The 57,325-nt window shown below is 70.5% G+C and carries 51 protein-coding genes, 1 tRNA gene and 2 pseudogenes (2 of these 54 cut by a window edge); 18 read left to right on the top strand and 36 right to left on the bottom strand.

Annotated features, from left to right (window positions below; translation table 11 throughout):
* Positions 1–99, top strand: partial view of a GbsR/MarR family transcriptional regulator gene (locus ACFXG1_RS00545; protein WP_384715680.1) — the final stretch only. 417 nt of this gene lie to the left of the window's left edge; only the last 99 of its 516 coding nucleotides appear in the window; the start codon falls outside the window, past its left edge; it ends in the stop codon at positions 97–99.
* A 55-nt stretch (positions 100–154) separates the two neighbouring features.
* Here the strand turns inward: ACFXG1_RS00545 and ACFXG1_RS00540 are convergent.
* The 11 genes and pseudogenes from ACFXG1_RS00540 to ACFXG1_RS00490 form a co-directional block, all read right to left on the bottom strand.
* A pseudogene (locus tag ACFXG1_RS00540) lies at positions 155–289 on the bottom strand (GNAT family N-acetyltransferase); the annotation flags it as partial.
* Positions 290–754, bottom strand: coding sequence for a PPOX class F420-dependent oxidoreductase (locus ACFXG1_RS00535; protein ID WP_384715683.1), 465 nt, complete (start codon positions 752–754; stop codon positions 290–292).
* Between the two features lie 216 nt (positions 755–970).
* Positions 971–1,906 carry an alpha/beta hydrolase gene (locus ACFXG1_RS00530; RefSeq protein WP_384740026.1) on the bottom strand — a complete coding sequence of 312 codons (936 nt, stop codon included), beginning with the start codon at positions 1,904–1,906 and terminating at the stop codon, positions 971–973.
* 260 nt (positions 1,907–2,166) lie between these two features.
* The gene (kynU, locus tag ACFXG1_RS00525) at positions 2,167–3,453 is read right to left on the bottom strand and encodes a kynureninase (protein ID WP_384717036.1); all 1,287 of its coding nucleotides are present in this window, start codon (positions 3,451–3,453) and stop codon (positions 2,167–2,169) included.
* A complete protein-coding gene (locus ACFXG1_RS00520; protein WP_384717039.1) occupies positions 3,446–4,333 on the bottom strand; it encodes a tryptophan 2,3-dioxygenase family protein in 888 nt (295 codons plus the stop codon). Before ACFXG1_RS00520 ends, kynU begins: the two co-directional genes overlap by 8 nt.
* Positions 4,334–4,545: 212 nt before the next feature.
* The gene (locus ACFXG1_RS00515) at positions 4,546–4,959 is read right to left on the bottom strand and encodes a DUF3151 domain-containing protein (RefSeq protein ID WP_384717042.1); all 414 of its coding nucleotides are present in this window, start codon (positions 4,957–4,959) and stop codon (positions 4,546–4,548) included.
* A gap of 46 nt (positions 4,960–5,005) precedes the next feature.
* Positions 5,006–5,362 carry an SCO4225 family membrane protein gene (locus ACFXG1_RS00510; protein WP_384717045.1) on the bottom strand — a complete coding sequence of 119 codons (357 nt, stop codon included), beginning with the start codon at positions 5,360–5,362 and terminating at the stop codon, positions 5,006–5,008.
* 303 nt (positions 5,363–5,665) lie between these two features.
* Entirely contained in the window at positions 5,666–6,757 is a 1,092-nt protein-coding gene (locus tag ACFXG1_RS00505; protein ID WP_384717048.1) for a CU044_5270 family protein, read from the bottom strand.
* The gene (locus ACFXG1_RS00500; protein WP_384717051.1) at positions 6,754–7,386 is read right to left on the bottom strand and encodes an RNA polymerase sigma factor; all 633 of its coding nucleotides are present in this window, start codon (positions 7,384–7,386) and stop codon (positions 6,754–6,756) included. The genes ACFXG1_RS00505 and ACFXG1_RS00500 overlap by 4 nt, the downstream gene beginning before the upstream one ends.
* Before the next feature lie 98 nt (positions 7,387–7,484).
* The gene (locus ACFXG1_RS00495) at positions 7,485–8,210 is read right to left on the bottom strand and encodes a response regulator (protein WP_384739956.1); all 726 of its coding nucleotides are present in this window, start codon (positions 8,208–8,210) and stop codon (positions 7,485–7,487) included.
* Between the two features lie 40 nt (positions 8,211–8,250).
* A complete protein-coding gene (locus ACFXG1_RS00490) occupies positions 8,251–9,450 on the bottom strand; it encodes a sensor histidine kinase (protein WP_384709860.1) in 1,200 nt (399 codons plus the stop codon).
* Between the two features lie 209 nt (positions 9,451–9,659).
* On the opposite strand from ACFXG1_RS00490, the gene ACFXG1_RS00485 reads away from it, so the two are divergent.
* Entirely contained in the window at positions 9,660–10,379 is a 720-nt protein-coding gene (locus ACFXG1_RS00485; protein ID WP_384709857.1) for a hypothetical protein, read from the top strand.
* 54 nt (positions 10,380–10,433) lie between these two features.
* On the opposite strand, the gene ACFXG1_RS00480 is transcribed toward ACFXG1_RS00485, so the two are convergent.
* The 8 genes from ACFXG1_RS00480 to ACFXG1_RS00445 form a co-directional block, all read right to left on the bottom strand.
* Positions 10,434–12,074 (bottom strand): MFS transporter, encoded by a 1,641-nt coding sequence (locus tag ACFXG1_RS00480; RefSeq protein ID WP_384709854.1) that lies wholly within the window; start codon positions 12,072–12,074, stop codon positions 10,434–10,436.
* Between the two features lie 215 nt (positions 12,075–12,289).
* Positions 12,290–13,312, bottom strand: a complete 1,023-nt coding sequence (gene fbaA / locus ACFXG1_RS00475) for a class II fructose-bisphosphate aldolase (protein WP_384709851.1) — start codon at positions 13,310–13,312, stop codon at positions 12,290–12,292.
* 299 nt (positions 13,313–13,611) lie between these two features.
* Positions 13,612–14,160 carry an orotate phosphoribosyltransferase gene (gene pyrE, locus ACFXG1_RS00470; protein WP_384709848.1) on the bottom strand — a complete coding sequence of 183 codons (549 nt, stop codon included), beginning with the start codon at positions 14,158–14,160 and terminating at the stop codon, positions 13,612–13,614.
* 34 nt (positions 14,161–14,194) lie between these two features.
* Positions 14,195–14,986 carry an aldose 1-epimerase gene (locus ACFXG1_RS00465; protein ID WP_384709863.1) on the bottom strand — a complete coding sequence of 264 codons (792 nt, stop codon included), beginning with the start codon at positions 14,984–14,986 and terminating at the stop codon, positions 14,195–14,197.
* A gap of 54 nt (positions 14,987–15,040) precedes the next feature.
* Complete coding sequence (locus tag ACFXG1_RS00460; RefSeq protein WP_384739950.1) at positions 15,041–15,961, bottom strand: carbon monoxide dehydrogenase; 921 nt, start codon at positions 15,959–15,961, stop codon at positions 15,041–15,043.
* A gap of 65 nt (positions 15,962–16,026) precedes the next feature.
* Positions 16,027–17,664 (bottom strand): polyamine aminopropyltransferase, encoded by a 1,638-nt coding sequence (locus tag ACFXG1_RS00455; protein WP_384709842.1) that lies wholly within the window; start codon positions 17,662–17,664, stop codon positions 16,027–16,029.
* A gap of 191 nt (positions 17,665–17,855) precedes the next feature.
* Positions 17,856–18,404, bottom strand: a complete 549-nt coding sequence (locus ACFXG1_RS00450) for a DUF2617 family protein (protein WP_384709839.1) — start codon at positions 18,402–18,404, stop codon at positions 17,856–17,858.
* 460 nt (positions 18,405–18,864) lie between these two features.
* A complete protein-coding gene (locus ACFXG1_RS00445; protein WP_384709836.1) occupies positions 18,865–19,062 on the bottom strand; it encodes a hypothetical protein in 198 nt (65 codons plus the stop codon).
* Between the two features lie 105 nt (positions 19,063–19,167).
* On the opposite strand from ACFXG1_RS00445, the gene ACFXG1_RS00440 reads away from it, so the two are divergent.
* Positions 19,168–20,382 carry a pyridoxal phosphate-dependent aminotransferase gene (locus ACFXG1_RS00440; RefSeq protein ID WP_384709833.1) on the top strand — a complete coding sequence of 405 codons (1,215 nt, stop codon included), beginning with the start codon at positions 19,168–19,170 and terminating at the stop codon, positions 20,380–20,382.
* A gap of 343 nt (positions 20,383–20,725) precedes the next feature.
* Entirely contained in the window at positions 20,726–21,913 is a 1,188-nt protein-coding gene (locus ACFXG1_RS00435; protein ID WP_384739945.1) for a glycosyltransferase family 39 protein, read from the top strand.
* A gap of 28 nt (positions 21,914–21,941) precedes the next feature.
* On the opposite strand, the gene ACFXG1_RS00430 is transcribed toward ACFXG1_RS00435, so the two are convergent.
* Positions 21,942–22,475 carry a YbjN domain-containing protein gene (locus ACFXG1_RS00430; RefSeq protein WP_384709828.1) on the bottom strand — a complete coding sequence of 178 codons (534 nt, stop codon included), beginning with the start codon at positions 22,473–22,475 and terminating at the stop codon, positions 21,942–21,944.
* 121 nt (positions 22,476–22,596) lie between these two features.
* Positions 22,597–25,191, bottom strand: a complete 2,595-nt coding sequence (gene clpB / locus ACFXG1_RS00425; RefSeq protein ID WP_384709825.1) for an ATP-dependent chaperone ClpB — start codon at positions 25,189–25,191, stop codon at positions 22,597–22,599.
* A 219-nt stretch (positions 25,192–25,410) separates the two neighbouring features.
* Here clpB and ACFXG1_RS00420 point away from each other — a divergent pair, with 219 nt between their 5' ends.
* A complete protein-coding gene (locus ACFXG1_RS00420) occupies positions 25,411–25,824 on the top strand; it encodes a pyridoxamine 5'-phosphate oxidase family protein (protein WP_384709822.1) in 414 nt (137 codons plus the stop codon).
* Between the two features lie 211 nt (positions 25,825–26,035).
* Here ACFXG1_RS00420 and ACFXG1_RS00415 read toward each other — a convergent pair whose 3' ends face one another.
* Positions 26,036–26,362 carry a (2Fe-2S)-binding protein gene (locus ACFXG1_RS00415; protein ID WP_384721072.1) on the bottom strand — a complete coding sequence of 109 codons (327 nt, stop codon included), beginning with the start codon at positions 26,360–26,362 and terminating at the stop codon, positions 26,036–26,038.
* Positions 26,363–26,706: 344 nt separating this feature from the next.
* Between ACFXG1_RS00415 and ACFXG1_RS00410 the strand changes: the two genes are divergently transcribed.
* The gene (locus tag ACFXG1_RS00410; protein WP_384721070.1) at positions 26,707–27,738 is read left to right on the top strand and encodes a helix-turn-helix transcriptional regulator; all 1,032 of its coding nucleotides are present in this window, start codon (positions 26,707–26,709) and stop codon (positions 27,736–27,738) included.
* A 347-nt stretch (positions 27,739–28,085) separates the two neighbouring features.
* On the opposite strand, the gene ACFXG1_RS00405 is transcribed toward ACFXG1_RS00410, so the two are convergent.
* From ACFXG1_RS00405 to dnaK, 4 genes are read right to left on the bottom strand one after another with little or no spacing between them, the layout of a single operon-like run.
* Positions 28,086–28,532: a heat shock protein transcriptional repressor HspR gene (locus ACFXG1_RS00405; protein ID WP_384721067.1), complete on the bottom strand. Its 447-nt coding sequence runs from the start codon at positions 28,530–28,532 to the stop codon at positions 28,086–28,088.
* A 5-nt stretch (positions 28,533–28,537) separates the two neighbouring features.
* Positions 28,538–29,728 carry a molecular chaperone DnaJ gene (dnaJ, locus tag ACFXG1_RS00400; protein WP_384739939.1) on the bottom strand — a complete coding sequence of 397 codons (1,191 nt, stop codon included), beginning with the start codon at positions 29,726–29,728 and terminating at the stop codon, positions 28,538–28,540.
* A 60-nt stretch (positions 29,729–29,788) separates the two neighbouring features.
* Positions 29,789–30,484, bottom strand: coding sequence for a nucleotide exchange factor GrpE (gene grpE / locus ACFXG1_RS00395; protein ID WP_384739936.1), 696 nt, complete (start codon positions 30,482–30,484; stop codon positions 29,789–29,791).
* A complete protein-coding gene (gene dnaK / locus ACFXG1_RS00390) occupies positions 30,481–32,340 on the bottom strand; it encodes a molecular chaperone DnaK (RefSeq protein ID WP_384739933.1) in 1,860 nt (619 codons plus the stop codon). The genes grpE and dnaK overlap by 4 nt, the downstream gene beginning before the upstream one ends.
* 284 nt (positions 32,341–32,624) lie before the next feature.
* Here dnaK and ACFXG1_RS00385 point away from each other — a divergent pair, with 284 nt between their 5' ends.
* The 3 genes from ACFXG1_RS00385 to ACFXG1_RS00375 all read left to right on the top strand — a co-directional run bounded on the left by ACFXG1_RS00385 (position 32,625) and on the right by ACFXG1_RS00375 (position 36,654).
* Positions 32,625–33,188 carry a sugar transferase gene (locus ACFXG1_RS00385; protein ID WP_384708468.1) on the top strand — a complete coding sequence of 188 codons (564 nt, stop codon included), beginning with the start codon at positions 32,625–32,627 and terminating at the stop codon, positions 33,186–33,188.
* A 133-nt stretch (positions 33,189–33,321) separates the two neighbouring features.
* Complete coding sequence (locus tag ACFXG1_RS00380) at positions 33,322–35,592, top strand: heterodisulfide reductase-related iron-sulfur binding cluster (RefSeq protein WP_384708465.1); 2,271 nt, start codon at positions 33,322–33,324, stop codon at positions 35,590–35,592.
* A 138-nt stretch (positions 35,593–35,730) separates the two neighbouring features.
* Positions 35,731–36,654, top strand: a complete 924-nt coding sequence (locus ACFXG1_RS00375) for a Yip1 family protein (protein ID WP_384708462.1) — start codon at positions 35,731–35,733, stop codon at positions 36,652–36,654.
* A gap of 36 nt (positions 36,655–36,690) precedes the next feature.
* Here the strand turns inward: ACFXG1_RS00375 and ACFXG1_RS00370 are convergent, their stop codons facing one another.
* Both ACFXG1_RS00370 and dcd read right to left on the bottom strand, forming a co-directional pair.
* A complete protein-coding gene (locus ACFXG1_RS00370) occupies positions 36,691–37,188 on the bottom strand; it encodes a phosphoribosyltransferase (protein ID WP_384708459.1) in 498 nt (165 codons plus the stop codon).
* A gap of 2 nt (positions 37,189–37,190) precedes the next feature.
* The gene (gene dcd, locus ACFXG1_RS00365; RefSeq protein WP_384708456.1) at positions 37,191–37,766 is read right to left on the bottom strand and encodes a dCTP deaminase; all 576 of its coding nucleotides are present in this window, start codon (positions 37,764–37,766) and stop codon (positions 37,191–37,193) included.
* Positions 37,767–38,216: 450 nt separating this feature from the next.
* Between dcd and ACFXG1_RS00360 the strand changes: the two genes are divergently transcribed.
* The 5 genes and pseudogenes from ACFXG1_RS00360 (at position 38,217) to ACFXG1_RS00340 (ending at position 44,660) form a co-directional block, all read left to right on the top strand.
* A tRNA-Gly gene (locus ACFXG1_RS00360) sits at positions 38,217–38,290 on the top strand.
* Between the two features lie 228 nt (positions 38,291–38,518).
* Positions 38,519–38,901, top strand: a pseudogene (locus tag ACFXG1_RS00355) (hypothetical protein).
* Positions 38,901–39,545: a hypothetical protein gene (locus tag ACFXG1_RS00350; RefSeq protein ID WP_384708453.1), complete on the top strand. Its 645-nt coding sequence runs from the start codon at positions 38,901–38,903 to the stop codon at positions 39,543–39,545. The pseudogene ACFXG1_RS00355 and the gene ACFXG1_RS00350 overlap by 1 nt, the downstream one beginning before the upstream one ends.
* Positions 39,546–39,549: 4 nt before the next feature.
* A complete protein-coding gene (locus ACFXG1_RS00345; protein ID WP_384708450.1) occupies positions 39,550–44,259 on the top strand; it encodes a putative T7SS-secreted protein in 4,710 nt (1,569 codons plus the stop codon).
* Positions 44,260–44,264: 5 nt separating this feature from the next.
* Positions 44,265–44,660 (top strand): Imm7 family immunity protein, encoded by a 396-nt coding sequence (locus ACFXG1_RS00340; RefSeq protein ID WP_384708447.1) that lies wholly within the window; start codon positions 44,265–44,267, stop codon positions 44,658–44,660.
* A 788-nt stretch (positions 44,661–45,448) separates the two neighbouring features.
* Here ACFXG1_RS00340 and ACFXG1_RS00335 read toward each other — a convergent pair.
* The 7 genes from ACFXG1_RS00335 to ACFXG1_RS00305 all read right to left on the bottom strand — a co-directional run bounded on the left by ACFXG1_RS00335 (position 45,449) and on the right by ACFXG1_RS00305 (position 52,463).
* Complete coding sequence (locus ACFXG1_RS00335) at positions 45,449–45,664, bottom strand: DUF6243 family protein (protein ID WP_384708444.1); 216 nt, start codon at positions 45,662–45,664, stop codon at positions 45,449–45,451.
* Positions 45,665–46,386: 722 nt separating this feature from the next.
* Positions 46,387–48,702 (bottom strand): N-6 DNA methylase, encoded by a 2,316-nt coding sequence (locus ACFXG1_RS00330; RefSeq protein ID WP_384708437.1) that lies wholly within the window; start codon positions 48,700–48,702, stop codon positions 46,387–46,389.
* A gap of 239 nt (positions 48,703–48,941) precedes the next feature.
* Positions 48,942–49,085 carry a hypothetical protein gene (locus tag ACFXG1_RS00325; protein ID WP_384708477.1) on the bottom strand — a complete coding sequence of 48 codons (144 nt, stop codon included), beginning with the start codon at positions 49,083–49,085 and terminating at the stop codon, positions 48,942–48,944.
* A 329-nt stretch (positions 49,086–49,414) separates the two neighbouring features.
* Positions 49,415–49,918, bottom strand: coding sequence for a hypothetical protein (locus ACFXG1_RS00320; protein WP_384708474.1), 504 nt, complete (start codon positions 49,916–49,918; stop codon positions 49,415–49,417).
* Positions 49,919–50,001: 83 nt separating this feature from the next.
* Entirely contained in the window at positions 50,002–51,252 is a 1,251-nt protein-coding gene (locus ACFXG1_RS00315; protein WP_384708434.1) for an MAB_1171c family putative transporter, read from the bottom strand.
* Between the two features lie 107 nt (positions 51,253–51,359).
* A complete protein-coding gene (locus tag ACFXG1_RS00310) occupies positions 51,360–51,917 on the bottom strand; it encodes a toxin (RefSeq protein WP_384708431.1) in 558 nt (185 codons plus the stop codon).
* Positions 51,918–52,004: 87 nt separating this feature from the next.
* Positions 52,005–52,463 (bottom strand): hypothetical protein, encoded by a 459-nt coding sequence (locus tag ACFXG1_RS00305; RefSeq protein ID WP_384708428.1) that lies wholly within the window; start codon positions 52,461–52,463, stop codon positions 52,005–52,007.
* A 770-nt stretch (positions 52,464–53,233) separates the two neighbouring features.
* Between ACFXG1_RS00305 and ACFXG1_RS00300 the strand changes: the two genes are divergently transcribed.
* From ACFXG1_RS00300 to ACFXG1_RS00285, 4 genes are all read left to right on the top strand, one after another.
* Positions 53,234–53,437 (top strand): cold-shock protein, encoded by a 204-nt coding sequence (locus ACFXG1_RS00300; protein WP_031141049.1) that lies wholly within the window; start codon positions 53,234–53,236, stop codon positions 53,435–53,437.
* Between the two features lie 301 nt (positions 53,438–53,738).
* Positions 53,739–55,235, top strand: a complete 1,497-nt coding sequence (locus tag ACFXG1_RS00295) for a DEAD/DEAH box helicase (RefSeq protein WP_384708425.1) — start codon at positions 53,739–53,741, stop codon at positions 55,233–55,235.
* 102 nt (positions 55,236–55,337) lie between these two features.
* On the top strand, positions 55,338–55,649 hold the full coding sequence (locus ACFXG1_RS00290) for an SCO5918 family protein (protein WP_384708422.1): 312 nt from the start codon (positions 55,338–55,340) through the stop codon (positions 55,647–55,649).
* A 294-nt stretch (positions 55,650–55,943) separates the two neighbouring features.
* A complete protein-coding gene (locus tag ACFXG1_RS00285; protein WP_384711167.1) occupies positions 55,944–56,282 on the top strand; it encodes a MerR family transcriptional regulator in 339 nt (112 codons plus the stop codon).
* A gap of 97 nt (positions 56,283–56,379) precedes the next feature.
* Here the strand turns inward: ACFXG1_RS00285 and ACFXG1_RS00280 are convergent, their stop codons facing one another.
* Positions 56,380–57,325, bottom strand: partial view of an aldo/keto reductase gene (locus ACFXG1_RS00280; RefSeq protein ID WP_384711169.1) — the 3' portion only. 59 nt of this gene lie beyond the right edge of the window; only the last 946 of its 1,005 coding nucleotides appear in the window; its start codon lies beyond the right edge, outside the window; its stop codon occupies positions 56,380–56,382.

Here is a 57,325-nt window from a genome sequence, read left to right as displayed (position 1 = left end):
TTCTTCTCGTTCGTCCAGGCCGAGCTTCCGCAGATGATGGAGCGCTGGCGGGAACACCGCGACCGGGTCTACGGCGACGGAGCCGCTCCACAGGACTGACCCGGCCGGGTCGGCCGACCGTACCGGCTCACGCGGCGTACGAGACCACCGTGCCTCACGCGGCGTACGAGACCACCGTCACCGTCCGCCCCGATGACCACCGCTGCTCGGAGACCGCGAGCCGCCGCCGGCCCAGCCTCTCGTAGAGCGCGGCGGCGGCCAGGTCGGATGCCACCACATCGAGGACCGGTCAGGAGATGTCGAGCGCCGTGCCGTAGAGGCGCGTCACCCGCAGCCGGATGACCACACGGGCCTCCGCCACCTGCTGTTCGAGGAACGCCGACTCGTCCGCCGGGGTCGCCGGGCGGGACCCGGCCGGGAGCATCGACAGCAGTTCACGGCCGACCTCGTCGCCCGCGGCGACCGTCGGCTCCGAGACCTCCGCGTCGCCCTCGGCGACCGCGAACGACCAGACGTCGGGCCCCTGGACATGGACCGAGGCCCTCGGGTTCCGGCGGACGTGGCCGGCCTTGGCGCGGGCGGCGAGGGTCGAGAAACGTACCGTCCGGGTCTCCGGGTCCCAGTGGTACAGCATCGTCGTCAGATGCGGACGGCCGTCGCGCTTCAGGGTCGCGAGCGTGCCGAACCGCCCTTCCGTCAGCAGCTTCACAAGCGCGTCGGCGGGCAGGGCGCGGGGGGCCGGTCCTTGGGACATGCGGCCGAGTATCGGGGGCGTACGAGGGATTCGGCCAGGAATCACGGCCATCACCGGGGGATGGCCCCCCGCCCGGCGGGGCGTACCCGCAGACAGGGGTGACGGACGGCGGCGAACCCCCGTTCCACCGCCGCCCGTCGGAGCGACAACGCACGGCGCCCGCCGATCATGCCCGGGGCGGGATACCGCGGGGGCCGCCCGCAGGCGGTGCCACTGTCACCAGGCGAGCTGGGCGATCTCCTCCGCCACCACCGCGCACGCGTCCGCCGCCGGGTCGATCAGCGGGAAGTGGCCCACGGCCGCCAGCAGGGTCAGGCCCACCGTCTCGCCCGCCCGTGCCGCCGCGTCGATATACGCCTCCGCCACCGGGCGCGGTACGACGATGTCGTCGCTCCCCTGCACCACGGTCGTCGCGATCCCCGTCGGCAGCAGCAGCGCCGGATCCACCGCCGCCCGCCGCTCGTCGAACCCGGAGCCGAAGCCGGAGTCGGAGCCGGCTTCCGCTCCCAGGAGTTGGCGGACGGCGCCGCCGCAGACCGCGAGTTCGGCCGCGCGGCCGAAGTCGGCGATCGGGGCGAGCGCCACCACCCCGCGCAGCTCGGGCGGGGTGTCGAGACGCCACGCCGAACCCCGGGGCAGGACATGGCGGGCCGCCGCCCACAGCGCCAGCTGGCCGCCCGCGGAGTGTCCGGTGAGGACCGTACGGCGGACGTCGGTACCGGGCAGTGCCCGCGCCGCCGCGGCCGGCAGGGCGTCCATCGCCGCCGCGACGTCGTCGAAGGTCTCCGGCCAGCGCCCGGCGACGGGCGCGCCCGAACCGGACGCGGGGGTGGTGTCGGCCCGGGGACCGGGGACGTCCCGGCCCCTGCGGTACTCGACGCTCGCCACCGCGAACCCGCGGCGGGCCAGGAAGTCCGCGAACGGGCTGATGTGCCGGCGGTCGTACGGGGTGCGCCAGGCACCCCCGTGGAAAACGACGACCAGCGGCGCGCCGCCGGGGCCGCCCCCGTGGTCCGTGCGGGGCGCGTAGAAGTCGACGATCTGGTCCGGGTGCGGACCGTACGCCTCCGTCGCGTCGGGCTCCACCGGCGGATGCGCGAACGCCGACTTCTCCTCGGCGGCGTCCCGGGCGACGGCGTCGGCGTCCGGCACCCCGGGTGTACCGGGTGTCCCGGGTCCGCCGGGGGCGTTCGGTTCCGGCCGGCTCGGATCCGGCACGCTGGCTTCCGGCATGCGGCCCCAACCCTCCGTAGAACACGCGGACTTGTCCGCGGGAAACAACCTGATCAGCGGGACGGTACCACCGAAGGGGCGGTACGCCCCGAGGACAGCCGCACCGACGCCGGAAGGGACGGTTCCGCGCCCCTCCCGGCGCCTGTCACGGCGGGCTGTTCGACGGCCGTCGGCCCCCGCTACCCGACCGGTCCCGCGCCCTCGCCCCGTACCTCCGCCGACCCCTCCGCGAGGACTTCCGCCAGCACTTCGGCCAGCACCCCGGCCGCGCGCTCCACGTCCGCGAAGCCCGTGTACAGGGGGGTGAACCCGAACCGCAGCACGTCGGGTCCGCGCAGATCCCCCACCACGCCCCGGGCGATCAGCCGCTCCATCACGGCGGGCGCCGCCCCCGGGCACGACAGCGCGATCTGGCTGCCGCGCTCCTCGTGCGGCCCCGGGGTCAGGGACCGCAGCGGGCCGCCCGCGCCGAGCCCGGCGTAGGCCGCCACGCACTCCAGAAAGAAGTCGGTGAGCGCCAGGCTCTTGGCCCGTACGGCATCGATACCGACCCCGTCCCAGACGTCCAGCGCCGCCTCCAGCGCCAGCATGGAGAGGATGTCGGGGGTGCCGACCCGGCCGCGTCCGATCCCGGCGGCGGGCGTGTAACCCGGGGTCATCGCGAACGGCTCCGCGTGCCCGTTCCAGCCCGGCAGCGGCGAGTCGAAGGCGGCCTGGTGGCGCCCGGCGACATAGAGGAAGGCGGGCGCGCCGGGGCCGCCGTTCAGATACTTGTACGTGCACCCCACCGCCAGGTCCACGCCGTGGGCGTCGAGGTCCACCGGCAGCGCCCCGGCGCTGTGGCAGAGGTCCCAGACCGCGAGCGCGCCCGCGTCGTGCGCGGCGGCCGTGAGGGCGGGCAGGTCGTGGAGCCGGCCGGAGCGGTAGTCGACGTGGTTGAGGAGTACGGCGGCGGTCCGCGGGCCCAGTTCCCGGCCGACGGCGGCCGGGTCGGCGGGGTCGACCGGGACCACGCGGTGCCCGGTCAGCCGGGCCGCCGACGCGGCGATGTAGCCGTCGGTGGGGAAGGTGGCGGCGTCCACGAGGACGTCCGTACGGCCGTCGCCCGCGAGCCGGACGGCGCCGACCACGGCCTTGAAGACGTTGACGCTGGTCGAGTCGCCGGCCACGACCTGACCCGGGGCCGCCCCGACGAGGGGCGCGATCCGGTCCCCGATCCGCTCCGGGGCCCGCCACCAGCCGCTCTCGGTCCATGAGCGGATGCCCAGCTCGCCCCACTGGCGGCCGATGACGTCGGCGAGCCGGCCGGGGACATGGACGGGGAGCGCGCCGAGGGAGTTGCCGTCGAGATAGACGACGTCGTCGTGGAGGGTGAAGCGGTCACGGACGGGGCGGAGCGCGTCGGCCTCGTCGAGGCGGGCGGCGCGGGCGCGCAGCGCGCGGGTGTCGACGCGGGTCTCAGACATGGCTGCGCGCCGTCCACAGCTCGGGGAAGACATTGCCGCGGGCCCGCTTCTCCAGCCAGGCCACCCCGGCGGAACCGCCGGTCCCGGTCTTGGCGCCCATCGCGCGGCGGGTCGCCACGAGGTGGTCGTTGCGCCAGCGCCAGATCAGTTCGGCGACGTCGGTCAGCGCCTCACCGAGGCGTACCAGCTCCTCGTCCCGGTCCGGATCGCGGTAGATCTCCGACCAGACCGCCTCGACGGCGCCGTGCGGCTCGTACTTGCGTGCCGGGTCGCGGCGGAGCACCTCGTCGGGGACGGCCCTGCCGCGCCGGGCCAGCAGCCCGAGCACCTCGTCGTACAGGCTGGGCTCCGCCAGCGCCTTCTCCAGTTCGGCGTGGACGCGCGGCGCGCCCCGGTGCGGGACCAGCATCGACGCGGACTTCTCGCCGAGCAGGAACTCCATCCGCCGGTACATCGCGGACTGGAAGCCGGACCCCTCGCCGAGCGCGCCCCGGTAGGAGTTGAACTGCGCGGGTGTCAGCTGTCCGAGGGGTCGCCAGGAGGCGTTGAGCGCCTCCAGTTCGCGTACCGAGCGCTTGAGGGCGGCTATCGCCACGGGGACGTCGTCGCGCCGGAGCGCGGCGGTCGCGGTCTCCCATTCGTGGACGACGACGGTGAACCACAACTCCATGACCTGGGTGGTGACGAGGAAGACCATCTCGCCGGGGTCGTCGGAGAGGGGGTGCTGGAGATGGGTGAGGACATCGGCCTGGACGTAGTCCTCGTACGGGGTGGTCCCCGCGAAGTCGACGGTCGGCGCCTCGTCGGCGACCTGACCGGAAGATGTGGCGGGCGCGGCGTTCTCACGCGCCGGGGGGTCGTGCGCGGCGGACTGGGACATCGCGTCTCCTCGATGTGTCCGGGTAGCGGTCCGCCCCTTCCTGTTGGTGGGTGGGAGCCCCGGTCCCCACCCGCAATCCTAGACCGAGACCCGTGTCCCCTCCAGGTATCGCCCGCACGGCCGGGCGTACGTACGGGCCCGTACGGACGCCCGTCCTGGGCGGTCCGTACGGGCCCGGAGGCACCGCCCGTGTCGTCCTCGGTCAGCCTCGGTCAGCCGAGGGTGTCGGCGGCGAGCGGCGACGAGTCGCGCAGGAACTGCGAGCAGCGCTCGTACTCCTCCTCCTCGCCGATCGACCCGGCGGCCCGGGCGAGGGCGTGCAGGGCCCGCAGGAACCCGCGGTTCGGCTCGTGGTCCCACGGCACCGGGCCGTGGCCCTTCCAGCCGTTGCGGCGCAGCGAGTCGAGCCCGCGGTGATAGCCCGTACGGGCGTACGCGTACGACTCCACGACCCGCCCGGCCTCGAAGGCGTCGTCCGCGAGCAGGGCCCAGGCCAGCGACGAGGTGGGGTACTGGGCGGCGACTTCCACGGGCGGGGTCCCGGCCGCGAGGGCCTCGCGGGGGCCGGACTCGTCGGGCAGCCGGGTGGGGGGCGGACCCCCGAGGAGATTCTCATGAAGGGACATACGCCCAGTCTCCCCCACGCCCCGCACCGGTCCGGCAGGGAGCCCGTCAGGCGGCGGGACGGACCGCGCGGAACCCGATCCGGCGGGCGACGAGACCGAGGAGGGAGGCGTTGACGAGACCGGACACCACGGTCACCGCGGAGAGGACCAGCGGGTTGACCCAGTAGAAGGACGACCCGTACTCGGGCAGCGGCAGCAGGAAGGTCACGACACCGAACGGCGCGGTGGCCATGACCGGCCAGATCCCCGCGAACCCGGGGTCGGGCGCCACGTACACGGCCCACAGGAAGAAGGCGAGGGACGCCCCGACGACGGCGAGATAGCCGCGCGACAGCCAGTTGTCGACCGCGGGCTCCAGAAGGGCCCGGATCCTCGGGAAGCGGGGACGTGCGGAGCGCGCCATGATCGTGCCTTTCGTTCCGGTCGGAGGGGGTGCGGGGTCCCCGATGCCTCCACGATGCCGGGCCGCGATTCCTCGGACATGAGTACGGGTGCTCATCCGTACCCGGGGGTTTCCCACCGGGCGGGGCGCCGATACCGAACTCCCCGGGACATCGTTCGGCGCACCGGGCACACTTGGCAGTGTCGGCCGTGAGGAGGTGGAGGCCCGGCCGGAGCTCGCGGCCGGGCGGACGGCAGGCGCCCCCGGGACCGCGGGCGGTGGGTACGCGGGACCCACCTCCGCACGGGCCCGGGGTGTCGGAGGTCAGCTCCGGGGAACCGGGGCCGACTTGGTGTCCGCCGTCTTCGGGGTGGTCTTCTTCGTGTCGGCCTTCTTCGTGTCGGCCTTCTTCGGGCCCAGTCCGGGCTTCCGCTGGTCGACCGCGTCGACCACGGTCCGCTCCAGGATCGCGCTCCGGCCGACGACCGTGCCCTCCTCAAGGCCGGGGCCGAGGTCCTTCACCGCGACCTCGCGCTCGCCCAGATAGGTCTTCGTCGCCAGGTCGAAGATCAGCTCCTCGCGGATGCCGTCGTCCTCCCGCGCCACCGCGACGCCCTTGCGGCCCGCCGCGTCCACGGAGTCCTCGACCAGCTCCACGCCCGGGATCTTCGCGGCGGCCCGGAAGAGGGCGGCGGCCACGTCCGGCGGGAGCAGGGACTCCCCGATCAGATCGCCGACGAGGGTGAACGTCTGCTGATCGACGGGCTTGTCGCCGTCGGCGTTCTTCCGCAGCCACCGGAACATCTCGTCCGGGTCGGTCGGCAGCGTCTGGAGATTGCGGTAGTCGGTGTTGTTCGGGTGCGGAGTGGAGGGGTCCAGGACGAGGGTGCCGGGCCCGCCGGGCTCCCGGAGCAGCCCCGGGCGGGTGCCGTCGATCGAGAGCCACACCTCCCGCTTCCGTACGGGATCGACGACGACGCTCGCCTCGCCCGACCCCCCGCCGTCCGTGTACGCCATCCAGCCGACCTTGCTGCGGATATAGACGAACTGGTCGTCGCGGATGCCGTCCGGCAGCCGCTGGGACTTGGTGGCGAGCGCCGCGCCCTCCAGCAGGGCCGCCGCCTCCGGGGAAGCGGCGCGCGGCGACGCGCCGTCGGCGGGCAGCACGGTCAGGGTGACGACGGCGGCCACGACCGCGACGGCGGCGGTCAGGGCCGGGCGGGTCCAGCGGCGCCGGAACCGTACCGAAGTCGTGTCGGTGTCGGTTTCGGCGGCGGCGTCGTCGGCGGTTCCGGCGGCGGAGCGGTGGATCTCGGTGAGCAGATGCGCCCGCAGGGCCTCGTGGCGGCCGGGCGGCAGGTCCCACTCGGGCGGCGGCGGGGTCGGCGCGTCGGGCCGGTGCCGGGGGGTGGTCATCGGTGTGCCTCCTGAAGATCGTGGTCGGTGGACCGGGGTCCACTGCTGATCTGTCCCGGCGCGCGGCCGAGTTCCCGGCCCGCCTCGTCGCCCACGGCGCGCGCGAGTTTCTTCCGGGCGCGCGACAGCCGGGATCTGACGGTGCCGACGGGTACGCCCAGGGCCTCGGCCGCGGCGGCGTACTCCAGTCCCGACCAGACGCAGAGCGCCAGCACCTCGCGTTCGGGGCGGCGCAGGGCGGCCAGGGCGCCGCGGACGAGGGCGAGCCGGGCCGCGTCGTCCACCCGCCCCGCGACGTCGTCGGCGAAGTCGCGTTCCGTATCGGGGCGGGGCAGCCGGGCGACGGCTCCGGCGTGCCGCCGCGCGGCGCGCCGGGTGTTGCGTGTGACGTTGGTGGCGATGCCGAGGAGCCAGGGCCGGACCGAGCCGCCGTCCGGGTCGACACGGTCGCGCAGCCGCCAGGCTTCGAGGAACGTCAGGGATACGACGTCCTCGGCGGTCGTCCACTCCCCGGTGAGCCGTAAGGCGTGGTTGTAGACGGCGCGGGCGCAAGTGTCGAAGAGCTCCCCGAAGGCATCGGGGTCACCGGAACGGAGCCGCGACCGGAGATCCTTCTGGTTGGTGTCCACATCAGTCGACTGTCCGGGCGCCGCCGGCGGGTTCCCGTGACCCGGCTCACACACCGGTCCCGGACGGTCCCGGACGGTCCCGGACGGTCCCGCACGGTCTACGCGCGGTCGAAGTGCCAGGCCGCGATGCCGACCCGGTTCCGTACACCCAACTTGGCCTGCACGTTGGCGACATGCGTCTTCACCGTCCCCGGGGAGATGAAGAGCGCCGTACCGATCTCCGCGTTCGTCAGACCGTCCGCCACCAGGCGGACGATCTCGGCCTCGCGCGCCGTCAGCGGTGACGCCGAATCGCCCCGGGAGCCGACCGCCACAGCCGCCGGGGCCGTCGGGGCCGTCGGGGCCGTCGGGGCCGCCGCGGACGGCTGGAGAAGACGGACCGTCAGCTGGGGACTGATCAGGACGTCGCCCGACATCGCCGCCCGTACGCCCTCGATCAGCAGCCCCGGCCCCGACCTCTTGAGCAGAAAGCCGCAGGCGCCGTCGCGCAGGGCCGCCCGTACCTGGTCGTCGTGGTCGAAGGTGGTGACGATCAGAACGCGTACGGGATCGGGGACGCCGGGGCCCGCCAGCCGACGGGTCACCTCCAGACCGTCGAGGCCCGGCATGCGGATGTCGGCGACGACCAGGTCGGGCCGGAGTTCGCGGGCGAGGGCGACGGCCGTGAGCCCGTCGGCGGCCTCGCCGACGACCGTCATGTCCGGCTGGGATCCGAGGATCAGCCGGAATCCGGTACGGATGTCGTCCTGGTCGTCCACGAGCAGGATCCGGGTGGGCCCGGTCCGCCCGGCGTTCGGATCGGCGGCCGTGGCACTGGTCGTCATGGCGAACCCTTCGTGGGGACTTGGGGATACGGAAGTGGAGTCAGGGCCTCGGGGCGGCGGCGGGGAACACGGCCGTCAGACACCACCCCGGGGACGGCCCCCGGACCGGGCCCGCCGTGAGCGTGCCGCCCAGCGCCGCGACGTGCTCGGTGAGGGCGGGCAGCCCCAGACCGCCCGCCCCGCGGGCCCGGCGCGGCAGCCGGAAGCGCCCGGGTTCGCCGCCGCCCGTGCCGTCGTCCATGACGGAGACCGCGATCCCGGCCGCCGCGCGGTGGACGCGGACGACCACCCGGGTCGCGTCCGGCGCGTGCCGCCGGACGTTCGTCAGCGCCTCCACGACGATCCGGTACGCCGCCGCGCCCGCCTCCCGCGTCAGGGCGGCCAGCGCCTCGTCGTCCACGTCCAGTACGGCGTCCGTCGCGCCGGACACCCCGCCTCCGGTGCCGCCGGTGCCGCCGGTGCCTCCGGTGCCGAAGTCCGCCAGCAGGGCGGGCAGCCGGTCCGGTCCGGGCAGCGGGGCGGCACCGGTACCGGCGTCGGCATCACCGTCGTCGTGAAGCATCGCGACCGTACGGTCCATGGACGCCAGCGCGTTCAGCCCCGCGCGTTCGATGCGCTCCAGCGCGAGCAGTGCCTGCCCGGGGTCGGACGCGGCGACGAACCGCGCGGCCTGCGCCTGCACCACGATCCCGCTGATGTCGTGCGCCACGAAGTCGTGCAGATCGCGGGAGAGCCGCAGCCGCTGCTCGCGCCGCGCCGTGTCGACCGCGGCCCGGCGGCGTGCCGCGGCCCGGCGCGGATAGCCGCCGACCGCCGCGGCCGCGCCGACCGGCAGCAGCCAGAAGACCATCACGCTCACGACCTCCGGCACCGACCCGTCGGTCAGGGACGCCACCGGCCAGACGGTCACCGCGAGGGCGGCGAGGGGTACGGCGTACCGCAACTGCCGTCGCGGCGCGAGCCGGACGACGGCGGCGATCAGCACCAGCAGCAGCGCGGCCTCGGCGAGGCTCCACAGGGACCGGGACTCGTCGCCGGGGGTCACCGGGACGGCGAACGACGCGGCGGCGGACAGCAGCGCGCACCCGGCGGTCACGGGCGCGAGCCGGTCGCGTACGGCACCGGGGACTCCGGTACGCCGGGCGGCCCACAGCCGGGCCGCGGCCCAGCCGATCGTGCCCGCGCACACGGCCGCCGGTATCGCGACCAGCGCGCTCCAGGGCAGGTCGGCACCCGGCATCGCTCCCCCTCCGTCCGTCCCCCGTCGATGAGGATCAGCCTACGAGCCCGCCCCTCCGGCCCCGCCTCCGCCGAACGGCACAGATCACGGCACAGATACCGCGTACCGCCGCGCGGCTTTCTGCCGATCGGCGGATGGGCCGGAGCGGCGGCCGCGGGCGAAGCTTCTCGCATCGACCGGCAACCCCCCTTCCACCAGCGGGAGTCACCATGCGGAAGCACCTCACCCCCACCCGTACCGGCGCCGTCGCCGCAACCGCCGCGGCACTGATCGCCGGTACGGTGAGCGCCTCCACGGCCTCCACAGCCTCCGGCGCCCCCGAGCACCGCGCCACAACGACGGCGACGACGGCGGCGGCGGCGGCGGCGCACGAGACCACCGGCAAGGGCAAGGGGCCCACCGCGAGCGTGCAGGGCAAGGGGCGGATCCATTTCACGCTCCGGCCGCGGGACACCATCCGCTTCGAGGTGGACGCGAAGGCGAAGCCGTACAGCCGGCCGCTGCCGGGACTGCCCACCGGCATGCCGACGGACGCCGAGGGCACGATCCGCTACAGCCACTACCTCCCCGAGACGGGGAAGACGGGCTGGGCCGTCGCCGATATCGACTGCCTGTCGACGGGCGGGAAGACGGCGACCGTCACCGCGATCATCCGCGAGACGAACGTCGAACGGGTCGGCAAGCGGATCGGTATCAGCGTCCAGCAGGGCGAGCGCGGCGCCCCGTCGCGGCTCGGTTTCAGCTGGGGCGTCGTCAATGTCGACGGCGGTACGGACCGTCACGGCGAGGTCGGCGGTACGGGCACCTGCCAGGCCCCCGCGCCCTTCGCCCCGGTGACCGAGGGCGGCTACCGGGTCCGGCACACGGAGGTCCCGCCGATCCCGGCCCCGGCCCCGGCCCCGACGCCGGTCCCTGCGGCGCGGCGCTGACCCTCTCACAGGTCACGGGTCACGGGTCACAGGTCACGAGTCACGAGTCACGAGTCATGCGGCACTCGGGCCCCGGGCCCGGGGCTCCTTCGCCCCGCCCGATTCCAGCGGCGGCGCACCCACCCCGCAGTTGACGCGGCACTCGGGGTGGGCGCACGGCGCCTCGGGGCGGCGAATCCAGAAGGCGGCCACCAGCGCGCCCAGCACCAGCACCCCCGCGCAGATCGGCATCGCCCGGTCGAAGGCCGTGTCGAACTGCGCCCCCGAGCGGTACGCCTCCGGGCCCATCCCCACCAGCAGCGGCAGCGCCGCCACCGCCACCAGGCCGGCCGCCCGTGCCGCCGCGTTGTTGACTCCGCTGGCGATACCCGCCCGCGAGGTCGGCACCGAGGACAGCACCGTCGCCGTCAGCGGCGCGACCAGGGTCACCATCCCCAGGCCCAGCACGATCAGCGCCGGCAGCACATCCACCGCGTACGACGCGTCGGGGCCCACCCGCAGCATCAGCAGCATCCCGGCCGCGCACAGCAACGGCCCCACCGTCAGCGGCAGCCGAGGGCCTATCCGCTGCGCCAGCTCACCCGACGCCGCCGAGAACAACAGCATCAGCAGGGTCGTCGGCAGCAGCGCGAGCCCCGCGCCCAGCGCGGAGTACCCGGAGACGACCTGAAGCTGGAGCGCGGCCAGGAAGAAGAAGCCGCCGAACGCCGCGTACACACAGAGCGTCACCACATTGACCACGGTGAACATCCGGGAGCGGAAGATGTTCAGCGGCAGCATCGGATCCGGGGCGCGCCGCTCCACCCGGACGAACGCGACCGCGACCAGCACCCCGGCCACCCCCGCCCACCACTCGGCGGCGATCAGGGCATATGTCACCAGGGCCAGCGCCCCCGCGCCCAGCACCGCGCCGAGTACGTCGAAGCGACCGGTGTGCGCGGCCGGGTCGCGGGATTCGGGGACGTATCTCAGGGCGATGGGCACACAGATCGCGGCGAGCGGCACATTGATCAGGAAGATCCACCGCCAGCCGGGTCCGTCGACCAGCCAGCCGCCGACGAACGGCCCGATCGCCGCGCCCACACCCCCGAAGCCGGACCACAGCCCTACCGCGCGCGCCCGGTCGTCCGGATGGAAGCTCGCCTGGATGATCGCCAGCGATCCGGGGGTGAGCAGCGCGCCGCCGATGCCCTGCAAGGCGCGGGCGGCGATCAGGAACCCGGCGTTCGGCGCGATCCCGCACAGCAGCGACCCCAGCGCGAACCAGACCACCCCGACGACGAAGACCTTCCGCCGCCCGTAGCGGTCACCGAGCGCGCCGCCGAGCAGGATCAGCCCGGCCAGGGTCAGCATGTAGGCGTTGACGGTCCACTGGAGGGAGGCCAGGTCCGAATTGAGGTCGTCGCCGATATGGGGCAGGGCGACATTGACGACGGTCGAGTCCAGCAGGGCCATGCTGGAGCCGAGGACCGTCGTCAGGACGACCCACCGCCCGATCGCCGACGACAGCCTGACCCCGCCCGCGGCCCCGTCCCCGTCCCCGGCGCCTCCGGCCGCAGGAGCCCCGCCCGGCACGGAACCACCGGCAGCCCCGTCCGGCACCGAACCACCGGCGGCCCCGCCCGGCACGGAACCGCCCGCGCCGCCCCGTCCCGCGGTCACACCCTCGTCGCCACCGCCCGCTTCCGCGTCCATACCCGGATCATCCCAGCGCCCCGCCGACCCTGCGACCCCTGTGGACAACCCGCGAATCGCCCGTACACACCGGGTGAGAATCGCCCGCACACACCGCGTGAACACCCCCCTGACCAGGGCCGGCACAGACGAAGGCCCGGCACCCCCGAAGGAGTGCCGGGCCTCGGCGGCGGTCGGTGATCCGATCCGCCTACGTGATCCGGGTACCGGTCGGACTACTTGATCCGGGTACCCGTCGAACGCAGCGCCCCGCACGCCTCGACCACGCGCGCGGCCATGCTCGCCTCGGCCAGCTTGCCCCAGGTCCGCGGGTCGTACGCCTTCTTGTTGCCGACCTCGCCGTCGACCTTCAGGACACCGTCGTAGTTCTGGAACATGTGCGCCACCACGGGCCGGGTGAACGCGTACTGCGTGTCCGTGTCGAGGTTCATCTTCACCACGCCGTTCTCGAGCGCGGTGGCGATCTCCTCGACGGTGGAGCCGGAGCCGCCGTGGAAGACGAAGTCGAACGGCGCGGTCTTGCCGTACTTCTCGCCGACGCCCTGCTGGAGGTCCTTCAGCAGCTCGGGCCGGAGCACGACATTGCCCGGCTTGTAGACGCCGTGGACATTGCCGAAGGAGGCGGCCAGCAGATAGCGGCCCTGCTCGCCCAGGCCGAGCGCCTCGGCGGTGCGCAGCGCGTCGTCGACCGTGGTGTACAGCTCGTCGTTGATCTCGTGCGTGACACCGTCCTCCTCGCCACCGGTCGGGGTGATCTCGACCTCAAGGATGATCTTGGCGGCGACGGCCTGCGGCAGCAGCTCGGCGGCGATGGCCAGGTTGTCGGCCAGGTTCTCGGCGGAGCCGTCCCACATATGCGACTGGAAGAGCGGGTTCCGGCCGGCCGCGACACGCTCGGCGGAGACCGCGATGAGCGGACGGACGTACGTGTCCAGCTTGTCCTTCGGGCAGTGGTCCGTGTGCAGCGCGATGTTCACGTCGTACTTGGCGGCGACGATGTGCGCGAACTCGGCGAGCGCGACCGCGCCCGTGACCATGTCCTTGCTGTGCTGGCCGCCCAGGAACTCGGCACCACCGGTGGAGATCTGGACGATGCCGTCGCTCTCGGCCTCCGCGAAGCCGCGCAGGGCCGCGTGAAGAGTCTGGGAGGAGGTCACATTGATGGCCGGGTAGGCGAACTTGCCCGCCTTCGCCCGGTCGAGCATCTCGTTGTAGACCTCGGGAGTTGCGATGGGCATCTGTCCGCTCCTTGGATGTCTGCGGTTCTGCGTATGTGCGGGGCCCTGACCTTGGGGCGACGTCATCGTCGGCCCCTATCTTCGCAGACTCGGGAAGAGGGCAGCCGCCCGGTCTGCGGGCATACGTACGAGCTGTCCCCCGAGCAGGTCAGCCCGGGTACCGCGACGGATCCGACCGCCTCCCGGCCGGCCGGGAGGCGGCCACGGCCACCGGATCGGTCACCCGGCCCGCCACCGAATCGGTCACCGATTCGATCACCGGATCAGTCACCGAGTCGGCCGCCGGACCGGTCACCGGATCAGTCGAGACCCAGCTCGTCGAGGGAGTACGCGTACAGATACGGCACCCCGGCCGTCGTACTGATCTTCTCGCCCGCGCCCGTCGCCCGGTCCACGATCGTGGCCACCGCGACGACCTCGCCCCCGGCCTCCCGTACGGCCTCCACCGCGGTCAGCGGGGACCCGCCGGTGGTCGAGGTGTCCTCGACCACCAGACAGCGGCGGCCCTTGATGTCGGGCCCCTCGACCCGGCGCTGCATCCCGTGCGCCTTGGCGGCCTTGCGGACGACGAAGGCGTCCACGCGCCGCCCGCGCGCCGCGGCGGCGTGCAGGATCGACGTCGCGACCGGGTCGGCGCCCAGGGTCAGCCCGCCGACGCAGTCGAAGTCGAGGTCGGCGGTGAGCTCCGACATGACCTGCCCGACGAGGGGGGCGGCGGCGCCGTCGAGCGTGATCCGCCGCAGATCCACGTAGTAGTCGGCCTCGATGCCCGAGGAGAGGGTCACCTTGCCGTGCACCACGGCCTTGTCCTTGATCTGCTGGAGCAGGTCAGCGCGTACGTCAGTCATGCCCACGAGCTTAGAACGCCGCACCGGCCCCCCTTCACGGACGGCGCCACGTCCAGGTCGTCGAGACCTCCAGCGGATCGATCGGGGTGACGAGCCGGGGCAGCGTGTTCAGCCCGTTCGGCGGGCCGGACTGCGGCTCCACACAGATCGCCTCCGGCTGCTCGTCGTAGACCACGACCCATTCGGCCCGGCTGGTGACGTCGAGCTCCAGCACACCGGGCCAGGTGAGGGTGGCGGCCACCCCGTCGGGCATCCCGAAGCAGTCGTCCCACGGCCCCGGCTTCGGATCGATCCTGCGGCCGGCCGGCAGATGGTCGGCGCCGCGTTCCTCCTGCCACGCGGGCTGGAAGGAGAGCGTCGCGTCCACACCGCCGATGGTGCGCAGAAACCACGGATGCCAGCCCGCCTGCGCGGGGAACGAGTCCGACTGCGCCTCGACGGCGATGGTCGTGGTGAGCGACGACTCCGTCAGCTCGAAGACCTGCGTAACGAGTCCCGGGTACGGCCACGGATCGCCCAGCTCGTAGGTGAACACCGCGCCCGTGTCATCGGCCCGCCGGGTCCGCCAGGCGGTGTCGCGCCCGGTGCCGTGGATGGCGTGGGGGTCGGCGTTGACCGGGAGTTGATGCTGTACGGCTCCGTTACGGAACCGGCCCCGGTCCACCCGCCCGCACCAGGGGACCATGGGGAACGAGCCGTACCGCTCGCCCTGGCGGAGCACCTCCGTCCCCCCGATGACCAGGTTCGTCACCCGGCACCCGTGTCGGGGAGCGATCCCCACCTCGACATCGCCGGCGCGCAGCCGGACACCCTCATCACTGCTGATCACCCCCCGACCCTAACGGGGCGCTCCGGATCGTGCCGGGTCCGCTCTACGCGTCTACGTGCTCCGCCGCCGGCGCAGGGCGCGGGAGACGACGACAGCCGAGGCGAGCGCCACCGCCGCGGCGGGGACGAGCCAGCGCGGCGGGGGCCCGGCACGGCCCGCGTCGGGCGCGGGCCTGGGCGCGTACCGGCCGCGCGGCGGGGAGTGGTCGACCTCCTCGGCGCTGCGGCCGATCATGGTGCGCCGGGCGTGCGCGGCCTCCGCGACCGGCTCGTCGCCGACGGGTCCCGACAGCGCGCCGGAGATCCCGTCCGCGAGCCCGGGCGGCGGTACGGGCGGTACGACCGTCCCGTACCCGGCCCCGCCCTCCTCACCCTGGTCACCCTCGTCGCCCTCGTCGTCCACCACGACACCGTCATCGTCTTCATCATGAGCAGCAGCAGCGGCAGCAGTATCGGCATCGGGGTCGGTATTCGCCGCCTCCGCCGCGAGCGCCTCGGCGAAACGGTCCAGCAGACGACGCGCCGCCGACTCCCGCGCCGCGTCCGACGCCTCGGCCAGCCGGCCTTCGGCCCGGGTGCCGCCGGAGAAGGCGAGGGTCGTGCCGCCCTGGTCCGCCGTCGTACGCACCGTCAGCGCGAACCTCACGGAGCCGTCGCCGCGCGCCTCCGTACCGTTGCCCTCCACCGTGAACACACTGTCGAGCCCGGCGACCCGGAGGGTGCCCCGGTAGGTGATGGTGAGGTTGCCGACCCGGACCTTCAGCCGCCCCCCGACGCCCCAGCCCCCGGGGGCCGCGACACCGAGTTCGCCGTCATCGAGGGTGGCATCGGCGGCGCCATCAGGGGCGTCACCGGCGGCATCGGGGGCGTCGTCCTCCCGGAAACCGGGGACGCAGCGCGCCGCCCTCACGGGGTCCCCGAGCAGCCGCCGTACGGTCTCGGCCGGAACCGGAACGAACACCTCATGGTCCATGGCAACCGAGCCTACCCACGGCTCCCTCCGCCGTCTGCCCCGTCCGGCCCCCGATCCCGGCCGCCTCAGCCGCTGTAGCGCGGATGGACGAGCGTCGACGGCGGCAGCCCGGGCAGCCGGGTCCGCTCCGCGTCCCACGCGTCCGCCAGCAGATCGGCGTCCGTCAGCGACCGCAGCACGGGCGCGTCGGGGCCCAGATTCAGCCGGGGCGCCCGGCCGCCCGGCACGGCCAGCAGCAGCCCCCAGTCCTCCGGCGCCGACTCCGCGCCCAGCGCCTCGTAGTCCTCGTTGAGCCGGTCGTTACCGCCCCGCCCGGCGGCCGGGGGCCCGCCGGGACCGACCCGGTAGGGGCTCGTCCCGTACCCGGCGGCGCGCAGGGTCGCCTCCGCCGTCCAGTAGGCCCGCCGGCGGCCCTCCAGCGGGCCCGCGTGCACCGCGAGCCGCCCCTGCGGCGCCAGGATCCCGGCGACCAGCCCGTAGAACTCCTGGGAGTAGAACTTGCCGCCCTCCGTGGAGGCCGGATCGGGCAGATCGGCGAGGACCACGTCGTACGCCACGGGCACCCCGCTGCCGGGCTCCCGCAGCCAGGCGAACGCGTCGGCCGTGACCACCCGCACCCTCGGGTCCTCATAGGCGTGGTCGTTGAGCGCAGCGAGCGCCGGGTCGGTCCGGGCGAGCCGGACCACCCAGGGGTCCAGCTCCACGATCGTCACCGACTCCACGTCCGGATAGCGCAGCGCCTCCCGGGCGGCCAGCCCGTCGCCGCCGCCGAGGATCAGCACCCGGCGGTGGCGGCCGTTCATCGCCGGATGGACCAGGGCTTCGTGATAGCGGTACTCGTCCCGTCCGCTGACCCGCAGCCTGCCGTCGAGGAAGAGATCCGGCGGGCCGGTCGCGTCACCGGTCAGGACGACCTCCTGCACCCCGGTCTGGACGGCGACCCGGACCCGGTCCCCGTACAGCGCCCGCCGTGCCGCCTTCTCGAAGTCGCCGACCAGGACGGTCGCCGTCGCCAGCAGGGCGAGGACCAGGGCGTTGGCGAGCAGCAGCCAGCCCCGGGAGCGGGCGGTCAGATCGCGGCGGAAGAGCCAGAGCACCAGCGCCCCGCCGACCAGCGCGTTCACCGCGCCCGTCAGCAGTCCGCTGGTGAGCTGCCCGAGCCAGGGCAGCAGCAGGAACGGGAACGCGAGCCCGCCGACCAGCGCGCCCACGTAGTCGGCGGCGAACAGATCGGCGACCGTGCCCTCCGCGTCCCGCCGGGAGATCCGCTGGATCAGCGACATCAGCAGCGGGATCTCGGCGCCGATCAGCACACCGATGGCGAGCGAGAAAGCCACCAGGACGGTCCTGGACTCGCCGAGCCAGGCGAAGCTGGCGTACATCACCATCGCCGAACAGCCGCCGACCAGGGCGAGCGCCAGCTCCAGCACCCCGAAGCCGACGGCCGCCCGGCAGCGGAGCCGCTTCGCGAGCAAGGAGCCGATGCCCATCGCGAAGACCATCAGGGAGAGCACGACGGACGCCTGGGTGACCGAGTCCCCGATCAGATACGACGCGAGGGCCACCAGCTCCAGCTCGTACACCAGCCCGCAGGCGGCGCAGACGAAGACACCCAGCAGCACCAGGAACCGGCCCGCGTCCGGACGCACCGGCAGCGGCAGCACGGCCGGCGGCGGGGACAACTGCGGCGACCGGTCGATCATGCGGTAACGCTACGTCACTGCCCGCATGCAGCTTGTCACCCACACGTGTGCATCCGGAGCGCGAAAGCGGCCCGCCTCCTATGCGCGCCCCCGGTTCATCCGGTAAGCGCGCACGCGAACCAGGCAAACCCATCAACAGCGTGCACAGCTCGCGAACGACGCAAAACCCTGCATGGGCCATCGAACCGGCCCTACAGCAGCACCTGCTCCGGGCAGCACGCGGCCTTCGCCCTCCGCACGGGCACACCGACCCGGGTACGGGTGACCACGAGCCGGCCCTCCTGCGGATAGGCGTGCCAGGTACGCCAGAGCACCTGGCGGCCGAGCCGCTGGGCCATCATCGCCGTGAAGGCGTGCGGATCGCCCGGAAACGTTCCGGCCAGGGAGTTCGGATGGTCGGCTACCAGGGCGAGCAGCTCCTGCGCCCGCCCGGCGAACGACCCCTCCGACAGCGTCTCGACGCGGGCGGCGAACTCGTACTCCCAGACGCCGAGCCGCTCGGACACCCCCAGCGGCAGGGGCGTTCTGCTGCCCGGCATACAGGCCACGGTCTCGGAGCAGGTGCCCTGCTCCTCCTCCAGCAGCACTTGATGGGAAGCGCCGAGCAGTCTGAGCTGGAGCTTGGCCCCGGAGAGTTCGAGATCGAGCACGGCCAGGGCGGGAAGGGGTTCCCGCCCGAGGGCCCAGGCGAGGTCGTCGGCTCGGGTATCTGTGTAGGCGGTATGGAGGGTGGTGAGCATGGATCGGCTCCGCAAACACGCTTCGGCGGTGGTCATGGGGACCTGAGGGCGCCCTGGGCGGCAGGGGCGGAAGGGAAGAGGGCACGCCTGATCGGGCCCGAGGCGCCGGCCCGGAGGCTGGACGGTTCCAACAGGTTCCATCGTCAACGGAATCACGAAGTACGCGGGGCTCACAGCGTTTTTACCCAAGTTGGCGGGGTTTCCATCCCCTGGGTGTCCTTGCGGTTCACCTGTTCAAGAAAATCCGCACGTAGTATCGAATGACGGGAACCTCCTCGGCGCTCTCGCGGCACCCTCCCCGCACCCTCCCCACGCCAACACCCTTGCCCCCGGAACGACTTCGGCACCTGGCGGGAGAGGTTTCCCCCGCCAGGTGCCTCCGGTTCGCGGATCGGCTGCCCCGTGTCAGCCGTTTCCGCCGTCGGGCCCCATGGGCCGTGCCTCATGGGCCTCGCCGGGCTCAGTTCCCCCCGCCGCAGCCGCCTCCGCCGCCGCAGCTGTGCCCGGAGTCCCCACCGCCGGACCAGCCCCCGCCGCCGCCGTCCCCGGAACCGTTCCGGCGCGGCGACCGGTCGTAACGGCCCTGACCGACCCGGCGCGCCACGATGAGGAACCACGCCAGCGCGAAGACCGCGGCGACCCCCAGGACTACCCCCATGACTTTCACCATTCCTTCCGAGCTTCTCCGTATCCGGCATGCCCCGCCCCACCACACGCGAAAGCCGACTTGAGCAAGTCCAGAGCTTCGGCCCAGGATGACCGCATGCCGACCATGGACGAAAGCACACCGGGCCCGGCGGCGGGTCCGACGCCCCGCCCCCTGCTCAACCGCGGACTCGCGGGCTTCGGGACCACGATCTTCGCCGAGATGTCGGCCCTGGCCGCCGAGACCGGCGCCATCAACCTGGGCCAGGGGTTCCCCGACACCGACGGGCCCGAGTCCGTCCGCGAGGCGGCGGTACGCGCCGTACGCGACGGCCGGGGCAACCAGTACCCGCCGGGACCCGGCGTCCCCGAACTCCGGCACGCGATCGCCGACCACCAACGCGACCGCTACGGCCTCTCCTTCGACCCCGACACCGAGGTCCTCGTCACCACGGGCGCCACCGAGGCCATCGCCGCCGCACTGCTCGCACTCGTCGAACCGGGGGACGAGGTCATCGCCCTGGAGCCGTACTACGACTCGTACGCCGCCTGTATCGCGCTGGCCGGCGGCCGGCGGGTCCCGGTCACCCTCCGGCCGCGCGACGGTACGTACCACCTCGATCTGGACGAACTGCGCGACGCCGTCACCGACCGCACCCGTGTCCTCCTCCTCAACACCCCCCACAACCCCACCGGTACGGTCCTGACCCGCGCCGAACTCGCCGCGATCGCCGAACTCGCCGTCGCCCGCGATCTGCTCGTCGTCACCGACGAGGTCTACGAACACCTCGTCTTCGAGGGCGAGCACCACCCCATCGCCGCGTTCCCCGGCATGCGCGAGCGGACCGTCACCATCTCCAGCTCCGGGAAGACGTTCTCCCTCACCGGCTGGAAGGTCGGCTGGATCACCGCGGCGGCCCCGCTGGTCACAGCCGTCCGCACGGTGAAACAGTTCCTGACCTACGTCTCCGGAGGCCCCTTCCAGTACGCGATCGCGGAGGCCCTGCGGCTGCCGGAGACGTACTACGACGACCTGCGCTCGTCCCTGCGCGCCCGCCGCGACCTGCTCACGGCCGGGCTCACCGACGCGGGCTTCGGGGTGCACCGCCCGGCGGGCACGTACTTCATCACCGCCGACATCCGCCCCCTCGGCGAGACGGACGGCTTCGCCTTCTGCCGCGAGCTGCCCCGCCGCCACGGCGTGGTCGCCATCCCCAACGCGGTCTTCTACGACGACCCGTCCCGCGGCGCCCCCTTCATCCGCTTCGCCTTCTGCAAGCGGAACGATGTCCTGGAAGAAGCGGTGACCCGGCTCAAGCGGTTGTCGGCCTGACGGGGGGGCAGGGACACCGGGAACCGCGCGACGAGCCGCCACCCGCCCGGCCCGCGGTCGGCGCTCCGCGCCGTCCCCGCCGCGAGACGCCGGGAGCCCCCGGCCGGGCAACGGCACGCCCCCCGGACGGGTGAGAACCCCCCGCCACCCGGGCGTGTCGCCGCCCGAACGCTCGCCACGCCCCCCGCCGCGCCGCATGTTGTCTCGGAGATCGGAGAGATGAACCGCGCCCGGAGGTGTCCCCCTGTCCGCCGAGACGACCTTCGACGAGACCGAGACCGAGACCCCGGCGCCCGCCACCCCCGACCCGCTGTCCTTCGCCCTGCGGCGCGCGGCGCCCGCCGTGGGTCTGTTCGCCGCGGCGCGGCTGACCGGGCTGCTGCTGATGAGCGGCTGGGCGTGGCACATCGGACGGCCCCCGAGGGCCATCCTGGGCCGGGCGTGGGACGCCGACTGGTACATGCTGATCGCCGAGCACGGCTACGGCCGGGTACTGACCTGGCCGGGCGCGGTCCAGAGCGATCTCGCCTTCTTCCCGCTCTACCCGGCGCTGGTCCGGGGGCTTTCGTCGCTCGTCCCCGGGGTGACGAGCGGCAGCCTGGGACTGCTGGTCTCCTGGTCGGCCGGGCTGGTGGCCGCCGTGGGGATCTACGCGGTGGGCGAGCGGCTGCACGGCCGCCGCGTGGCGACCCTGCTGGTGCTGCTGTGGGGGCTGATGCCGCACTCGGTGGTGCTGACGATGGCGTACACCGAGCCGCTGCTGACCGCCTTCGCCGCCTGGGCGCTGTACGCGCTGCTGACCCGCCGCTGGCTGTGGGCGGGCGCCCTGGCCGTCCTCGCCGGGCTCTCGCGGCCCAACGGGATCGCCGTGGCCGCCGCGGTGCTCTGCGTCGTCGCGTACGAGATCGCGCGCGGCGGCCGGAACCGTACAGCGCCCGGCACCGGCGGCCGGAACCGCACGTCACCCGGAACCGGCGGCCGGAACCGCACGTCACCCGGAACCGGCGGGCGGCCCGTGACGAACCCCCGGCGGGACCCGCGCCTGTGGGCCGCCGCCGCGCTCGCCCCCGCCGGCTGGTGCGGTTACGTCCTGTGGGTGGGGTTCCGTACCGGCGATCCGCTCGGCGGCTACTTCGCCGTACAACGCGGCTGGACGTCGACCTTCGACTTCGGCGCGGGCTCGGCGCGCGTCGTCCGGGACATCGTGCTGCGGCCCGCCGTTTTGCCGCTCACCATGGCGCTGCTGATCGTGCTCGCCGCCGTGTTGCTGTTCGTCCTGTTCGTGCTGGGCCGGCCGCCCGCCGCCCTGCTCGTGTACACCGCGGTGCTGGTTCTGATCACCGTCGGCGGGTCCGGCTTCTTCGAGTCCAAGCCGCGGTTCCTGCTGCCCGCGTTCCCGCTGCTGCTGCCGCTCGCGCTCGCACTGACGAAAGCCCGGCCGCGGGCGGCGATCGTCGTGATCGCCGGCCTGGCCGGGCTCTCGTTCGGTTACGGGACGTATCTGCTGACGCTGTCGCCGTTCGCGCTCTGAGGCGCGGGGCGGCAGAGCCGGCGGATCTTCACGCCTCGTCGGGCTTGCTCTCGTCGTCCGCGGGCTTGAAGCCCATCTCCGTGGCGAACCAGTTGTCGAACTCCATCGACGCCTGGACCCAGCTCACCGTCGACGAGACGAAGTGGTCGAGGTTGACGCCCATACCGATCAGCATCTGCGCCTCGCCGATGAGCCGGACGGACGCGCCGCCCTCCTCGTCCTCGTGGAGGTGGGTGTAGACCTTGGGCCACAGGGTGCGGCGGTTCCAGTCGTCGATCTTCTCCAGGATCAGGTTGCGGTTGTCGACGTCCAGCGGACGGTCGTAGAAGGTCCGGACGGAGAAGACCTGCTGGTCGCCCTCGCCGCGGAACATGAAGTACGTACGGAATTCCTCCCACGGCGCGGCGAGGTCGCCCTCGTCGTCGATGACGTACTTCAGCTCCATCTGGTCGAGAAGCTGCTTGACGAGGTCCTGGTCGGGAACGACGGGGCCCGCCGGTCCAGCGGCCTGCGGCTGGGGCTGGCCCCCGAAATTCGGAATCGAGGACGGATCGATGGTCACCCTGTTTTTCCCTTCGTACGGATGCCGCCATCCTCCCCCATGGCGGGGCGGGCACCGCAACCCCCCTCCGGGGCGGGTCCGGGCACCGTCACGGCCCGGCCGGCACCCCGGAGGGAGCGGGTCATCCGGACGGTGTCGCCCGGCCCACGATCAGACCGTCCTCGAAGCGGTCCACCCGTACGGTGTCGCCGTCGCCGACCTCGCCCGCGAGGATCTCCCGGGCCAGCCGGTCGCCGATCGCCGTCTGCACCAGCCGCCGCAGCGGGCGGGCGCCGTACGCGGGATCGTTCCCCTCGTCGGCGAGCCACTCCAGCGCCTCCGGGGTGACCTCCAGCGTCAGCCGCCGCTCCGCGAGCCGCTTCGCCAGCCGGCCGACCTGGAGCTCCGCGATGTGCTTCAGCTCGTCCCGGTCGAGCGCGGAGAAGACCACCAGATCGTCGAGCCGGTTGAGGAACTCGGGCTTGAAGGACGCCCGCACCACCTCCATGACCTGCTGCTTCTTCTGCTCCGCCGAGGTCAGCGGATCAACCAGGTACTGGCTGCCGAGGTTCGACGTCAGGATCAGGATGGTGTTGCGGAAGTCGACCGTACGGCCCTGTCCGTCGGTGAGCCGCCCGTCGTCGAGGACCTGGAGCAGTACGTCGAAGACCTCCGGGTGCGCCTTCTCCACCTCGTCGAGCAGGACGACGCTGTACGGGCGCCGCCGCACCGCCTCGGTGAGCTGGCCGCCCTCCTCGTAGCCGATATAGCCGGGGGGCGCGCCGACGAGCCGGGCGACGCTGTGCTTCTCCGCGTACTCGGACATGTCGATCCGGACCATGGCCCGCTCGTCGTCGAAGAGGAAGTCCGCCAGCGCCTTCGCCAGCTCGGTCTTGCCGACGCCCGTCGGGCCGAGGAAGAGGAAGGAGCCGGTGGGCCGGTCGGGGTCGGCGACCCCGGCCCGGGTCCGGCGCACGGCGTCGGAGACGGCCCGTACGGCCTCGGACTGGCCGATCAGCCGCCGCCCCAGCTCGTCCTCCATCCGCAGCAGCTTCCGCGTCTCGCCCTCCAGCAGCCGCCCGGCGGGGATCCCGGTCCAGGAGCCGACGACGTCCGCGATGTCGTCGGAGCCGACCTCCTCCTTGACCATGGTGTCGGTACGGGCCTCCGCCTCGGCCTCGGACGCCTCGGCCAGCTCCCGCTCCAGCGCCGGGATCTCCCCGTACAGCAGCTTGGACGCGGTGTCGAAGTCGCCGTCGCGCTGGGCCCGCTCGGCCCGGCCGCGGACCTCGTCGAGCCGGGTCTTCAGCTCGCCGACCCGGTTGAGGCCCTGCTTCTCCTTCTCCCAGCGGGCGGTGAGACCGCGCAGCTCCTCCTCCTTGTCGGCGAGGTCCCGGCGGAGCTTCTCCAGACGCTGGCGCGAACCCGCGTCGGACTCGTTCTTGAGGGCCATCTCCTCCATCAGCAGCCGGTCCACGGCGCGCTGGAGCTCGTCGATCTCGACCGGGGAGGAGTCGATCTCCATCCGGAGCCGGGACGCGGCCTCGTCGACCAGGTCGATGGCCTTGTCCGGCAGGAACCGGGAGGTGATGTAGCGGTCGGAGAGGGTGGCGGCGGCCACCAGCGCGGCATCCGCGATCTGGACCTTGTGGTGGGCCTCGTACCGGCCCTTGAGTCCGCGGAGGATCGCGATGGTGTCCTCGACGGTCGGCTCGGCGACCAGCACCTGCTGGAAGCGGCGCTCCAGCGCCGGGTCCTTCTCGATCCGCTCGCGGTACTCGTCGAGGGTCGTGGCGCCGACCATCCGCAGCTCACCGCGGGCCAGCATCGGCTTGAGCATATTGCCCGCGTCCATCGCGGAGTCGCCGCCCGCGCCCGCGCCGACGACGGTGTGCAGTTCGTCGATGAAGGTGATGATCTGGCCGTCGCTCTCCTTGATCTCGGAGAGGACGGTCTTCAGCCGCTCCTCGAACTCGCCCCGGTACTTGGCGCCGGCCACCATCGCGCCGAGGTCGAGGGAGATCAGCTTCTTGTTCTTCAGGGACTCGGGGACATCGCCCTTGACGATCCGCTGGGCGAGCCCCTCCACGACGGCGGTCTTGCCGACACCCGGCTCGCCGATGAGGACGGGATTGTTCTTGGTACGCCGCGACAGCACCTGCACGACCCGGCGGATCTCCTGGTCCCGGCCGATGACCGGGTCGAGCCTGCCCTCACGGGCGGCGGCGGTGAAGTCCGTACCGAACTTCTCCAGCGCCTTGTACTGCCCCTCGGGGTCCGCGGTGGTCACCCGGCGGCCGCCGCGCGCGGCGGAGAACGCGGCCAGCAGCTTCTTCGCGGTCGCGCCCTGCGCGGACAGCACCTCACCGGCCTGGCCGCCCTTCGCGGCGGTGCCGATCAGCAGATGCTCGGTGGAGAGGAACTCGTCACCCAGCTCCTTCGCCCGCTCGGCGGCGTCCGCGAGGACGGCGAGGAACTCCCGGTTGGGCTGCGGCGGGCCGACGGTGGACCCGGCGACGCTGGGCAGCCCGCCCAGGATCCGCTCGGCCCCGCCGCGGACGGCGGCCTGGTCGGCCTCGACGGCCACCAGCAGATCGATGATGTTCTCGTTGTCGGACCCCGCCAGAAGAGCCAACAGCAGATGCGCGGGGGTCAGATCGGGATGGCCGGCCGACACCGCCCGGCTGGTCGCGGCGTTGAGGGCTTCCCGGCTCTTGTTGGTCAGCTCGGCGTCCACGTGCGGCTACTCCTCCTCGCAGGTCGGGGTCGCGGGGGCGGTCCGTGCGACGGGTGTCCCACGGACCGGCGGGTCTCGGTCGCGAGGGCTCATCGGCCGTCTCCGGCCGCCCCTCGTTAACTCTGACTCAAACAACCTGCACAAAGTTGAGTCTATTCCACTCAAGAAGACGATTCAACGAAATCCGGGCCGCACGGAGCCACGTCTACCCTGGGAAGTATGGCGATCACCGATCTGCGCGAGCTGACCCCCGGCTACCTGGCGTTCTGGCGCGAGCACCAGCTGTGCACCCTGACGACCACCCGCCCGGACGGCTCCCCGCACGTCGTCCCGGTCGGGGTGACCTTCGACCCCGAGGCCGGTCTCGCCCGGATCATCACCAACAAGGGCAGCCGCAAGGTCGCCAACGTGCTCGCGGGGGCCGGTACGGAGCCGGGGGCGCGGGTCGCCGTCTGCCAGTTCGACCGGGGGCGCTGGGCGACGCTGGAGGGCCGGGCCCGGGTCAGCACCGAGCCGGACGTCGTGGCCGACGCGGTACGGCGGTACGCCGAGCGGTACGGGCGCACCCCGAAGCCCAACCCGGACCGGGTCGTGATCGAGATCGCGGTGGAACGCGCCCTGGGCCGCGCCTGACCCGCACCCGGCCCGCACCCGACCCGCGCCTGACCCGTACGAGGCCCATCGGCGCCCACCGACACCCGACCCCGGCGGAAAAGGCGCGGCGATATCCGGAACTCACCCGTCCGAATGCGGACGCACAGCGGCGCCATCGCGTTTCAGGTCCGCGATGGCGCCGCTGTGTGGGGGATAGTGCTTGAGCGATCTGGAACGACGGGGGAATCGCTCAGGCACTGCGGGGGGTGGCTCGGGTGGTGTCGGTATCGGGCTCGGCCAGCTGGTGGTCGCGCTGGTCGAGATTGACAAAGATCATTCCGTAGCGGATGGCGCAGCGGACCGGCTGCGGCGCACCCCTCGGCCGCCGGAGGCAGCGATAGGCGCGTACGTCCTCGTCCTCCTCGCGCGCCACGACGATGGGCTCGCCGAACAGGGTGACCATCAACGAATCGCCGCGGTGGGGAATGGCCGTGACGAGATCGATGAAGTGCCACCCAGAGCGGTAGGCCGTGGCCATCTCGCGCCGGAAGGACCGGTCGTCCGGTGGAACGGTCATGCGTCCGCACCTTCGGAAGCGGGTGCGGTGGTGAGTTCCCAGGAAGGCTCGCCCGCTGCCGCGAACGGTCCTACGACCTCCCACGAGGGCTCACCCTGGTCCGCCGCCGAGACGGCGACGGGGACGCGCTCCCAGGAGGGTTCGCCGACGGATGCAGCCGCACCCAGCGCGGCGCCCGCCAAGGCAAGAGCACATAGCGCACGTAGCGTCCTAGACATGGGTGATCTCCACCTCATTTGATCATTCCTCCTCCCCCGCGCATAAGACGATGTCTCACTCCGAACGCTTGCACCAGCGACGGCAGGCATCATGTTCCTGTAATGCAGGAACATGAGGGGGTACATATGACGTCTCATGGGGGCGAACTCGGACACCCTCACTCAGACGGCAAGTTGTGCGAGGCGGGAAAGAGTCTTTACATCACGGCCCTGAGAACCGGACGTCTGTCCCGGCTGGAGGCCGAATCCACACCCTGTCTCTACGACCTCGCGCTACTCGATCCGGACCCGTATGACGCGCAGTGGCTCCGCCCGGTTGCTCCCACCACGGCACTGGCACAACTGATTCACCCGATCGAGAGGGAGATCCAGGACCGCCGCCGGCGGACCGTCGCCCTCACCGACGCCCTCGAACCCTTTCTGTCGATCACGGCCCAGTCGTCGTCCGTACCGGACGGCATCACCGTCCTGGAGGGCCTCAACCGCATCAACGCCACGCTGGACCAGGTCACCGCCGACTGCACCGAGGAGCTTCTCACGGTCCAGCCGGGCAGCGGCCGCCAGCCGCACTCGCTGGAGAAGGCCCTGCGCCGCGTCCAGCCGCTGATCGAACGCGGCGTACGGATGCGGACGCTCTACCAGCACACGGCCCGTCACCACCCCGCCACGCTCTCCTATATGGAGAAGGTCGGCCCGTCCGGGGTGGAGGTCCGCACGCTGGAGGAGATCATCGACCGGCTGATCATCGTGGACCGCAAGGTCGCCTTCATCCCGGCCAGCAGCGACCGGCTGTTCGCCCTGGAGCTGCGGCACAAGGGGATCGTCGACTATCTGGTCGGCGTCTTCGAGCAGTTCTGGCTGCACGGCCTGCCGTGGGACGAGCCGATCTCGTACGGCCCCGATCTCAACGGCGTCACCGGCGTCCAGCGGTCGATCGCGAAGCTGCTGGTCGAGGGCCATGTGGACGAGGCGATCGCGCGCCGCCTCGGCATGAACGTCCGCACCTGCCGGGCCCATATCGCCAAGCTGGGGTCCTCCCTGGGCAGCGGCAGCCGTACCCAGCTGGGCTTTCTGATCGCCCAGTCGGGGATCCTCGCACACGAGACCCAGCCCACGACCCCGCCGACCCCGCCGCATCCGCCGTCCGCCGCCGACTGACGCACCAGCACCAGCGTCCGGACCCGCACCCGCACCGCGGTGACTCCCCGCTTCCGTACCGATCCGCACGGGAGCGGTGAGCCGCAAGAATCCGGTCACCGCGGTGTCCCGGGGGCGCGGACGGCCGCGTTCACCCGGCCCCGCGGCCCCCGGCGGACTGCGGCGGGAACCGGACGGAGCGTGCGCCCCTCCATGAGCGCCCGGGGCGTACGCCCTCGGGGACACCCCTCAGGGGGCGCCGATTCGCACCGGCAACCCTCAGCGCGAACGACCGAGCCCCCGCGGGCGCTCCGGGGAGCGGCCCGACGGGGGCTCGAAAGGCGCACGAGGCGCGACGGACGGCCGGGTTACTCGCCGGCCCGCTTGGGCCGCCACACCACCAACGCGCTCGCCTGCTGCACATCCTGATACGGCACCAGATCGCGCCGGTACGAGGCATGGACCTGCGACTCGCGCTGCCGCATCGCCGCCGCCGCGCCCTCGACCGCCGCCGACAGCTCGGCGACCCGGGACTGGAGCGCCGCGACCTGGTTCTCCAGCTCGATGATGCGCTTGATCCCGGCGAGGTTGATGCCCTCGTCCTGGGACAGCTGCTGCACCGTACGGAGCAGTTCGATGTCCCGGGCGGAGTAGCGCCGTCCCCGGCCGGCCGTACGGTCGGGGGAGACCAGGCCGAGCCGGTCGTACTGCCGGAGCGTCTGCGGGTGCAGCCCGGAGAGCTGGGCGGCCACCGAGATCACGTACACCGGTGACTCGTCGGTCAGTTCGTAGGGGTTGCGGCGCCTTCCGTCCATCGTCCTCATGCTCCCTTCGCGGCCTCGAACAGCTCGGCCCTCGGGTCCTCGTCCGCGGTGGCCTCGCGATAGGCCGCCAGCGCTTCCTTCGCCTTGCCGCTCAGATCCCTCGGAACCGTCACTTCCACGGTGACCAGCAGATCGCCGCGGGTGCCGTCCTTACGGACGCCGCCCTTGCCGCGGGCCCGCATCGTACGCCCGTTGGGCGTGCCCGGAGGCAGCTTCAGGGTGACCGGCGGACCGCCGAGCGTGGGCACCTTCACCTCGCCGCCCAGCACGGCCTCGGTGAAGGTCACGGGCACGGTGACCGTCAGGTTGTCGCCCCGGCGGCCGAACACGGGGTGCTCGCCGACATGGACGACGACATAGAGGTCACCGGCGGCTCCGCCGCGCTCGCCCGGGGCGCCCTTGCCGCGCAGCCTGATCCGCTGGCCGTCGGAGACGCCCGGCGGGATCCGTACCTGCATGGTGCGCGACGAGCGGGCGCGCCCGCTGCCCTTGCAGACGTCGCAGGGGTCCTGGGCGATCAGCCCGCGGCCCTTGCAGTCCACACAGGGGTCGGTGAGCGAGAAGGAGCCGCTGCCGCCGCGCGAGACCTGTCCGGTGCCGACACAGGTCGGGCAGACCCGGGGGTTGCCGTTCTTGTCGCCGGTGCCCGAACACGCCTTGCACGGCGCCGAGCTGGACATCCGCAACGGGACGGTGGCCCCGTCGACGGCCTCGGTGAAGCTGAGCGTCACCTCGGACTCGACGTCCTGGCCGCGGCGGGGCTGGACCCGGGTGCCGGTCCCCCCGGCACCCCGGTTGAACAGCCCGCCGAACACATCGCCGAGCCCGCCGCCGAAGCCGCCGGCGCCACCGCCCTGCCCTCCGGCCTGGGCGCCTCCGAAGAGGTCGCCCAGGTCGAAGTTGAAGGTGTTGCCGCCGGCGCCGCCGGGACCCGCCCGGAAGCCGCCGTTGCCGAAGAGGGCGCGTGCCTCGTCGTACTCCTTGCGCCGTTTGGCGTCGCCGAGTACGTCATTGGCCTCGGAGATCTCCTTGAAGCGCTCCTCCGCCTTGGTGTCGTTCTTGTTGGCGTCCGGGTGGTACTCGCGGGCGAGCTTCCGGTACGCCTTCTTGATCTCGGCCTCGGTGGCGTCCTTGGGGACGCCGAGGACCTTGTAGTAGTCCTTCTCGACGAAGTCCTTCGTGCTCATCGACGTCCCTCCTCCCGGGCGGTGTCGCGCACGCTCCGTACGCGTACGCCTCCGTGTGCGTCAGCCCTCTTCCGGGCCACCGCTCTCCTCGCCGTCGGCCTTGCGGCCACCGGCCTCGGCGCCCGGCTGGGGCTCGGACTCGTCGTCCGCGCCCTCCTTGGCGGCGGGTCCGGCACCCGGCTGGGGCTCGGCGACGGCCACCCGCGCGGGGCGGATGGTGCGCTCGCCGATGCGATACCCCGGCTGGAGCACCGCGACGCACGTGGTCTCGGTGACATCCGGCGCGTAGCTGTGCATCAGCGCCTCGTGGATCGTCGGGTCGAAGGGCTCGCCCTCCTTGCCGAACTGCTGGAGGCCCATCTTGGCGACCCCGGTCTCCAGGGACTCGGCGACGGACTTGAATCCGCCGACCAGCTCCCCGTGGTCCCGGGCGCGGCCGATGTCGTCGAGCACGGGCAGCAGCTCGGTCAGGAGGGTCGCCGTGGCGATCTCCTTGACCGTGACGCGGTCCCGCTCCACCCGGCGGCGGTAGTTCTGGTACTCGGCCTGGAGCCGCTGGAGGTCGGCGGTGCGCTCGGCGAGTGCCGAACGTGCCTGGTCCAGTTCGGCCGTCAGGCCCGCGGACTGTGCTGCGTCCCCTGCCGGGGCCGCCGTGCCCTCCTTCTCGGAGGGCGCGGCGGACTCGGCGGCGTCGTCAGAGGTGGCGCCGGAGGGGACGTCGGGCTTCTCGTCGAAACCCGGGGTCTCCTCCGTCACGCGGCACCACCCTTGGTGTCCTTCTCGTCGTCCACGATCTCGGCGTCGACGACGTCGTCGTCGGCCTTGGCCTGGCCGGCGTCGCCCTGCGGGGCACCGTCGCCCGCGGCGGCCTGCTGGGCCTGAGCGTCGGCGTACATCGCCTGGCCGAGCTTCTGCGAGACGGCGGCCAGCTTCTCCGTCGCCGTACGGATCTCGGCGCCGTCCTCGCCCTTGAGCTTCTCCTTCAGCTCGACGATCGCGGTCTCGACCTCGGTCTTGACCTCGCCGGGGACCTTGTCCTCGTTGTCCTTGAGGAACTTCTCGGTCTGGTACACGAGCTGCTCGCCCTGGTTGCGGCTCTCGGCGGACTCGCGGCGGCGGTGGTCCTCCTCCGCGTACTGCTCCGCCTCCTGGCGCATCCGGTCGACCTCGTCCTTCGGCAGCGACGAGCCGCCGGTGACGGTCATCTTCTGCTCCTTGCCCGTGCCCAGGTCCTTGGCGGTCACGTGCATGATGCCGTTGGCGTCGATGTCGAAGGAGACCTCGATCTGCGGGACGTTGCGCGGCGCCGGGGGCAGCCCCGTCAGCTCGAACATCCCGAGCTTCTTGTTGTACGCCGCGATCTCGCGCTCGCCCTGGTAGACCTGGATCTGCACCGACGGCTGGTTGTCCTCGGCCGTGGTGAAGATCTCGGAGCGACGGGTCGGGATCGTGGTGTTCCGCTCGATCAGCTTGGTCATGATGCCGCCCTTGGTCTCGATACCGAGGGACAGCGGGGTGACGTCGAGCAGGAGGACGTCCTTGACCTCGCCCTTGAGGACACCGGCCTGGAGGGACGCGCCGATGGCGACGACCTCGTCGGGGTTCACACCCTTGTTGGCCTCCTTGCCGCCGGTCAGCTCCTTGACGAGCTCGGCGACCGCGGGCATCCGGGTGGAGCCGCCGACCAGGACCACGTGGTCGATCTCGGAGAGGGCGATGCCCGCGTCCTTGATGACGTTGTGGAACGGGGTCTTGCAGCGGTCCAGCAGGTCGGAGGTGAGCTGCTGGAACTGGGCGCGGGTGAGCTTCTCGTCCAGGTGCAGCGGGCCCTCGGCGGAGGCCGTGATGTAGGGCAGGTTGATCGACGTCTCGGTGGACGACGACAGCTCGATCTTGGCCTTCTCGGCGGCCTCGCGGAGGCGCTGGAGGGCCATCTTGTCCTTGCCCAGGTCGACACCGTGGCCGTTCTGGAACTGCTTCACCAGGTAGTCGACGACGCGCTGGTCCCAGTCGTCGCCACCGAGGTGGTTGTCGCCGTTGGTGGCCTTCACCTCGACGACGCCGTCGCCGATCTCCAGCAGGGACACGTCGAAGGTGCCGCCGCCGAGGTCGAAGACGAGGATCGTCTGGTCGTCCTTGTCCAGGCCGTACGCGAGGGCCGCGGCCGTGGGCTCGTTGACGATGCGCAGGACGTTGAGGCCCGCGATCTCACCGGCCTCCTTGGTGGCCTGGCGCTCCGAGTCGTTGAAGTACGCCGGGACGGTGATGACCGCGTCGGCCACCTTCTCGCCCAGGTACGCCTCGGCGTCGCGCTTCAGCTTCTGCAGGATGAAAGCGCTCATCTGCTGCGGGTTGAAGTTCTTGCCGTCGATCTCGATCTTCCAGTCAGTGCCCATGTGGCGCTTGACCGATCGGATCGTCCGGTCGACGTTGGTGACCGCCTGGCGCTTGGCGACCTCGCCGACCAGCACCTCACCGTTCTTCGCAAAGGCGACGACGGACGGCGTGGTCCGGGCTCCCTCGGCGTTGGTGATGACGGTGGGCTCGCCGCCCTCCAGAACGCTGACGACGGAGTTAGTCGTGCCCAGGTCGATGCCGACCGCACGTGCCATGTCAATTCCTCCAGCTGACTACTTGAGTGGAACTGACTCAAGGATGCCCCACACCTCTGCCTCCGTCAACAGACCTGAGTCGAGCACACTCAACTTTTATCCCCCGCTTATCCGCACCCCGGGCTCCCGGCACCCCGTCAGGCGTGGCGCACCCGCCCCCGTACCCCCTTTCTGCCACAGTCATCCCTCACGAACTCCATGAACCCCCCAGATCCCCCCACAATCCCCGAACCATCCCAAACCACCCCCTCCCCCTGCCCCACCCCCACCGGCGGGAGAAGACGATGTCCCGTTCCAAGCGCGCCCTCGATCTCCTGGGCGGCACCCTTCTGCTGCTGCTTCTCGCCCCCGCCCTGCCGGTGCTCGTGATCGCCGTGGCCGTCTCCTCGCGCGGCCCCCTCCTGGTCGGGCGGGCGCGTACGGGCGCGTACGGACGACCGTTCCGGATGCTTACGTTCCGGGTCGCGCCCGGCACCCGGACGGGCCGCTTTCTGCACCGCCACTACCTGGACCAGCTGCCCCAGCTGATCCATGTCGTCCGGGGCGAGATGTCCCTGGTCGGCCCGCGCCCACTGCCCGTGGACCGGGTAACGGCCGGCGCGGAGCGGGCCCGTACCGCCGTACGCCCCGGAATCACCGGCCTCTGGCAGATCGGCGGCCGGTCCGGAATGCCCTGGGAGGAGATGGCCGTCCAGGACCTCTATTACGTACGGGAGCACTGGCTCGGCCTCGACTTGGCGATCATGGCCCGTACGCTCCCCGTCCTCCGGCGCGGCAGACCGGCCCACCCGGCCGCGGGCGTGAGCCCGGCGCGCGTACCGCACCCGCAGGGACTGAGGCAAGCCTGAGCGACACAGATCACCGGCCGCGCGGCTACAGTGCGGCGTCAGAAGTGGGTAGTGTCGGGCCGAAACCATTAAGTTACCGCTTAGTAGTACGGTCGTCCCGGACCGTCCCCCTCGCAGGCCCGAGGAGCCCGAAATGCAGCTCGCCGCGATCGTCGTGTCGCTGGTCCTGACCGTGGTCGCCGTCGCGCTCATCTCCCGAGCCGTCGCGCAGATCTACCGCTTCGTGAAACTGGGCCGGCCGGTCCCCGCGGGCAGCCGCGTGAACGACCCCAAGCAGCGCACGATCACCCTGGCCAAGGAGTTCCTGGGCCACACCAGGATGAACCGCTGGGGCATCGTCGGCTTCGCCCACTGGTTCGTCGCGATCGGCTTCCTGACCCTGCCGCCGACGCTGGTCCAGGCGTACGGCCAGCTCTTCGAGGCCGAGTGGATGCTCCCGGTCATCGGCGGCTGGCTGCCGTTCGAGATGTACACCGAGTTCATCGGTGTGATGACGGTCGTGGGCATCCTCGTCCTGATGGCGATCCGGCTGCTGAACCTGCCGTCGCGGGCGGGCCGCAAGTCGCGGTTCACCGGCTCCAAGGCATGGCAGGCGTACTTCGTCGAGTACGTCATCCTCACCATCGGTCTCGCGATCCTCGTCCTGCGCGGTCTGGAAGGCGCGATCCACCACGTGGACGGCTACGAGGCCGCATACTTCGTCTCGTACCCCCTGGTCGCCGCCTTCGACGGGCTGGACACCAACACCCTCCAGAACCTGATCTACCTCGCCGCCGCGGTGAAGATCGGCACATCGCTGATCTGGATGATCACGGTCTCCCTCAACACCAATATGGGTGTCGCCTGGCACCGCTTCCTGGGCTTCCCCAACATCTGGTTCAAGCGGAACGCGGACGGCGCGCCCGCCCTCGGCGCTCTGCTGCCGATGACCAGCGGCGGCAAGGAGATCGACTTCGAGGACCCGGGCGACGACGACGTCTACGGCGTCTCACAGGTCGAGCAGTTCTCCTGGAAGGGCATCCTCGACTTCTCCACCTGCACCGAGTGCGGCCGCTGCCAGTCCCAGTGCCCCGCCTGGAACACCGGGAAGCCCCTCTCCCCCAAGCTGCTGATCATGTCCCTGCGCGACCACGCGCACGCCAAGGCGCCTTACTTGCTCGCCGGTGGCGGCAAGAACATGGAGGGCGAGGAGCTGGCGTCCGCCGAGGCCCTCAAGGACGTCCCCGCCGCCGCGCTCGCCGAGGCCGAGCGCCCGCTGATCGGGACGCTGGAGGAGAACGGCGTCATCGACCCGGACGTGCTGTGGTCCTGCACCACCTGCGGCGCCTGTGTCGAGCAGTGCCCGGTCGACATCGAGCACATCGACCACATCGTCGACATGCGCCGCTACCAGGTGATGATCGAGTCCGCGTTCCCGTCCGAGGCGGGCACCATGCTCAAGAACCTGGAGAAGAAGGGGAACCCCTGGGGCCTGGCGAAGAAGGCGCGCGTCGAGTGGACCAAGGAGGTCGACTTCGAGATCCCGATCGTCGGCCGCGACCTGGAGGACCTCACCGAGGTCGACTACCTCTACTGGGTCGGCTGCGCGGGCGCGCTGGAGGACCGGGCGAAGAAGACCACCAAGGCCTTCGCCGAGCTGCTGCACATCGCGGGCGTCAAGTTCGCGATCATGGGCGGCGAGGAGAAGTGCACCGGCGACTCGCCCCGCCGGCTGGGCAACGAGCCGCTGTTCCAGCAGCTCGGCCAGGAGAACGTGGCCATGCTGAACATGGCCTTCGGCGAGGATGACGAGGACGAGGCGACCAAGAAGCCCAAGTGGTCGAAGAAGATCGTCTCGACCTGCCCGCACTGCTTCAACACCATCGCCAACGAGTACCCGCAGCTCGGCGGCGAGTACGAGGTCATCCACCACACCCAGCTGCTCCAGCATCTGATCGACGAGGGCAAGCTGATCCCGGTGACCCCGGTCGAGGGCCTGATCACGTACCACGACCCCTGCTACCTGGGCCGCCACAACAAGGTCTACACCCCGCCGCGCGAGATCATGTCGGCCGTCCCCGGCCTGCGCCAGCAGGAGATGCACCGCCACAAGGAACGCGGCTTCTGCTGCGGGGCGGGCGGCGCGCGGATGTGGATGGAGGAGCGGATCGGCAAGCGGATCAACGAGGAGCGCGTCGACGAGGCGCTCTCCCTCGACCCGGACATCGTCTCCACCGCGTGCCCGTTCTGCCTGGTGATGCTGACGGACTCGGTCAACGGCAAGAAGAACGACGGCAAGGCCAAGGAGTCCCTCAAGGTCGTCGACGTGGCCCAGCTGCTGCTCGACTCGGTGAAGACCCCGCCGTCGGACCCGGAGCCCCTGGAAGAGCCCGAGGGCGCCCCGGAGCCGGAGCCGGTCAAGTAACACGCGGAGGGGGCCCGGCCGGGCCCCCTCCGGATCCACCTCGCATCCCCCTAGGGGATGTCACAGGTCAGCCGCAAAGCCCCCCGCTCCTCCCTGCGGTGGAGTCGTGATCTGCCGAAACGGGGTACTTTCGAGAGCGTGGCTGGATTCAGGATCGGACGCGGCCGGGACAACCGCACGCAGCAGCGCCCCCGACGCGGGGCGCCGCAGGGGCCTCCCCAGGGCGCGCCCCCGCAGTACGGACAGCAGCAGCCCTGGCCCCAGCCGGGCGGCTACCAGGGGGGACAGCAGCCCGCTTACGGCGAGCCGGAGTACTACGGCGGGCCGCAGCACCAGGCGCCCGCCCCGCAGTACGACCCCTCGTACGCCCCACCCCACAACGCGCCGCACAACGCGCCCCCCAACCCGCACCACGACCCGTACGCGGCCGACAACCCGGGCCATACCCGGGCATTCACGGTCGACGACCCGTACGGCCAGGGCGCGACGTACCAGGCGGGCAGCGCACCCGCGCCGACGGGCCCGCGACTGCACTGGAAGCAGCTGCTCAGCGGCATCGTCACCCGACCGGCGCAGACCTTCCTCCAGATGCGGGACTACCCGGTCTGGGGCCCGGCGCTGGTGGTGACGCTCCTCTACGGCGCGCTGGCGATCTTCGGCCTCGACGAGCCGCGCCAGGAGGTCATCAACGCCACCCTGTCGTCGGCGGTGCCCGCGGTCCTGATGACGGCGGTCGCCTTCGTCATCGGCGGAATGATCCTGGGCGCGGTGACCCACACCCTGGCCCGCCAGTTCGGCGGCACCGGCGCCTGGCAGCCCACCGTCGGCCTCTCCATGCTGATCATGTCGCTGACGGACGCGCCACGGCTGTTCTTCGCCCTCTTCCTGGGCGGCCAGAACTCCTTCGTCCAGCTCCTGGGCTGGGCGACCTGGCTGGCGGCGGGCGCGCTGTTCACCTCGATGGTGAGCAAGTCGCACGACCTGCCCTGGCCGAAGGCCCTGGGCGCGTCGGCGATCCAGCTCCTCGCACTGCTGTCACTGATCAAGCTCGGCACGATCTGAGGCGGGGCCGGTCCCCCGGTCCCGCCCCCGCGAGGGTCAGGAGTCGAGAACCTGCCCCTGGCGGCGTACGACGGGCTTCTCCACCGACCACGGGAAGTTGATCCACTCATCGGTGCGCTTCCACACGTACTCGCACTTCACCAGCGAGTGGGACTTCTCGTAGACGACGGCCGAGCGGACCTCGGCCACATGGTCGAGACAGAAGTCGTGCACCAGCTTCAGCGTCTTGCCGGTATCGGCGACGTCATCCGCGATGAGGACCTTCTTGTCCGAGAAGTCGATCACGTTCGGCACCGGCGCCAGCATGACCGGCATCTCCATGGTCGTACCGACCCCGGTATAGAACTCCACATTCACCAGGTGGATGTTCTTGCAGTCCAGCGCGTAGGCCAGCCCACCGGCGACGAAGACCCCACCGCGGGCGATGGACAGCACGATGTCCGGCTCGAAGCCGTCGTCGGCGATGCTCTGCGCCAGTTCGCGGACCGCGGTCCCGAAGGTCTCGTAGGTCAGGTTCTCGCGTACAGCGCTCATCGTCACACCTGCGTCCGGTGGAAGTTCTGGAAGGACCGCGAGGCCGTCGGCCCCCGCTGCCCCTGGTAGCGCGACCCGTACCGCTCACTCCCGTACGGGAACTCCGCCGGCGAGCTCAGCCGGAACATACACAGCTGCCCGATCTTCATCCCGGGCCACAGCTTGATCGGCAGCGTCGCCAGATTCGACAGCTCCAGCGTGACATGCCCCGAGAACCCCGGGTCGATGAACCCGGCGGTCGAATGCGTCACCAGCCCGAGCCGCCCGAGGGAGCTCTTCCCCTCCAGCCGGGACGCCAGATCGTCCGGCAGACCGATGACCTCGTACGTCGACGCCAGCACGAACTCACCCGGATGCAGGATGAACGCCTCGTCCCCCTCCGGCTCCACCGTCCGCGTCAGATCGGCCTGCTCCACGGCGGGATCGATATGCGGATACCGGTGGTTCTCGAACACCCGGAAGTAGCGGTCGAGCCGCACGTCGATACTCGACGGCTGCACCATGGATTCATCGAACGGGTCGATGCGTACCCGTCCGGCGTCGATCTCGGCCCGGATGTCCTTGTCTGAGAGAAGCACCCCCCGAGGATACGCAGAGCGCACGGACCCCAACGAACCGGACGCCCGTGCGCTCCCCTTTCACTTCCCTACAGCCACCGGCACGACACTCCGCAACCGCGCACACCTCGGACACCGAACGAGCCTGGCCGGCCCGATCCTCCCGGCCCCCAGCTGCTGCATCGGAAACGAGGCGGTCGCGAACACGTGCCCTTCGGCACAACGGACGACGGTGCGCTCCATCAAGTCCATCGGGTCCCTTCCCCAACAAATGCGGACGAACCCCCACATTAGGCCATCCCCCCGCCCCCCTCGCACCCGCCACTCCCCCCTCCACGCTATGCCCCAACTCCCGCCCCCCGCACCCGCGGTACCGTCCGCCACAACACAAAGACCCCGCGGCTTCCTTCGCCGGGGGTCTTCGATGAGGTAGAGTAAGCGCACTGCGGTTCCCGATCTTCGGCTCCGCGTGCGGGTGTAGTTTAATGGTAGAACATGAGCTTCCCAAGCTCAGAGCGCGAGTTCGATTCTCGTCACCCGCTCCACGAAGAAGGCCCAGGTCAGAGACCGGGGCCTTTCTTGTTGTCCAGACCAATTCCGGGCAGTGTGCCCGTTGCGTACCCAGTGGCGAAAATGATCGCGCCACAGGACTCCGCACTGCCCTGTCTCGTCGAGCCGGGGAAAGCGACCCGCTCGTCTATGGGTTTCCTGGCGACCTTGCCCGGCGGGGGCCTACGGTGCTTGTGGGGTCGAGAGCCGGAGGGGGTTCCGTGATGGATACGGGGTTGGCGGAGCGGATCGCCGAGCGGCGGGCGGGGGTGGGGGATCCGCGGGCATTGGTGGGGGAGTTGCGGCGGACTCTCGTGCTGGTGCCTGTGGCTGGCGGCGGGCTGTGGACGGCGGGGTGCGGTGGGTGTGCGCTTTCACGGACGAGGGGGCTTTGGCGCGGTTCGCGGCGGCGCGTGGGGAGGCGGGGCGGTCGTGGGAGTTCGCCAAGGTGCGCGGGGCTCGGCTGCTGGATGAGGTGGTTCCGGCGCTGGGGGTGCCGGCCGGTGTCGCGGTGAATGTCGCGGACGGAGAGGGGGCGATGTTGTTTCCGCCGGTCGCGGCCATCGTGCCGGACGTGGTCGCCGTGGACGCGGATGGCCGGGGCTGATGGGCGGCGGGGCGGAGGATCTCGGTGTCTCGCCGGAGAGTGTCCAGCGGATCACATCGGGGCTGCGAGCCGCGATCGCCGAGCTGAGCGAGTTCGGCACCAACACCGGCTCGCTGATGGGCAAGGGGCTCTCGGATCTGTCGATGACAGGGATGGAAGCCGGACACCACGGACTGTCGACGGACTTCGAGGACTTCTGCGAGCGCTGGGAGTGGGGCGTACGAGCGCTGGTCCAGGACGCGAACACGATCGCGGCGAAGCTGGGGCTGGCGGCGGGGCTGGTGTGGGAGGAGGAACGGTATGTCGAGGGCATGCTGAAGGTCGCGGTGAACGCGGCCGTGGGCAATCCGCACGCCTCCGGGGACGAGATCGTCAAGCAGGTGTGGGGTGAGGTCCTCAAGCCCGACTATCTGGACCCGGACTACAGCCAGGAGTCGTTCGACCGGGCGGGGGAAGAAGCCGGCCAGACCTGGAAGGACACGAGCCGGGCGGTGCTGACCGAGGGAATGGGCGGGCAGCGGGTGAGTGCGATCAGCGGTCTCGTCGGCGTGGACCAGAAGCAGGTCGACCGGGCCGTGGACGACGCCTTCGGACCCTCACCCGAGGAACGGACCGCACAGCAGCAGGGCAACGGGGGGAACTGAATCCATGGGCATCGGTGACATCGTTGGTGACCTCACTCCGGATTCGGTGGAGAACGCGGTCGAGAAGGGGACCGCGTGGGTGGGCGACCGGGTCGAGGACGCCGGGGGCTGGACCGCCGACCGGCTCGACGACATCGGCTGGGAATCGGGATCCGACTGGGTCCGGGACAAGTCACGCTCCCTCGCCAACCGCATGGGAGCGGAAGTCGACGAGCTCGACCTCGGACAGAGCGAGGACAAGACCAGACTCGTCTACGGATCCCCGTCGAAGCTCCGCTCGACGGCCTCCCATCTGAAGGATCTCCAGAAGGCGTTCGACAATGTCGGTCTGGGACTTGAGGGGCTGGATTCGGACACGCTCAAGGGGCAGATGGCGGACGCGTTCCGGACCACTGTGAAGATCGAGCCGCCGAAGTGGTTCAAGGGCGCAGACGTTTTCGGGAAGGCCGCCGGAGCGCTGGAGTCCTTCGCTTCGACGGTGGAGTGGGCACAGGGGCAGGCGCAGAGCGCGATCGACCTCTGGAAGGCCGGGACGAAGGCGTCTGAGGACGCTCTGGACGCGCACAAGGCAAGCGTCGACGCGTACAACAGGGCCGCAGACCAGTACAACGCGAAGCCCGCCGACAATCGGGACCCGTCGTCCCTGCCGCCAAAGCCGGGTGAGTTCTCCGACCCGGGCAGGGCACGGATGGAGGAGGCCCAGGAACTCCTCGCCGAGGCGCGCAGGCAGCGGAACGCCGCCGCCGAGACCGCCCGCGGCGCGGTAGCGGCGGCACGCGACGCCGCCCCGCCGAAGCCCTCGTACGCCGCTCAGATGGCGGACGGCCTGGCCGAGTACGAGGTGCTGCGGACCCACTTCGGCGCGGGGATCGTCAAGGGCACCGCAGGGCTGGTCACCTTCGCCCGCAGCCTCAACCCCCTAGATCCGTACAACATCACCCACCCCGCCGAGTACGCCCTCGCGCTCAACAACACGGCCGCCGGCCTCGTCATGGTCGCGAACGACCCCGTGGGCGCCGGCAAGCAGATGATCACCGCCTTCATGAAGGACCCCGCCGAGGGCTTCGGCCGATCGGTCCCCGACCTGCTGCTGACCGCCGCCACCGGCGGCGCCGGCGCTGGCATCAAAGGCGCCCGGGTCGCCAAAGAGGCCGCCGACCTGGCCAACGGCGCCCGACGACCGAACAATGCCGCGGACGCTAGCCGCAAGGCCACGGACAAGTGTTGTGGTCGAGAGCCGGTGGACTTCGCGACAGGGCGCATACTGCTCGCCCAGACCGATGTCTCCCTGCCCGGCGCACTCCCTCTGGAGTTCCGGCGGGACTACGAGTCCTCGTACCGGGCGGGCCGCTGGTTCGGCCCTTGCTGGTCCTCAACCATCGACCAGCGCCTGACGGTGGATCCACTGGGTGTGGTCTTCCATGGCGAGGACAATCTCCTGCTGGCCTTCCCTCATCCGGTACCGGGCTTGCCCGCGCTCGCGGAGGCCGGTCCACGGTGGGCACTGGAACGTAACAGCGACGGTGGCTACACGCTCACGGATCCGGAATCAGGCGACATCCGGCATTTCCTGGCGCCCCCGGACGCCGAACCCGGTGGTGACGGCGTAGCACCGTTGGCCGAGATGGCGGACCGTAGCGGCAACACGATCACGGCCGACTACGACGACGAGGGAGCACCGCTCTCCCTCCTTCACTCCGGCGGATACCGGCTGACATTCACCACGAAGAGTGGCCGGATCACCTCGCTCTGGCTGGGTGGTGTCCCACCAGACACCGATGGCACCGATGGCACCGACTCTTCCGGTGGCACCAGGCTGGTCGCCTACGGATATCAGAACGGACACCTCACCTCGGTCACCCGGTCATCGGGCATCCCGCTGCGCTTCGAGCACGACTCCGACGGGCGAATCACCGCTTGGACCGACACCAACGACTCGCGTTTCACCTTTGCCTACGACGAGCGCGACCGCTGCGTCCATCAGACCGGGGCTGCGGGCCATCTGCGTTCGCAATTCACCTACTCGGACCCCGATCCGCGAACAGGAATGCGCACCACGACGGTCACGGACTCCCTCGGCAAGATCTGGCGGTACACGGTCAACCACCTTCTTCAGGTGGTCGTCGAGACCGATCCCACCGGCGCGGCCATACGCACCACCTACGACCGTTACAACCGCCTGCTGACCCGCACCGATCCGACTGGTGCGGTCACACGGTTCGGCTATGACGACAGCGGCAGGCTCACCAGCGTGATCCGCCCTGACGGCACCCGCACGCACGCCGTGTACAACACCGCCGGGAGCCCGGTCGCGTTCACCCAGGAGGATGGGGCCTGCTGGCAGCAGGAGTACGACGATTTCGGGAACCGGCTGTCCGTCATCGACCCGGCCGGGCGCGTTACCCGCTACACACGCGATTCCCTGGGCCATCTCACCTCCATCACCGACCCACAGGGACTGGTGACCCGGCTGCACTCCAACGCGGCCGGTCTGCGCATCGGGCAGGAGGATCCGACCGGTGGACTCACCGTCTATCACAGGGATGCCTTCGGGCGGATTGCCGACTTGGTCCAGCCCGACGGTGCCACGACCAGCTTCGAGTGGACCGTCGAGGGCAGGCTCGCTCGCCGCAGCGGGCCGGACGGCGCAATGGACACATGGACGTACGACGGTGAGGGAAATTGCACCTCTCATCGGGATGCCGTGGGCCGAATCACTCGGTTCGAGTACACCCACTTCGACCTGCTCGCCGCGAGAACCGATCCGGACGGCGCGCGCTACGAACTCACCTATGACACCGAGTTGCGGCTCACTCAAGTGGTCAATCCGCAGGGATTGAATTGGTCCTACGGCTACGACGGAGCCGGAAAGCTGGTCACCGAGACCGACTTCGACGGGCGGACGACCAGCTACCAGGTCGACCATGCGGGCCGGGTCACCGCCCGCCTTGGACCGCACGGTGAGACCGTGCGCTATGAGCGCGATCTTCTCGGGAGAGTGGTCGCCAAGTCCACCACCGACCGCCTCACGCGATACACATACGATCCGGTGGGACGCCTGATCCGCGCCGCGAGTCCCGACAGCGAGCTGATCTATCAGTACAACCGCATGGGGCAGGTCAAGACCGAGTTGGTCGATGGGCGGGCGAGCACCTACGCGTACGACGCGACCGGCCGCCGGACCCGGCGAGTCACACCCAGCGGACAGGTGACCTCGTACTCGTACGACGCGGCGGGCCGGACCTCCAGACTGACGGCCGGCGCTCATGAAGTGGCCTTCACACGTGATGAGTCCGGCCGTGAGTCAGTGCGCCGATATGGGGAGACGCTCGCCCTGACCTCGATGAGAGACGAGTCGGGCCGCATCACGAACCAAGAAGTCCTGGCCGGTCGGCGGAGCCTGAGCCGCCGGAGCTACACCTATCGCGAGGACGGCCATCTCATCGGCGCCGACGACACGCGACACGGACCGCGGCGCTTCGATCTCGATGAGATCGGGCGGGTCACCACCGTCGCCGGCACCAACTGGATCGAGTCGTACAGCTATGACCGAGGAGGTAACCAGACCTCGGCAACCTGGCCCACTCGGCACGCAGATACGGAGGCCAGGGGGCCACGTACGTACACGGGCAACCGTGTCCTTCGCGCCGGCGCGAATCATTACGAACACGACAGCGCCGGGCGGCTGGTGCGGCGTACCCGGCGCAGGGTCTCCAGAAAGCCCGATACCTGGCGCTACTCCTACGACGCGGATGACCAACTCGTCGCGGTCATCACGCCCGACGGAACCCACTGGCGCTACGGATACGATCCGCTGGGGCGGCGTACCCGTAAAGAGCGGCTGGCCGCCGACAACAAAACGGTCCTGGAGCGCGTCGACTTCATCTGGGACGGCACAGTTCTGGCGGAGCAGACCACCACCCTGGCCGATGCCCTCAGCCAAACCACACTGACCTGGGACCATCAGGGTCATACCCCCATCGCCCAGACGGAGCGGCTCACCGATATCGCTGATCGGCGAGAGATCGACGCACGATTCTTCGCCATCGCCACCGATCTCATCGGGACCCCCACAGAGCTCCTCTCCGATCACGGGGACATCGCATGGCACAGCCGTACCACCCTGTGGGGCACCACCACATGGAACGCGGACGCATCCGCGTACACGCCCCTGCGATTCCCCGGGCAGTACTACGACCCCGAGACAGGGCTCCACTACAACCATCACCGCTACTACGACCCCCAGACCGCCCGCTACACCACACCCGACCCGCTGGGCCTGGCCCCCGCGCCCAACCCCTCGACCTATGTCCACAACCCCCATACCTGGAGCGACCCCCTCGGTCTCGCCCCGTACGAAAACAACGGCGGCCTCGGCGGTCTGGTCAAAGTAAACAAACCAGACCCGGCCGCCGACGCGCTCGCCGAGCGCCTCGGCGGTGAGTCCCGGGTGAAGTTCGAGCACGATCCGAAGGGGCGGGAGATCGACGCGATCAGTGATGAGTACGTCGCACAGTCGAAGCCGGAGGGAATGCAGATGGGAAGCGCCCTCCGAAATCAGGCAAAAGCCACCTTCGAATATGCGATACAATCCGGACGAACTCCCTACTTTCACTTCGACGGTGAACCAGGCCCGGGCGTGATAGCCAAGTTGCAAGAATATGGACGCCGTTACGGAGTTGATCCCGTAATCGATACCGACAAACTGAATTGAGAAAAATGTACGAGTTCCATGGCTGGTTCGGTATTGCCGAATCACCTGAGGAGGCGGATGCCGGAGGCCTTGATGAAGGTGTCGCCGGACTGAGGGCGCGGATCGCGGAGATCGACTGGGCCACAGGTGAGGTCGTACTGAACACTCACAACGGCGAGTTCTTCCTCCTGGCCAACGGTCTGATGAATCGCCGCCGCGACGAGGCTGCAGATCTGGACGCCCTGCTGGACCATGTCGCTGCCCGCTTCCCCGGCTCGTGGGGCCTGCTCTACGAACGCTCCGCCGACCTCGACGGCCCTCCGGGGCAGGGTGCCTTTCGCGTCCGTGTCATGGCCAGGGGCCAGATTCATGTCCGTCTGGACCCATTCCTCTCCCCTGTCCGTCCGGTCATCGAAGACTGACCCGGTGCCTGATCCCGCGCCACGCTGGAACTCGGAACGGGCTTTTCCCGCAGCCACTCACCAGAGCGGATGGAGACCACGGGCGGTCCATAGCCGCGAACGTACATACCTGGCCGCGATACCGCAGGGCATGCCGGCAGACGGCATACCCCGTCATCGGTGTTGGGCAGGGGAGGCCGCCTTCGGGCCTGCGGCCAGAGTTAAGGCCAGACCTGCCCGGGGCAGGATGCTCTCGGACCGGGCGCCGCGCCTGAAGGGCGCCCTTGGGCACCACATCGCCGTCTCATCGAGTGCTGTCCCGGGAGCGGGGCCGACTCGCGGGCGGGTGCGGCTTACAAACACCACCTTGGGGCCAGAGGCGACCAGCCGTGCCACAACATGCCAGTCGCAGAGGTGAACAACGGGTCGCCTCCCCTTGCGAATCCGCCCCGAGGCGTACATATGCGCAGGTCCGAGTGACGGTCGATCTCAAGTAGTGGGTGATTCTCAAGCTCAGAGCACGAGTTCGATTGTCGTCACCCACTCCGTGAAGAAGGCCCTGGTCAGAGACCGGGGCCTTTCTTGTTATCTAGACCAATTTCGGGACCCCGCACCACTGGCGCACCACCGCCCCGAGGCGCAGGTCGTGATGCTGCTCAACGGGCGGTTGGAAGCAGCCAACCTTGATCAGCGTTGTCCAAATCCATTCCGGAATTCCTCACCACTCGCGCAGCACCGTGGTGGCAACCAGGTCTCGGGTATTCCGGGCAACCTGGCCGTGCCCCGCGCGGTGCCGCACCACGGCGGCGTCAGCTCTGTGTGGTGTCGCCGTCCGTCTGCTGGGCGTCCTCAGCCGCGGCTGTCTTCTCGCGCATCTTGCGCACCAGCTCCGCCTTCCGGTCGGCGGCGCCCCGGCGGTCGAGGTTGCGGTGCGGGCCGTTGTTCTGCCGTTCGGCACGGGACAGCTTCTTGCGCTGCCCGCCACCCATGCCCACGGGGTTGTTGATGTTCTTGCTCACAGTCACTGGTCCTCCCGGTAGTGGTGTGAAGTGATCTACGGACTCATTGATGGAGACAGGCGCGACGACGTCGAAGGGCATCAGCGGGGCCCATCACACACTCACTCGTAAATCAGCAGCTGGAAGAACATGACAAAGACGTTACCCGGTTCCGCCGACCCCGCACACCAGACATTCGCCGCCCGGGCGTCGGCCGGGCCTTTGGGGAGCACCTGGGGCAATCTCGACGGAGCCCAGGGTCCTCACGGAAAGCCGCCTCCACGCCAACGACTGGGGCCGGGCCTGCCCGGTGGATGATCGGCCGGCGTGATCGCTGTTGGGTGCCGGAAGCACGGCGAAGCACATCGTTCACCAGCATCGGGCGCCTTGGCCGACGGGCCCCTCGGATCGCTGGTCCGAGGGTCCCTGCCGACGGGGCTCAGCCGCATGGACGGGCTATCCGGGTCAGTCCTGACGCTTGAGTTCTCGTACAGCCGCAGGAAGCGCGAGGCACAGGGCGAAGGATGTCGCGAAGCCTCCTCCCCCTGCCAGAAGAAGGTCACTGGTGTCAGCTCCCGACCGGAGCACCACCAGGCTCACGGCGAGTCCGACCACCAGGGAGCAGGCGACGTACAGCGCGAGCCACAGGCGCCATGTGGGTACGGAGCGATTTGTGGATTCGGGCATGGACTCAATCCATTCGGGGGTCATGGGCGAAGGGGGAGAGGGAATCAGTGAGTGGCAGGCCGTCACAGCGGCTCGACCGAGCCGTGCAGCAGATGCTCGGCCAGTTCGCCGCGCAGCCGGCCCAAGGCCGCCGCGTAGGCGGCGTAGGCCTCGGCTCGTTGACCGAGCTCTCCGAGGAGGTGCGCACACTGTCGCTGCTGTTCGATCGGCGGGAAGCGCACGGGCAGGTGCCCGAGAGCGGACGAGCTGAGTGAGGGGGCCGCGGTGGCTGCGGCACGGTGGGACATCCACTCCCGCGCGTTCCGGAGGCCGAGGTAGGTATGGAGATACACAGGGTCGATCACGGCGTCGGGGCGTACGCGCAGACGCGTAACGTTCGAACTGAGCAACCATCCGGCCTGCGGGCCCGCGACGAGCGCGGGTTGTTGCTGCGCCCCCGTACGCACGCAGACGATGTCATTCAGGAGCAACTCGAACTTCTTGAAGCGCTCGGCCAGCTTCCACGGCACACGGCTCCCTGGTTCCGCCACGATCTCGCCTCCGACGAGATCCTGCGGGAACACGAGCGGAACACCAGCGCCCGCCGTGCGTGCCCCTGTGGGAAGGCGGGTGTACGACGGACCGGCCTGGATCTCGCAGAGGTCTGCAAGAACTGCCTCGGTCCAGTCTCCGGCTCCCAAACCCACGCCGTAACCGTTCTCCGTTCCCACTCCCCACTGCTCCAGCAGACGAACCGTGTCCGTATGCTCCGCCACCTCGTCACTGGCTTCGCGCAGTCGAGCCGCAACAGGGGCAGTGCCGTAGTTTCCGCCTCCCAGGTAGTCGGCGGGGCGCAGCGAATACTCCTCGCCGACGATGTCCGCGCGCGCCACCACGGCAGCCGAGAAACCCCGGTCGGCGGCCCGGATCGCAATGCTCTCGGCGTCCGGGCACGCCTCTTCGTAGAGCCATGGGCGGACCACTGCCGAGATCGCATCGCGATCCGTCTCCCGCAGCACGCGCCGACGTCGGAGTCTCTCCCCCAGTTCCTGAGCGTCTACGAACAAGATGCCCTCTCGCACCGGATGCTCGGCACGTCGCAGCAACCATAGAGACACCGGCACAGGCGTAGCGGAGAACAGATGGGACGGCAGTGTGATGACGCACTCCACAGCGCCCCTCCGGACAAGGGCACCCCGGATCTCGCGCTCGGCGGTGTTCACCGAGTTACCCGCCTTCACCGGCATGACCAACGCTGCTCGACCGCCGGGTACCAGCGCGTCGAGAACGTACTGCACCCAGGCGAAATTGTCGTTGCCCCTCGGTGGTGATCCGTACGGCCAGTTTCCCGTCCGGCGCCCGGGGCCGGGTGCGTCGCTCATGTTGAACGGAGGATTAGTCAGCACGACATCGGCGGTGTGCTCACGGGGCGGTGGCCATCGGTCGGATCGGGTGCTGGTCAATCTCGGCCGCACGCCGAGGTGGAGAAGGTACAGACTGGCGACTGCCTGCAGCCGACCGTCGAGGGTCTCGCCGTACACGGTTCCGTGCCCGGCCCCGATGTGCCGGTGGGCAGCCGCCAGCATCTCTCCGCCCCTTGTGTAGGGGTCCAGCACCGTGGCCTTCTGCCCCGAGGTCAGCAGCAGTTCCGCGGCCAACGACGCGAGGCCCACCGGGCTGCAGAACTCCGAGCTCTGCAGCCCCTCCCGGGCGCTGAACGCCTCCCACACGAGCTGGAAGGCACCGACGCCGGTGTCCGCCGCCGTCCGCACTGCCGTGGTGAGGTCGTCCCAGCTTCGCGGTTCCAACTGCATCAGGCTGCTCCGCATATCGGTGCGATCGCCGTTCCGACGCAGCGTGTACTGGGCCGTGTCACCGAGGGAGCGGAGTAGCCATTGCCCATCTCGGACGCCTTGACCTGCCGACATGGCGTCCTCGATCCGGCGCCACCGCTCCGGCTCCGCATGCCGTACATACATGACAACGAGGCAGAGATTCACGTAATCCGCCATCGTCGCCGGGCCCCGGACCCGATCCGCGAGTCTGCCCATCAGTCGGTCGACGGCCTTCTTGTCCTCGACCCCGGGCTGCTGGGCGCTGCGCCCTACGGATTTCGGTTCCGCACCCGGTCGATCGCCGCCGGCCCGGGCGAACCGATCGGCATAGGTGGTTCCCGCCGGCTCCCCGTCGAGCAGTTGCGGTAGTGGAATGGTGCGGCCCGCAAACCATCGCGCGATCTCGGCCTCGTGGAAGAGCTCCGTGTCGCCGGAGCGCACCGGGGCCGGGAAGTCCTTGTGCCGCCGGGCCCAGTTCGACACGGCCGGTCGTCTGACACCGACACGGTCCGCGATCTGGGTTCGGGTAATGAGACCGGTCTGTTCATGGTGTTCCAACTCCACGGTGACTCCACAAGGTTGGTGTGCGCTGCCGATGTGAGGACCGTATGAGGAAGACAGAGCGAAGACCAAGTGCGCATTCACAGTGCTCACTTTCTCGCTAGGGCGAAACAGTGGAGCACATGCCATCTTGAGGCCGCCATCAGGGCGAGGAACCAGGCACACACTGCGGCCATCAGCCGACCTGTGACCGAACTTCGCCCTGGGCTCATCGCGATTACAGGGGTTAACAGATTTCTCCATCAGCGTGAGCAGCACGCGATGAACAGGGCCTCGACCCGTTCGGCCGATTCGACAACGTCTCCGGCTACGTGGCGGAGGCCGTAGCCCGCCAGATCCGGCACCAGCTTCTGGGGGACGATCTGCGGCGCCATGAAGAGGAGCACGGCCGCTTCAGCGACGAGGGGCCGGCAAGGCCCACGCGAAGGTCTTCGGTTCCGACGGCTCCTCCCACGGCACGGACGCCGCATGAGTGAGCGTATCGAGACCGTTGTCCTGGGCTCGGAAGGCCCGTCCGCCGGGATCGCGCAGGACCGCCGCTGGGGCCGAGGTCGCGCTGCGGCAGCCGAAACCGGTTGCCTTGCTGACGTCCGACAGTGACGACATGACCGAGCTCTGCGGCAGGCAGGTCCGGATCATCCCCTCTGAGCCACCGGCGCACTTCGCGTGGTTGCGGCGCGTGCCGGACGTCTTCGGTACGGCCCCGGCGGTGGGCTCAGGTGAAGAGGAACGCAAGCGTGGTGGCCGCGCCGAGGGATGCTCCGGCGAGTGTCTGGGGCACCGTGTGGTAGGTCAGGGCGACCCGGGACCAGCACACGGCGGCCGTGATCGAGTAGGCGATCAGCCACCACGGCGAGTGGACCGCGGCCAGCAGGGCCACGACCGCGGAGGCCACGGCGGAGTCCACCGAGATCTTCCAGACGGTGTTCACCGCGAGCAGGCCGATGGTCATCACCCAGAGGCCCAGCATCGCGATCAGGATGGGCGTGGGCGCGTCGCCGAGGAGCATGATCATCGAGCCGGTGCCGATGGAGCCGAGGATGACGAAGAAGATCGGGGCCCGCTGGGTGCGATCGACCACGTGGCGGTCGCCCCAGGTGCCTCGTTTGCGCTCCCATTCGATGTAGCCGGCGGGGATCAGGCCGGCGCACAGGGCGCCGAGCAGGCCCCACAGCAGGCCGGTCCAGTGACCGGCCGCGGCCAGGCCGATTCCGAGCATGCCCGTGAGCAGGACATTGCGCGGCTGAAGGACGTCGGTGACGACGCGGGCCGCGGCGGTGGTGGTCGTGGTGGTGGTGTGGGTCACGCGCTGTGCTCCAGACCGGACCGCAGAACGACGCGGGTCCGCTGTTCGGGGATGGCCTTGTAGGCGGCGGCCACCCGTACCAGCCAGGCGACCTCGCCGTCCTGGTCGGTGGCGTGCTTGGTCTCGAAGGCCGCGGCCTTCCCGGCGGGCGCGCCCTCGGCCTTGGCGATCAGGGCCGCTTTGATCCAGTAGGCGTCGGCGAGCGAGCCGGCCTTCCCGGGGTCCGTACCCTCGCCCGCTGCGGCCTCGTGGGCGGCGGTCAGCAGGCTGTCGGGGACGTAGTGACGCAGCTTCTCGACCGCGTCCGCGATATCGGCCGCCCAGCGGTCGACGCGCAGGTCCGCGGGAGTGTCGAAGCGGGTCAGCTCCCGGGCGAGCGACGCCGGCGGGGCGAACGGCTGGTCGGGGAAGGCCGTCATCAGCTCGCGCCACAGCGGATGCAGATTCACCTGGGCCCGCCACAGCCGGACCCGCCGCCAGCCCTTGCTGAAGGCGGGGATGGAGGCACCGAGCGCGAAGAAGACGAAGAGGACCACTTGGGCCGCCTCGGTGGCCTTGTCGAAGGTCAGCGCGAAGCTCTCGCCGGGCTGGTCGATCACGCTGATCCACAGGAATGCGGTCCGGCTGAGGGTGTAGGCGACACCGATGAACATCGCGAAGGTCATCATGCCGAGGCCCACCCGGAGGTGGCGCACCCGTGTGTCCGCGGTGGCCAGGGCCCACTGATAGGCACAGACGGCGGACGCGGCGCCCAAGTACAGGTAGAAGACGCTCATATAGAGCGTGGCACCCCACTGGCCCGCGTGTTCGGCCACGAACCGGTCCGTGGGGACCGAGCGGTCCACCACCGTGAAGAAGAGCACGGTCAGGAGGACGAGGGTGACCACGGAGGCTTTGGTGGCCACCCGTTGGATGAGCCGGGCGAACCGGACATGGCGCGGAATCTCCCCGTCCTTCGGGAAGTGACCGTAGATGGCGACGATGTAACTGAGGATCGCCAGGATGGCGATGGTGGACGTGTAGTGCTTGATCAGCACCGCGAGGTCCACGACGGGGCTGTTGTTGAGATTGACCCGGACCACGTGGGTCTTGGTCCACAGGGCGATGGCGAAGCCCGCGTAGCAGCCCCACAGAGCCCGGCGGCGCTTGTCCTCCTCGTCACCCCAGAGCGCGGCCGGCATGCGCCACAGGGCAACGGCGGTCATCAGACCGGCGACGAGGTAGCCGGCGAGGTCGAGTGCGGTCACGTGGGTTCCTCGGGGTGTTCTGCGGGGTGTTCTGCGGGGTGTTCTGCGGAGGGGAGAAAAGCGACGGCGTTCTCGGGCAACGGCCCGGGGGCTCTCCGGCGGCGACGCTACGAGCGGCGGAAGAAGGTACGGAGGGAGAGTGCGCGACGCCGGTGGGCGACCGGCCGGGAGAGCGAGTTCGCCAGCCGTCCGACCATGTCGTCGCTGGTCACGTCTCTGGCCATACGCGGGATGAGGGAGGCGCCGAATTCGGCGACCCGTTCGTCGTGCGTGCCGTACTGGGCACGGGCCTGGACCGAGTCGGAGGCGAGTACCCGCCCGATCAACGAGGTGTCGAACACCGGCAGCAGTCGCCGCATCTGGTCCGCGTCCAGGCTGGTGCCGTGGTCGAACCACTCGTGGCAGAGCTCGTGCAGGATGACATGTTGGGTCTGGTACGCGGTGGGACGACGCCGGTAGAGGACGTAACTGGTGGTGCCGGACTTCAACCGCAGACCGCAGGCCGCGTTGACGCGCGCCAGCCGTTCGGGCAGCTCCTGGAGGACGATGGTCCGGCCGCGTGCCGCCTCCATGTTCGCCACCAGGCCCTCGATGGTGAAGGGCGCAGGTATGGGGAGGTCAGCCAGTCCGGCTTCGCACTCTTTGCGCAGTTCACGCAGGGACATTGAGGCCTCTTGGTCGTCGTCACGCGCGTATCACACGCGGTCGGCGAGTCTAGCCAACACCGTTCGCCCGTACGGAGCCCGTTCGCGCTACGTCCCGTCCTGGCCGCCGTCGTCCACGGCCTCGGCCCGCTGCCTGGCCTTGGTGTCCGCCAGCAGGGAGAGGGCGAACTCCAGGAGTTCCGCCGGGAGTCCGTCGTCGTCGACGCCCCGGCCCGCCACGCCTCCGATCTCACCGGTGCGCCGCATGGCGAGGAACTGGAGCCCGGCGACCACGTCGCCGACGACCTCCGACTCCTCCTTGAAGAACCGCCAGTCCACGCCGAAGCCCAGTCCGAGCGCCTTGAGGATCTCCTCGGAGGGCTGTGTGACCTTCCCGGCCAGGATGTTCGAGAAGTAGCTGTGGGAGAGCGAGCCTCCGCGCTCCTTGACCAGCTCGGCGAAGATCCGCCCGGACACCTTCTGACCCGGGAAGGTCTTCACCAGCATGTACTCGACCTTCTGCCGCAGCGTCCGCAGTTCAGGCGTGTGCTCTTCGCCGATGTCCATCCGGTTACCTACGTTCACCTCATACACCGGCGCGAGTGTCCGGCTTGCGCAAACAATCTACGCCACTGTTAACTTCAAAAAACACGGCCAGGGGGCCACAGGGGAGTCCCCTGTCCGTGCTTGTCTTCCGCGCGCCGTGCGTTCGGCACGCGGCCGAAGCAGGTGTAGCCCTTCGCGACGGGGGATGCGCGAAGGGCTACACCCGTGCAGTATGCCAGCCCCTCAGGAACCGTTCCACAGCGCGTCTGTGACGGTCCACGGCGCCCCTCGGGCAGGGTCGCCGCCTTGGACACCGCCGCGGCCGTCGCCTTGAACGCCGCCATGGCCGTCGCCTTGAACGCCCGCTCCGGCGAACGACGGTGGATCCGCCCCGCCGCCCCTCCGGCACCCGGTCGGAGACCATCGGCCCCCGGGGCGACGGCGCCCGGGGGCCCCGGGTCGTGACCGCTCATGCGACCGGTCCGGCGTCGTCGCCGCGCTCGGGGTGGATGAATATCTGCGTTCGCGGTCTGAGAATTTCACGCCCCCCGCGGAGAAGGTTTTTGCAGCAAACACGCAGGGGGAAATATCTCACCCCACAAGCCACCGCAACGTGCTACTGTCGAGATCGGTTGCAGTTTTGGTACCCAAGAACTTCAAGCGCCTCCAGTCGGCCTCCGCGCCGCATGAAGGCGCTTCGTATTTCCGGTCATTTCCGGGCAGGGCATCATCGCGGCGACGCGGTTTCCGCACAGTGCGGATTCCGATGTACTGCACAGAGGAGATATGACATGGCTGCTGGCACCGTGAAGTGGTTCAACGCGGAAAAGGGCTTCGGCTTCATCGAGCAGGACGGTGGCGGCCCGGACGTGTTCGCCCACTACTCGAACATCGCCGCCCAGGGCTTCCGCGAGCTCCAGGAGGGCCAGAAGGTCAACTTCGACATCGCGCAGGGCCAGAAGGGCCCGACGGCCGAGAACATCGTTCCTGCCTGACGCCGGCGCGTATTCTCACAGCCAGGGCCCGCATCCCTCGGGGTGCGGGCCCTGGCTGCACGCATTTCCGCAGCGGTTCAGCTGCGGCAGGAGTCCGCAGGGGCACAGCCCCTTCCGCGCCTCACCCGTTGATGCGCCTGGTTCACTTCCACGCCCATCACCTGTTTCCGCTTGCGCCGACATGAATTTCGCACGGCTCAAGTTTGTTTTCGAATGCAATCCGGCCCGTTCCTGTGATTCTCCGCGCTGTTCATTCGCTGCTGGAGTTCCTCGATACGCGCCGTATCGAGGAAGGTTCTGAATGAACCCCACACGTACGAACGGCCGCTCCTCCGGCGCCCGCCGCCGCTCCGGCGGCCCCGCCTTCGGCTCCACCTCCGGTTCGGGTCGTGGCAGTCGCTTCGGTTCGTCCGCCCCGAAGCGCTCGGGAGGCCACAGCCGACGGCCGGCCGCAGTGCAGGGAGAGTTCGCCCTGCCGAAGACGATCACTCCGGCGCTGCCCGCCGTCGAGACCTTCGCCGACCTCGACATGCCCAAGGAGCTCCTGGCCGCGCTCACCGCGCAGGGCGTGTCCGTACCGTTCCCGATCCAGGGCGCGACGCTGCCGAACTCCCTGGCGGGCCGTGACGTCATGGGCCGCGGCCGGACCGGCTCCGGCAAGACCCTCGCCTTCGGACTGGCCCTGCTGGCCCGCACCACCGGGCAGCGCGCCGAGCCCCGTCAGCCGCTGGCACTGGTCCTGGTCCCCACCCGGGAACTCGCCCAGCAGGTCACCGACGCCCTCACCCCCTACACCCGGGCCGTGAAGCTGCGCCTGGCCACCGTCGTCGGCGGGATGTCGATCGGCAGGCAGGCGTCCGCGCTGCGTGGTGGCGCGGAAGTCGTCGTGGCCACCCCCGGCCGACTCAAGGACCTCATCGACCGCGGTGACTGCCGACTGAACCGGGTGGCGATCACCGTCCTCGACGAGGCCGACCAGATGGCCGACATGGGCTTCATGCCGCAGGTCACGGCACTCCTGGACCAGGTCCGCCCCGAGGGCCAGCGCATGCTGTTCTCGGCGACCCTGGACCGCAACGTCGACCTCTTGGTCCGCCGCTACCTCACCGACCCCGTCGTCCACTCCGTGGACCCCTCCCAGGGCGCGGTCACCACGATGGAGCACCACGTCCTGCATGTGCACGGTGCCGACAAGCACCGGCTGACGGCGGAGATCGCGGCGCGCGAGGGCCGAGTGATCATGTTCCTGGACACCAAGCACGCCGCGGACCGCCTCACCCAGGATCTCCTCGACTGCGGTGTCCGAGCGGCCGCCCTGCATGGCGGGAAGTCGCAGCCGCAGCGCACCCGCACCCTCGCCCGGTTCAAGACCGGGCACGTCACCGTCCTCGTCGCGACGAACGTCGCGGCCCGCGGCATCCACGTCGACAACCTCGACCTCGTCGTCAACGTCGACCCGCCGACCGACCACAAGGACTATCTCCACCGCGGCGGCCGTACCGCGCGAGCCGGCGAGTCCGGCAGCGTCGTCACCCTCGTGACCCCCAACCAGCGCCGCGACATGACCCGTCTCATGACGGCCGCCGGTATCGTGCCCCAGACGACCCAGGTCCGCTCCGGTGAGGAAGCGCTGCGCCGGATCACCGGTGCCCGGACGCCTTCCGGCATCCCCGTGACGATCACCCCGCCGCCGGCCGAACAGCGCAAGCGCGGCGCGACCTCACGCGGTCGGCGCGGCTCCGCTTCGGCTGCCCGGCGCGGCAACGCGCGACGTACCGCCGTCGACACTGCGGCCTGACACCGCGCGATTCGGCAGCTTTACCATCTCCGTAGAAGCCCAGTCCGTGTCTGATCCGCTTCGCCACGCCGGAACCATCCCTTCCTCTCCCTGTGAGGCATCGTGCGCTGTGTCATCGCCCGTTTCCCCTTCGAGCTCACCAAGAACGGCGTCCTGACCTCCATGAAGGGCGTCAAGCCCGAGGAGGTCACCGGCGAGTCCGTGGTCATCGGCCGTCGCACCTACCCCGCCAAGCAGGTCGGCCAGGTCATCACCGGCCAGGACCGACGCGATTTCAGCGCCGCCGAAGTCGTCCGGGCCATGACCAAGCTCGGCTTCACCTGTCACGGCCTTCCCCAGGCCACCACGCCCGCCCCCGCCCCCGACCCGCTCCAGCACGCCTCCGCGGCGCTCGGAGCCCCTACGGCGGCCTGACCGCGGACCGCAAACCCGCGACCGCGGACCGCGGATCGCGGAAGAACGTGGGCTGACCTCGAACAGCCAAGAGGGCCCGCCCGGCACATGCCGGGCGGGCCCTCCCGCGTATCGGTGAGTCGCTCCACTCGTGGCGGGCCGGCGGTACCGGTACCGCCGACGGCGGCCGGGTCGGGTCCGCGGACACAGAAGGCCGGCTCGGTATCAGGGTCGGCAAGTGGTGTAGTAGTTCCTTCGGGGCCTTGGTGCCGTACGGCAGCGGGGCCCCGCAACGCGTTCCACGAGAGAGGTCCAATGACAGCAGGCGACTCGTACGACCGTCTCGACGACGACGACTACCCCGCCTACACGATGGGCCGGGCCGCCGAGATCCTCGGCACCACCCAGGGTTTCCTCCGCGCCATCGGGGAAGCCCGCCTCATCTCCCCCCTGCGCTCCGAGGGAGGCCACCGCCGCTTCTCCCGCTACCAGCTGCGCATCGCCGCCCGCGCCCGGGAACTCGTCGACCAGGGCACCCCCATCGAGGCCGCGTGCCGCATCATCATCCTCGAAGACCAGCTCGAAGAAGCCCAGCGCATCAACGCCGAATACCGCCGCGCGGCCGGATCGGCGGACCCGCCGACCGCGGACTGAGACGGTGCGCGCCCGCCGGACACCGGCGGGCCCCGCGCACATCGGCCCCTCGCGCACAACGGCGTTGCCTCCGCTGTGCGGAACCGTCGCCGGGGTGCTACCAGGACGGCATCATCGAGTCCGGGTAGCGCGAGCCGGCCGCGCCGCCCGGGAGGATCCGGTGGATACGGGCGAGGTCCTGCAGGGTGAGCGTCACATACGCCGCGGCGGTGTTCTGGGCGACCCGTTCGGGGCTGCGGGTTCCGGGGATGGGGACGATGTCGTCGCCCTGGGCCAGCAGCCAGGCGAGTGCGAGCTGGGTGACGGAGATGTGCTTCTCGTCGGCGAGCAGGGTCAGCTCGCGCACCGCGGACAGGTTCTTCTCGTAGTTTCCTGGCTGCCAGCGGTCGTCGAAACTGCGCATGTCATCCGCCGGATAGTCGGCGGCGGGCTTCACCGCACCGGTCAGGAAGCCCCGGCCCAGGGGCGAGTAGGGTACGAATCCGATGCCCAGCTCCCGTACGACCGGCAGCACCTCGGCCTCCACCGCGCGTTCGAACACCGAGTACTCGGTCTGGAGCACCGACACCGGATGCACGGCGTGTGCCCGCCGGATGATGTCCGGGCCCGCCTCGCTCAGACCGAAGTAGCGGACCTTGCCTTCGGCGATCAGTTCGCCGACCGTGCCCGCCACGTCCTCGATGGGTACATTCGGGTCCACCCGGTGCTGGTACAGCACATCGATATGGTCCGTTCCCAGATAGCGCAGGCTGTTCTCGGCGACCTCCCGGATGTGCTCCGGACGGCTGTCCAGCTTGTTCCCGACGTTCTGCGGATCGCTCAGATCGAAGCCGAACTTGGTGGCGACGACGACCTCGTCGCGGAAGCCCTCCACGGCACGGCCGAGCAGCCGCTCGTTGCTGCCGGTGCCCATGCCGTACAGCTCGGCGGTGTCGAAGAGGGTCACGCCCAGTTCGTACGCCCGGCGGATGGCGGCGGTCCCGCCTTCCTCGTCCCCGGCGCCGTACGCCATCGTCATACCCATCGTGCCGAGGCCGATCGCA

The organism is Streptomyces sp. NPDC059248 (assembly GCF_042753905.1).
GTDB lineage: Bacteria > Actinomycetota > Actinomycetes > Streptomycetales > Streptomycetaceae > Streptomyces.
This window is presented reverse-complemented; position numbering and strand designations above follow the sequence as displayed.

Coding starts and splice junctions, on each gene's coding strand:
- ACFXG1_RS00535 (WP_384715683.1), bottom strand. CDS start 754: ATGTCCCAAGGACCGGCCCCCCGCGCCCTGCCCGCCGACGCGCTTGTG.
- kynU (WP_384717036.1), bottom strand. CDS start 3,453: ATGTCTGAGACCCGCGTCGACACCCGCGCGCTGCGCGCCCGCGCCGCC.
- ACFXG1_RS00520 (WP_384717039.1), bottom strand. CDS start 4,333: ATGTCCCAGTCCGCCGCGCACGACCCCCCGGCGCGTGAGAACGCCGCG.
- ACFXG1_RS00515 (WP_384717042.1), bottom strand. CDS start 4,959: ATGTCCCTTCATGAGAATCTCCTCGGGGGTCCGCCCCCCACCCGGCTG.
- ACFXG1_RS00510 (WP_384717045.1), bottom strand. CDS start 5,362: ATGGCGCGCTCCGCACGTCCCCGCTTCCCGAGGATCCGGGCCCTTCTG.
- ACFXG1_RS00505 (WP_384717048.1), bottom strand. CDS start 6,757: ATGACCACCCCCCGGCACCGGCCCGACGCGCCGACCCCGCCGCCGCCC.
- ACFXG1_RS00495 (WP_384739956.1), bottom strand. CDS start 8,210: ATGACGACCAGTGCCACGGCCGCCGATCCGAACGCCGGGCGGACCGGG.
- ACFXG1_RS00490 (WP_384709860.1), bottom strand. CDS start 9,450: ATGCCGGGTGCCGACCTGCCCTGGAGCGCGCTGGTCGCGATACCGGCG.
- ACFXG1_RS00485 (WP_384709857.1), top strand. CDS start 9,660: ATGCGGAAGCACCTCACCCCCACCCGTACCGGCGCCGTCGCCGCAACC.
- ACFXG1_RS00480 (WP_384709854.1), bottom strand. CDS start 12,074: ATGGACGCGGAAGCGGGCGGTGGCGACGAGGGTGTGACCGCGGGACGG.
- fbaA (WP_384709851.1), bottom strand. CDS start 13,312: ATGCCCATCGCAACTCCCGAGGTCTACAACGAGATGCTCGACCGGGCG.
- pyrE (WP_384709848.1), bottom strand. CDS start 14,160: ATGACTGACGTACGCGCTGACCTGCTCCAGCAGATCAAGGACAAGGCC.
- ACFXG1_RS00460 (WP_384739950.1), bottom strand. CDS start 15,961: ATGGACCATGAGGTGTTCGTTCCGGTTCCGGCCGAGACCGTACGGCGG.
- ACFXG1_RS00455 (WP_384709842.1), bottom strand. CDS start 17,664: ATGATCGACCGGTCGCCGCAGTTGTCCCCGCCGCCGGCCGTGCTGCCG.
- ACFXG1_RS00450 (WP_384709839.1), bottom strand. CDS start 18,404: ATGCTCACCACCCTCCATACCGCCTACACAGATACCCGAGCCGACGAC.
- ACFXG1_RS00445 (WP_384709836.1), bottom strand. CDS start 19,062: ATGGGGGTAGTCCTGGGGGTCGCCGCGGTCTTCGCGCTGGCGTGGTTC.
- ACFXG1_RS00440 (WP_384709833.1), top strand. CDS start 19,168: ATGCCGACCATGGACGAAAGCACACCGGGCCCGGCGGCGGGTCCGACG.
- ACFXG1_RS00420 (WP_384709822.1), top strand. CDS start 25,411: ATGGCGATCACCGATCTGCGCGAGCTGACCCCCGGCTACCTGGCGTTC.
- ACFXG1_RS00415 (WP_384721072.1), bottom strand. CDS start 26,362: ATGACCGTTCCACCGGACGACCGGTCCTTCCGGCGCGAGATGGCCACG.
- ACFXG1_RS00410 (WP_384721070.1), top strand. CDS start 26,707: ATGACGTCTCATGGGGGCGAACTCGGACACCCTCACTCAGACGGCAAG.
- ACFXG1_RS00405 (WP_384721067.1), bottom strand. CDS start 28,532: ATGGACGGAAGGCGCCGCAACCCCTACGAACTGACCGACGAGTCACCG.
- dnaJ (WP_384739939.1), bottom strand. CDS start 29,728: ATGAGCACGAAGGACTTCGTCGAGAAGGACTACTACAAGGTCCTCGGC.
- dnaK (WP_384739933.1), bottom strand. CDS start 32,340: ATGGCACGTGCGGTCGGCATCGACCTGGGCACGACTAACTCCGTCGTC.
- ACFXG1_RS00385 (WP_384708468.1), top strand. CDS start 32,625: ATGTCCCGTTCCAAGCGCGCCCTCGATCTCCTGGGCGGCACCCTTCTG.
- ACFXG1_RS00380 (WP_384708465.1), top strand. CDS start 33,322: ATGCAGCTCGCCGCGATCGTCGTGTCGCTGGTCCTGACCGTGGTCGCC.
- ACFXG1_RS00370 (WP_384708459.1), bottom strand. CDS start 37,188: ATGAGCGCTGTACGCGAGAACCTGACCTACGAGACCTTCGGGACCGCG.
- ACFXG1_RS00350 (WP_384708453.1), top strand. CDS start 38,901: ATGGGCGGCGGGGCGGAGGATCTCGGTGTCTCGCCGGAGAGTGTCCAG.
- ACFXG1_RS00345 (WP_384708450.1), top strand. CDS start 39,550: ATGGGCATCGGTGACATCGTTGGTGACCTCACTCCGGATTCGGTGGAG.
- ACFXG1_RS00340 (WP_384708447.1), top strand. CDS start 44,265: ATGTACGAGTTCCATGGCTGGTTCGGTATTGCCGAATCACCTGAGGAG.
- ACFXG1_RS00320 (WP_384708474.1), bottom strand. CDS start 49,918: ATGCTCGGAATCGGCCTGGCCGCGGCCGGTCACTGGACCGGCCTGCTG.
- ACFXG1_RS00310 (WP_384708431.1), bottom strand. CDS start 51,917: ATGTCCCTGCGTGAACTGCGCAAAGAGTGCGAAGCCGGACTGGCTGAC.
- ACFXG1_RS00305 (WP_384708428.1), bottom strand. CDS start 52,463: ATGGACATCGGCGAAGAGCACACGCCTGAACTGCGGACGCTGCGGCAG.
- ACFXG1_RS00300 (WP_031141049.1), top strand. CDS start 53,234: ATGGCTGCTGGCACCGTGAAGTGGTTCAACGCGGAAAAGGGCTTCGGC.
- ACFXG1_RS00295 (WP_384708425.1), top strand. CDS start 53,739: ATGAACCCCACACGTACGAACGGCCGCTCCTCCGGCGCCCGCCGCCGC.
- ACFXG1_RS00285 (WP_384711167.1), top strand. CDS start 55,944: ATGACAGCAGGCGACTCGTACGACCGTCTCGACGACGACGACTACCCC.